The organism is Enterobacter sp. 01-M-03-SI-ECC (assembly GCF_047530215.1).
Taxonomy (GTDB): domain Bacteria; phylum Pseudomonadota; class Gammaproteobacteria; order Enterobacterales; family Enterobacteriaceae; genus Enterobacter; species Enterobacter chengduensis.
Genome location: NZ_JBLKDA010000006.1, coordinates 57126 through 113743, shown reverse-complemented (window position 1 = coordinate 113743; position 56618 = coordinate 57126). Strand labels below are relative to the sequence as shown.

Annotated in this window: 51 protein-coding genes (2 of these 51 cut by a window edge); 21 read left to right on the top strand and 30 right to left on the bottom strand. The window is 56.4% G+C overall.

Going from position 1 to position 56618, the window contains the following annotated elements; translation table 11 throughout:
* The 8 genes from ACMWKK_RS08145 to ACMWKK_RS08110 form a co-directional block, all read right to left on the bottom strand.
* Positions 1-463, bottom strand: the 5' portion of a protein-coding gene (locus tag ACMWKK_RS08145) for an MFS transporter (protein WP_112780054.1). 878 nt of this gene lie to the left of the window's left edge; the window shows 463 of its 1341 coding nt (coding positions 1-463); its start codon is at positions 461-463; its stop codon lies beyond the left edge, outside the window.
* A 182-nt stretch (positions 464-645) separates the two neighbouring features.
* Entirely contained in the window at positions 646-1833 is a 1188-nt protein-coding gene (gene lldD, locus ACMWKK_RS08140) for a quinone-dependent L-lactate dehydrogenase (protein ID WP_045328547.1), read from the bottom strand.
* On the bottom strand, positions 1830-2603 hold the full coding sequence (gene lldR, locus ACMWKK_RS08135) for a transcriptional regulator LldR (RefSeq protein ID WP_032644435.1): 774 nt from the start codon (positions 2601-2603) through the stop codon (positions 1830-1832). The genes lldD and lldR overlap by 4 nt, the downstream gene beginning before the upstream one ends.
* Complete coding sequence (lldP, locus tag ACMWKK_RS08130; RefSeq protein ID WP_045328542.1) at positions 2600-4255, bottom strand: L-lactate permease; 1656 nt, start codon at positions 4253-4255, stop codon at positions 2600-2602. Before lldP ends, lldR begins: the two co-directional genes overlap by 4 nt.
* A 272-nt stretch (positions 4256-4527) precedes the next feature.
* On the bottom strand, positions 4528-4890 hold the full coding sequence (locus tag ACMWKK_RS08125) for a YibL family ribosome-associated protein (RefSeq protein WP_048994140.1): 363 nt from the start codon (positions 4888-4890) through the stop codon (positions 4528-4530).
* Between the two features lie 58 nt (positions 4891-4948).
* Positions 4949-5539 carry a mannitol operon repressor MtlR gene (gene mtlR, locus ACMWKK_RS08120; protein ID WP_406542772.1) on the bottom strand — a complete coding sequence of 197 codons (591 nt, stop codon included), beginning with the start codon at positions 5537-5539 and terminating at the stop codon, positions 4949-4951.
* Positions 5536-6684 carry a mannitol-1-phosphate 5-dehydrogenase gene (gene mtlD, locus ACMWKK_RS08115; RefSeq protein WP_045328537.1) on the bottom strand — a complete coding sequence of 383 codons (1149 nt, stop codon included), beginning with the start codon at positions 6682-6684 and terminating at the stop codon, positions 5536-5538. The genes mtlR and mtlD overlap by 4 nt, the downstream gene beginning before the upstream one ends.
* Positions 6685-6788: 104 nt before the next feature.
* A complete protein-coding gene (locus ACMWKK_RS08110) occupies positions 6789-8696 on the bottom strand; it encodes a PTS mannitol transporter subunit IICBA (protein ID WP_112780056.1) in 1908 nt (635 codons plus the stop codon).
* Positions 8697-9348: 652 nt separating this feature from the next.
* Between ACMWKK_RS08110 and ACMWKK_RS08105 the strand changes: the two genes are divergently transcribed.
* From ACMWKK_RS08105 to aldB, 6 genes are all read left to right on the top strand, one after another.
* Positions 9349-9705 carry a DUF3302 domain-containing protein gene (locus ACMWKK_RS08105; RefSeq protein ID WP_112780057.1) on the top strand — a complete coding sequence of 119 codons (357 nt, stop codon included), beginning with the start codon at positions 9349-9351 and terminating at the stop codon, positions 9703-9705.
* Positions 9706-9707: 2 nt separating this feature from the next.
* Complete coding sequence (locus ACMWKK_RS08100) at positions 9708-10844, top strand: HlyD family secretion protein (RefSeq protein ID WP_112780058.1); 1137 nt, start codon at positions 9708-9710, stop codon at positions 10842-10844.
* A 91-nt stretch (positions 10845-10935) separates the two neighbouring features.
* Positions 10936-11544 carry a glutathione S-transferase gene (locus ACMWKK_RS08095; protein WP_045328532.1) on the top strand — a complete coding sequence of 203 codons (609 nt, stop codon included), beginning with the start codon at positions 10936-10938 and terminating at the stop codon, positions 11542-11544.
* Positions 11545-11772: 228 nt separating this feature from the next.
* Positions 11773-13158, top strand: coding sequence for an L-seryl-tRNA(Sec) selenium transferase (gene selA / locus ACMWKK_RS08090; protein ID WP_112780059.1), 1386 nt, complete (start codon positions 11773-11775; stop codon positions 13156-13158).
* Entirely contained in the window at positions 13155-15002 is a 1848-nt protein-coding gene (gene selB / locus ACMWKK_RS08085; protein WP_112780060.1) for a selenocysteine-specific translation elongation factor, read from the top strand. The genes selA and selB overlap by 4 nt, the downstream gene beginning before the upstream one ends.
* Positions 15003-15088: 86 nt before the next feature.
* Entirely contained in the window at positions 15089-16627 is a 1539-nt protein-coding gene (aldB, locus tag ACMWKK_RS08080) for an aldehyde dehydrogenase AldB (RefSeq protein ID WP_112780061.1), read from the top strand.
* Here aldB and ACMWKK_RS08075 read toward each other — a convergent pair.
* A complete protein-coding gene (locus tag ACMWKK_RS08075) occupies positions 16624-17589 on the bottom strand; it encodes a LysR family transcriptional regulator (RefSeq protein WP_112780062.1) in 966 nt (321 codons plus the stop codon). The genes aldB and ACMWKK_RS08075 overlap by 4 nt on opposite strands.
* 117 nt (positions 17590-17706) lie before the next feature.
* Between ACMWKK_RS08075 and ACMWKK_RS08070 the strand changes: the two genes are divergently transcribed.
* From ACMWKK_RS08070 to ACMWKK_RS08060, 3 genes are all read left to right on the top strand, one after another.
* The gene (locus ACMWKK_RS08070) at positions 17707-18447 is read left to right on the top strand and encodes a MipA/OmpV family protein (RefSeq protein WP_112780063.1); all 741 of its coding nucleotides are present in this window, start codon (positions 17707-17709) and stop codon (positions 18445-18447) included.
* Between the two features lie 209 nt (positions 18448-18656).
* On the top strand, positions 18657-18842 hold the full coding sequence (locus tag ACMWKK_RS08065; protein WP_112780064.1) for a type II toxin-antitoxin system HicA family toxin: 186 nt from the start codon (positions 18657-18659) through the stop codon (positions 18840-18842).
* A 14-nt stretch (positions 18843-18856) separates the two neighbouring features.
* Positions 18857-19264 (top strand): type II toxin-antitoxin system HicB family antitoxin, encoded by a 408-nt coding sequence (locus ACMWKK_RS08060; RefSeq protein WP_112780065.1) that lies wholly within the window; start codon positions 18857-18859, stop codon positions 19262-19264.
* Between the two features lie 3 nt (positions 19265-19267).
* Here the strand turns inward: ACMWKK_RS08060 and ACMWKK_RS08055 are convergent, their stop codons facing one another.
* The 9 genes from ACMWKK_RS08055 to yiaK form a co-directional block, all read right to left on the bottom strand.
* Positions 19268-20344, bottom strand: coding sequence for a type I restriction endonuclease (locus tag ACMWKK_RS08055; RefSeq protein ID WP_112780066.1), 1077 nt, complete (start codon positions 20342-20344; stop codon positions 19268-19270).
* A gap of 310 nt (positions 20345-20654) precedes the next feature.
* Complete coding sequence (gene araD, locus ACMWKK_RS08050; RefSeq protein ID WP_112780067.1) at positions 20655-21350, bottom strand: L-ribulose-5-phosphate 4-epimerase; 696 nt, start codon at positions 21348-21350, stop codon at positions 20655-20657.
* The gene (locus ACMWKK_RS08045) at positions 21344-22204 is read right to left on the bottom strand and encodes an L-ribulose-5-phosphate 3-epimerase (RefSeq protein ID WP_112780068.1); all 861 of its coding nucleotides are present in this window, start codon (positions 22202-22204) and stop codon (positions 21344-21346) included. Before ACMWKK_RS08045 ends, araD begins: the two co-directional genes overlap by 7 nt.
* A gap of 2 nt (positions 22205-22206) precedes the next feature.
* The gene (gene ulaD, locus ACMWKK_RS08040; protein WP_112780069.1) at positions 22207-22860 is read right to left on the bottom strand and encodes a 3-keto-L-gulonate-6-phosphate decarboxylase UlaD; all 654 of its coding nucleotides are present in this window, start codon (positions 22858-22860) and stop codon (positions 22207-22209) included.
* The gene (locus ACMWKK_RS08035; RefSeq protein ID WP_112780070.1) at positions 22857-24362 is read right to left on the bottom strand and encodes an FGGY-family carbohydrate kinase; all 1506 of its coding nucleotides are present in this window, start codon (positions 24360-24362) and stop codon (positions 22857-22859) included. Before ACMWKK_RS08035 ends, ulaD begins: the two co-directional genes overlap by 4 nt.
* Positions 24363-24438: 76 nt before the next feature.
* The gene (locus tag ACMWKK_RS08030; protein ID WP_032644459.1) at positions 24439-25758 is read right to left on the bottom strand and encodes an MFS transporter; all 1320 of its coding nucleotides are present in this window, start codon (positions 25756-25758) and stop codon (positions 24439-24441) included.
* Positions 25759-25802: 44 nt separating this feature from the next.
* Entirely contained in the window at positions 25803-26729 is a 927-nt protein-coding gene (locus ACMWKK_RS08025; protein ID WP_112780071.1) for a DUF4862 family protein, read from the bottom strand.
* Positions 26730-26762: 33 nt separating this feature from the next.
* A complete protein-coding gene (locus tag ACMWKK_RS08020) occupies positions 26763-27230 on the bottom strand; it encodes a YhcH/YjgK/YiaL family protein (protein WP_112780072.1) in 468 nt (155 codons plus the stop codon).
* A 10-nt stretch (positions 27231-27240) separates the two neighbouring features.
* Positions 27241-28239: a 3-dehydro-L-gulonate 2-dehydrogenase gene (gene yiaK, locus ACMWKK_RS08015; protein ID WP_112780073.1), complete on the bottom strand. Its 999-nt coding sequence runs from the start codon at positions 28237-28239 to the stop codon at positions 27241-27243.
* A gap of 225 nt (positions 28240-28464) precedes the next feature.
* Here yiaK and yiaJ point away from each other — a divergent pair, with 225 nt between their 5' ends.
* The gene (gene yiaJ / locus ACMWKK_RS08010; protein ID WP_021242452.1) at positions 28465-29283 is read left to right on the top strand and encodes an IclR family transcriptional regulator YiaJ; all 819 of its coding nucleotides are present in this window, start codon (positions 28465-28467) and stop codon (positions 29281-29283) included.
* Between the two features lie 38 nt (positions 29284-29321).
* On the opposite strand, the gene ACMWKK_RS08005 is transcribed toward yiaJ, so the two are convergent.
* From ACMWKK_RS08005 to ACMWKK_RS07990, 4 genes are all read right to left on the bottom strand, one after another.
* Entirely contained in the window at positions 29322-31040 is a 1719-nt protein-coding gene (locus ACMWKK_RS08005) for a ShlB/FhaC/HecB family hemolysin secretion/activation protein (protein WP_045328512.1), read from the bottom strand.
* A gap of 90 nt (positions 31041-31130) precedes the next feature.
* Positions 31131-32399, bottom strand: coding sequence for a collagen-like triple helix repeat-containing protein (locus ACMWKK_RS08000; RefSeq protein ID WP_236653123.1), 1269 nt, complete (start codon positions 32397-32399; stop codon positions 31131-31133).
* A 305-nt stretch (positions 32400-32704) separates the two neighbouring features.
* Entirely contained in the window at positions 32705-33961 is a 1257-nt protein-coding gene (gene avtA / locus ACMWKK_RS07995) for a valine--pyruvate transaminase (protein WP_112780075.1), read from the bottom strand.
* A gap of 205 nt (positions 33962-34166) precedes the next feature.
* On the bottom strand, positions 34167-36197 hold the full coding sequence (locus ACMWKK_RS07990) for an alpha-amylase (protein ID WP_112780076.1): 2031 nt from the start codon (positions 36195-36197) through the stop codon (positions 34167-34169).
* 315 nt (positions 36198-36512) lie between these two features.
* Between ACMWKK_RS07990 and ACMWKK_RS07985 the strand changes: the two genes are divergently transcribed.
* Positions 36513-37337 (top strand): protein bax, encoded by an 825-nt coding sequence (locus ACMWKK_RS07985; protein WP_045328506.1) that lies wholly within the window; start codon positions 36513-36515, stop codon positions 37335-37337.
* A 39-nt stretch (positions 37338-37376) separates the two neighbouring features.
* Here ACMWKK_RS07985 and xylR read toward each other — a convergent pair whose 3' ends face one another.
* The 4 genes from xylR to xylF all read right to left on the bottom strand — a co-directional run bounded on the left by xylR (position 37377) and on the right by xylF (position 42354).
* A complete protein-coding gene (gene xylR, locus ACMWKK_RS07980; RefSeq protein ID WP_021242460.1) occupies positions 37377-38555 on the bottom strand; it encodes a D-xylose utilization transcriptional activator XylR in 1179 nt (392 codons plus the stop codon).
* 33 nt (positions 38556-38588) lie between these two features.
* Positions 38589-39770 (bottom strand): xylose ABC transporter permease XylH, encoded by a 1182-nt coding sequence (gene xylH, locus ACMWKK_RS07975; protein WP_112780077.1) that lies wholly within the window; start codon positions 39768-39770, stop codon positions 38589-38591.
* On the bottom strand, positions 39748-41289 hold the full coding sequence (locus ACMWKK_RS07970; protein WP_112780078.1) for a xylose ABC transporter ATP-binding protein: 1542 nt from the start codon (positions 41287-41289) through the stop codon (positions 39748-39750). The genes xylH and ACMWKK_RS07970 overlap by 23 nt, the downstream gene beginning before the upstream one ends.
* Positions 41290-41361: 72 nt before the next feature.
* Entirely contained in the window at positions 41362-42354 is a 993-nt protein-coding gene (gene xylF / locus ACMWKK_RS07965) for a D-xylose ABC transporter substrate-binding protein (RefSeq protein WP_112780079.1), read from the bottom strand.
* Between the two features lie 371 nt (positions 42355-42725).
* Between xylF and xylA the strand changes: the two genes are divergently transcribed.
* From xylA to ACMWKK_RS07945, 4 genes are all read left to right on the top strand, one after another.
* Positions 42726-44048, top strand: coding sequence for a xylose isomerase (gene xylA, locus ACMWKK_RS07960; protein WP_088475397.1), 1323 nt, complete (start codon positions 42726-42728; stop codon positions 44046-44048).
* A 102-nt stretch (positions 44049-44150) separates the two neighbouring features.
* Entirely contained in the window at positions 44151-45605 is a 1455-nt protein-coding gene (gene xylB / locus ACMWKK_RS07955; RefSeq protein WP_112780080.1) for a xylulokinase, read from the top strand.
* A 103-nt stretch (positions 45606-45708) separates the two neighbouring features.
* Positions 45709-46248, top strand: coding sequence for an isochorismatase family protein (locus tag ACMWKK_RS07950; protein ID WP_112780081.1), 540 nt, complete (start codon positions 45709-45711; stop codon positions 46246-46248).
* On the top strand, positions 46248-47168 hold the full coding sequence (locus tag ACMWKK_RS07945) for a GlxA family transcriptional regulator (protein WP_112780082.1): 921 nt from the start codon (positions 46248-46250) through the stop codon (positions 47166-47168). The genes ACMWKK_RS07950 and ACMWKK_RS07945 overlap by 1 nt, the downstream gene beginning before the upstream one ends.
* Here the strand turns inward: ACMWKK_RS07945 and ACMWKK_RS07940 are convergent.
* Complete coding sequence (locus ACMWKK_RS07940; protein ID WP_112780083.1) at positions 47161-48156, bottom strand: acyltransferase; 996 nt, start codon at positions 48154-48156, stop codon at positions 47161-47163. The two genes, ACMWKK_RS07945 and ACMWKK_RS07940, sit on opposite strands and share 8 nt — an antisense overlap.
* A gap of 183 nt (positions 48157-48339) precedes the next feature.
* Here ACMWKK_RS07940 and ACMWKK_RS07935 point away from each other — a divergent pair, with 183 nt between their 5' ends.
* From ACMWKK_RS07935 to ACMWKK_RS07920, 4 genes are all read left to right on the top strand, one after another.
* Positions 48340-48645, top strand: coding sequence for a YsaB family lipoprotein (locus ACMWKK_RS07935; RefSeq protein WP_112780084.1), 306 nt, complete (start codon positions 48340-48342; stop codon positions 48643-48645).
* Positions 48646-48805: 160 nt separating this feature from the next.
* A complete protein-coding gene (gene glyQ / locus ACMWKK_RS07930) occupies positions 48806-49717 on the top strand; it encodes a glycine--tRNA ligase subunit alpha (protein ID WP_003860141.1) in 912 nt (303 codons plus the stop codon).
* 9 nt (positions 49718-49726) lie between these two features.
* On the top strand, positions 49727-51796 hold the full coding sequence (glyS, locus tag ACMWKK_RS07925) for a glycine--tRNA ligase subunit beta (protein WP_045328492.1): 2070 nt from the start codon (positions 49727-49729) through the stop codon (positions 51794-51796).
* A gap of 255 nt (positions 51797-52051) precedes the next feature.
* A complete protein-coding gene (locus tag ACMWKK_RS07920) occupies positions 52052-53671 on the top strand; it encodes an ABC-F family ATP-binding cassette domain-containing protein (protein ID WP_406542771.1) in 1620 nt (539 codons plus the stop codon).
* Between the two features lie 38 nt (positions 53672-53709).
* On the opposite strand, the gene ACMWKK_RS07915 is transcribed toward ACMWKK_RS07920, so the two are convergent.
* Positions 53710-53997, bottom strand: a complete 288-nt coding sequence (locus ACMWKK_RS07915; RefSeq protein ID WP_045328490.1) for an HTH-type transcriptional regulator — start codon at positions 53995-53997, stop codon at positions 53710-53712.
* A 332-nt stretch (positions 53998-54329) separates the two neighbouring features.
* Here ACMWKK_RS07915 and ACMWKK_RS07910 point away from each other — a divergent pair, with 332 nt between their 5' ends.
* Both ACMWKK_RS07910 and cspA read left to right on the top strand, forming a co-directional pair.
* Positions 54330-55040 (top strand): DUF3053 domain-containing protein, encoded by a 711-nt coding sequence (locus tag ACMWKK_RS07910; RefSeq protein ID WP_045328489.1) that lies wholly within the window; start codon positions 54330-54332, stop codon positions 55038-55040.
* A 246-nt stretch (positions 55041-55286) separates the two neighbouring features.
* Entirely contained in the window at positions 55287-55499 is a 213-nt protein-coding gene (gene cspA / locus ACMWKK_RS07905) for an RNA chaperone/antiterminator CspA (RefSeq protein ID WP_003860775.1), read from the top strand.
* Positions 55500-55557: 58 nt separating this feature from the next.
* Here cspA and ghrB read toward each other — a convergent pair whose 3' ends face one another.
* Positions 55558-56532 carry a glyoxylate/hydroxypyruvate reductase GhrB gene (gene ghrB / locus ACMWKK_RS07900; RefSeq protein WP_112780086.1) on the bottom strand — a complete coding sequence of 325 codons (975 nt, stop codon included), beginning with the start codon at positions 56530-56532 and terminating at the stop codon, positions 55558-55560.
* Between the two features lie 26 nt (positions 56533-56558).
* Positions 56559-56618 carry the final stretch of an MFS transporter gene (locus ACMWKK_RS07895; protein ID WP_112780087.1) on the bottom strand. 1221 nt of this gene lie beyond the right edge of the window, so only the last 60 of its 1281 coding nucleotides appear in the window; its start codon lies off the right edge, out of view — the gene reads right to left on this strand; it ends in the stop codon at positions 56559-56561.

Here is a 56618-nt window from a genome sequence, read left to right as displayed (position 1 = left end):
AGTACATGGTATTGATCGCCATGGCGCGACAGCGCTGGGGGGCGAACTCGGAGATCAGCGTAATGGCGTTCGGCATGGCGGCACCGAGCCCCAGGCCCGTCAGAAAACGCCACAGCGTCAGGGTATTCAGGCTTTGCGCCCAGGCCGTTCCCAGGCTTGCAAGACCGAAGAACAGGCAGGAAAAGACCAGCACGCGCTTGCGTCCGATCCGGTCCGATACCGGACCGGCGACCAGCGCACCCAGCGACAGCCCCAGCAGCGCCGCGCTCAGCACCGGGCCCAGATCCTGCTTGTGGATCCCCCATTCCGCCGACAGCGTAGGCGCGATGTAGCCCATTGCCGCCGTATCAAAGCCGTCGATCGCCAGAACCAGAAAGCCCAGCACAATGAGCAGCCAGTGAAACCCCGAAAAGGGGCTCTCATCGATCACCTGCTGAATATCCACCTTGCCTGAATACGTCATACGCTCCCCTTCGATGTGATGTTGTTTTTGTGTTCTTGTATTTGCTTGTCTATACAATTGCGGACGGCAGGTGGATGTCAAATTTTCTTATCCAATATGTTATCTGGATGTTATTTTTGGCATAAAAAAGCGTCCGAGGGGGAGATCGGACGCGTGAGAAAGAGGGGTTAACGAGGGGAGATTTAAGCCGCGTTTCCCTGAGCAAGCGGAGCCAGCGCCGCCGGTAATTTGCTTAACTCCTGCACCAGAGAGTCTTTGCTGATTTCGCCAATCGTCTTCGCGCCGGTCAGCGTCATTGCCACCTTCATCTCTTTTTCGATCAGGTTAAGCAGGTTCGCCACGCCTGCCTGGCCCGCCGTCGCCAGCGCGTACAGATACGCACGCCCCAGCAGCACGCTGTCGGCACCGAGCGCAATCATGCGCACCACGTCCAGGCCGTTGCGGATGCCGCTGTCGGCCAGGATGGCGATATCGCCTTTCACCGCATCGGCGATGGCCGGCAGGGCGCGAGCGGAGGAGAGCACCCCGTCGAGCTGGCGTCCGCCGTGGTTAGAGACCACAATCCCGTCTGCGCCAAAGCGTACCGCGTCGCGGGCATCTTCCGGATCGAGGATCCCCTTGATCACCATCGGGCCATCCCAGAATTCGCGGATCCACTCGAGGTCTTTCCATGAGATGGACGGATCGAAGTTGTTCGCCAGCCAGCCGATGTAATCCTCCAGTCCGGTCGGTTTACCGAGGTAGGCCGAGATATTGCCCAGGTCGTGCGGGCGACCGTTGAGGCCGACGTCCCACGCCCACTGCGGATGCGTCACCGCCTGCCAGTAGCGGCGCAGGGCGGCATTCGGGCCGCTCATGCCGGAGTGCGCGTCGCGATAGCGCGCGCCGGGGGTTGGCATATCAACGGTAAAGACCAGCGTGGAGCAGCCCGCCGCTTTGGCGCGCTCGAGCGCGTTACGCATAAAGCCGCGATCCCGCAGGACGTACAGCTGGAACCACATTGGCCGCTTGATGGTCGGGGCGACCTCTTCAATCGGACAAACCGAGACGGTAGAGAGGGTAAACGGAATGCCTTTGGCATCCGCCGCGGCGGCGGCCTGCACTTCGCCACGGCGGGCATACATACCGCACAGGCCTACAGGCGCCAGCGCCACGGGCATGGAAAGCGTTTCGTTAAACAGTTTCGTCTCAAGGCTCAGGTCAGACATATTTTTCAGCACGCGCTGGCGCAGGGCCACCTCCGACAGGTCTTCCACGTTGCGGCGAAGGGTGTATTCGGCATACGCCCCGCCGTCGATGTAGTGGAACAGGAACGGGGGCAAAATGCGCTGCGCCGCGGCGCGATAGTCACTGGCTGCTGAAATGATCATGCTTTGTTCTCCCTGGAAATATCACTGTCGCCAGGCAGACGGGTAATACGCGCCTGTCGGGCCTGGTCTTCATCAAATCGTTTAATGGTGGTGTGCACGAAGCCGAGATGCGCCATCATCGCCTTGCGTGCGGCCTCGGCATCACCGGCCAGAATGGCGTTGAGCACCGCCTCGTGCTGCTCTGTGAGCTGGGCAAACACCGGCGGAACCAGATACATGCGCTGGCGGCTCTGCTTCACGGACGATTGCAGCAGGTCGAAGAACCCGCGCATGGTCTGGAGCAGCACCACGTTGTGCGACGCCTCGGCAATCGCCAGGTGAAAACGCACGTCCGCCTGGGAGGCGATATCCGGGTCGCTGCTTTGCGTGGCCTCAAAGCAGGCGACGAGTTTCTCTTTGTCGGCGTCGGTTGCCCGCATGGCCGCGTGCCAGGCGGTACTGGTTTCGATGGCGTGACGCGCTTCCAGGATGTCGAAGCTGTAGTCCGGGTCGTTCTCCATCAGCGTTTTCAACGGCTGAACGATGTTTTGCTCGGACCAGTCGTCATGCTGCCAGCGTACAAAGGTGCCGCCGCCGCGACGGCTCACCAGTACCCCTTCGCTGACCAGCGTCGCCAGCGCCTCGCGCAGGGAATTACGCGACACGCCAAGCTGGGCGGCGAGCTGGCGTTCGGCGGGCAGCTTCATGCCCGCTTCCAGCTGTTGTTCTTCAATCAGCGCCCGCACGCGAGAGGCAATCTCGTCGGACAGGCGTCTGGGCATCACTATCATGGAATCATCCAGGTTAAGACATAGGCCTGCAGGGTGGTGATCGCCCCGACCATGCAGGTGAATATCAGGCTGTGCTTCACGGTAAAGCGGAACAGATCCGACTCTTTACCGACCAGTCCCACCGCCGCGCAGGCAATGGCGATGGATTGCGGAGAGATCATTTTTCCGGTCACGCCGCCGGTGGTGTTTGCGGCCACCAGCAGGACGTCCGACACGCCAATCTGCTGGGCCGCCGTGGCCTGCAGCGCGGCAAACAGGGCGTTAGACGAGGTATCTGACCCGGTCAGGAACACCCCCAGCCAGCCGAGGAACGGCGAGAAGAAGGTGAAGGCGTGGCTGGTATGCGCCAGCGCCAGTGCCAGCGTCGATGACAGGCCGGAGTAGTTGGAGATAAACGCGAACGCCAGCACCATGCCGATGGAGTAAATCGGCAGCATCAGCTCTTTAACGGTCGCCGCAAAGGTCTGCACCGCGGCGGCAGGCTTCATGCGCAGCCACACTACGGAAAGGATCGCGGCAAACAGGATGGCGGTCCCGGTGGCGGAGAACCAGTCGAATTTATAGACCGCAGCATACGGCGTGGCGGCGTGCACCACCGGCGGCATGCGGGCGACCATCTTGTCGAGGAACGGCACGGAAATATTAATCACCATGTCGTACAGCGCGCCGCCCGGTGCGAACAGGGCCTTAAACGGCGGGATGCTCCACAGGGTGACCGTTGCGGTCAGGAACAGGAACGGCGACCAGGCGCGGATCACCTGCCCAGCGGTATAGCCCGTGCGCGCCAGGGTTTGATCGACCTGCGAGGCGCCCATGTCGGCGAAGCGGAAGATACGTACCGGCTGCCAGCGCTTCAGGAACAGCGTCAGGCAGACCAGAGAGACCAGTGAAGAGATAATGTCCGGCAGTTCCGGGCCAAGGAAGTTCGAGCTGAGATACTGGGCAATCGCGAACGAACCGCCTGCCACCATTACCGCAGGCCAGGTCTCCTTCACGCCGCGCCAGCCGTCCATAATCGCCATGATCCAGAACAGGACGATAATGGTCAGGAAGGGCAGCTGGCGGCCTACCATCTGGCCGATCTCAAAGCTGTCCAGCCCGGTAACCTGTCCGGCCACCAGAATTGGGATACCCATCGCGCCAAACGCCACCGGGGCGGTGTTCACAATCAGGCACAGGCCCGCGGCATAGAGTGGGTTAAAGCCGAGCCCCACCAGCAGCGCGGCGGTGATCGCCACCGGTGCGCCAAAGCCTGCCGCCCCTTCCAGAAACGCCCCGAAGGAGAAGCCGACAATCAGCATCTGCAGGCGCTGGTCCGGCGTGATGGAGAGAATCGACGAGCGGATGATGTCGAACTGCCCGGTTTTCACCGAGATTTTATAGACAAAGACCGCCGCGATGATGATCCACGCAATCGGCCACAGGCCGTAGAAGAAACCGTAGACGACGGAGGCCAGCGCGCGATCGACCGGCATTTTGTAGAAGAACAGCGCTACCATCAGGGCGATAGCAACGGTATAGGTCGCGGCAAGGTAGCCCTTCAGCTTGAGCTTAATCAGCGCAAAGAAGAAGAACAGGATCGGCAGCGATGCGATCAGGCTCGACAGCCAGATATTGCCGGCCGGGTCGTAGTTTTGTTGCCAGAGGCTCATGCAGGTCTCCTGGGGACCAGACAGCCTGTGCTGCGGGTGAGTCTCCGCTCAACTCTGCGTCACACGCTGTGTAAAAGTGGTCCTGCCAATGTTGTGTTGTAGGGTTAATGACAATGAATGGTTAACCAGATGTTATGAGCTAGCAATGGTTTTGTGAGCGAAAATAATGGAATTGTGAACCGAGGGAGGATTGATTGCGTTATTGGTTGGACCAATTAACGTGAAGGGGGAACAGAGTAGGCCGGGTAAGCGCAGCGCCACCCGGCATGAAATCAGAACGCCGTCTTACAAAAGCCCGTCATCTCTTTCAGGCCCATTTCGCGGCCAAGCTCGGTCATCGGGTGTACCACCACCAGGCCACGGACGCTTTTCTTCAGCTTGCCCATGTCGGCCTGCTCTTTTTTGGTGATCGCACGGCGGTGCGGCATGCCCATCAGCTTCTGTGCTTCTTTACTCAGCTTCTGGCCTTTCACCTCGCGCAGACGCTCGATTTCGGTTTCCAGCGTGGCGGCTTCTTTTTCCAGCTCGGCGTACTTTTCGGCGGAATCGACCAGCGACAGGCCCGCCATCTGGTGGCGGATCAGATCCAGACGGTCGCTCAGGCGTTTAATTTCGTTCTTTTCGACTTCTTTCATGACAAATAACTCTGAAAACGGGGAATTTACAGGGAAGGATACACCAATGTGAGCAGGCTTACTTCTGAAACGCTTTTTTTAAGCTGATTCGGGAAATCAGCTCAGTCAGGGAGAGAACCATCGTAGAACGGACAACCTGTTGATAACGCAGCTTTTGCATCGCATAGAGCTCAGGATCGCTGTTATCAAAATGGGGAGCAGGGGGCAGCGCGGTAACGCAGTGCAGCTCGCCGAACGGCCCGAGGATCTCATCGTCGGTAAACGTGTACTCGTTACCGTCATGGTTGAGCTCTTCGCGCAGCGCCATTAACAGCTCCGCATCTTCATACTCTTGTCGGTTCAGCACGCCAAGACCATAAATCAGCTTCAGACGCACGGATAAATCGCCCAGCGGTCCGTCGCCGTCCAGTAACGGTTCTACAGCATATTTTACCGCGTAGTCGTCTTTGCGAAACACCTGAAGCACCATGATATTCACCGCCTCGGTTAACAGCTCGACGGCGGCTATCAGGAAACTTCGTACGGTTTTGCCAGCATTCAGACGCTCAAGCACACGATTTTCAAAGGCCTGGGTTTGTTCCATTATTGCCTGCATATCTGACAATCTATAATCTGGGCGCAGGTTAACCTGCGCCGCACTGTGCATCATTTGGTTGCGTTGTATGCGTTAACCGCCTCCACAACCACGTCGCTGTTGGCGTCCAGACCGGAAATCTGTGCCAGCGCAGCCTGCGCGCCTTTGGTATCAATCAGCTGGGCCAGCTCAATCGCCTGCGGGTCCTGCTCGCTGCGGTAGTGCATGGCAGCGGCAATGCCTTTCACCAGGTTAACGTGCGGCAGGCCGTATTCCAGCGTGCCGAGCAGCGGCTTAATCAGACGGTCGCCCGCGCTCAGCTTACGCAGCGGCTGACGGCCCACGCGCTCAACGTCATCTTTCAGATACGGGTTTTCAAAGCGACCGAGAATTTTCTGGATGTATGCTGCGTGTTTATCCGCATCAAAACCGTAGCGTTTGATCAGCACCGCGCCGCTCTCTTCCATTGCCCCTTTTACCACCGCGCGGATCTTCTCATCGAGGATCGCGTCACGAATGGTCTGATGACCGGCCAATTTTCCGAGGTACGCGGTTATAGCATGCCCGGTGTTCAGCGTGAAGAGTTTGCGTTCGACAAATGCCATCAGGTTATCGGTTAATTCCATGCCCGGAATGGTCGGCAGCGCGCCCTTAAACTGGGTTTTATCGACGATCCACTCGCTGAAGGTTTCAACGGTCACTTCCAGCGGGTCGTTGGTGGCGGATTCTGAAGGCGGCACGATGCGATCGACAGCGGAATCCACAAACCCGACGTGCGCTTCAACCCAGGCTTTGTCTTCGTCTGCTACCGCGTTGAGAACGTGGCCTTTCAGCTGCGTGGTGCCGCGCACCATGTTTTCACAGGCGATGATGTTCAGCGGCGTTTCAATACCCTGCGCCTTACGTTTTGCCAGGCCTTTCGCGACCGCAGGGGCGATGCGCTCAAGCACAACCGGGCCCACGGCGGTGGTGACCAGATCGACGCTGGCGATCAGGTCAATCACGTCGTCGCCGATGCTGCTGACCGCGTTGACGCCGGATACCGTCTCAACCTGCTCGTTTTCGCCCACCACGTGAACCTGATAGCTATGACGCGCATTCAGGGCATCCAGGACAACCTGATTCACATCGGCGAACGTCAGGGTAATGCCCGCGTCTGCCAGCAGTTTGCCGATAAAGCCACGACCGATGTTACCTGCGCCAAAATGTAATGCTTTCATAGTGTTAACCTTCATCAATGTTTTTACCCGAGAGGGCTGGGGTGAGGAGCTTTCTCCCCCTCACCCTAGCCCTCTCCCCGGAGGGGAGAGGGAAGAGAACGGACCTACTTGTTCAACAGCGCCAGCACTTCTTCCACGCTGGTGGTATTGGCCAGACGCTCAATAACCGTTTCGTCATCCAGCGCGTTGGTCAGGCTGGTAATCACCTGAATGTGCTCGTTATTGCGAGCGGCGATACCAATCACCAGTCGGGCGATGTCGTCTTCTTCTTCACCGAAGCGCACGCCCTGCGGATACTGACAGAATACGACGCCGGTTTTCAGGACGCGATCTTTCGCTTCAACCGTACCGTGCGGCACCGCGATGGATTCGCCCAGGTAGGTTGGCGTCAGTTTTTCGCGTTCCAGCATCGCATCGACGTATTCAGGCTGAACGTAGCCGCCTTTTACCAGCTGCTCACCGGCAAAGCGAATCGCCTCTTCTTTGGTTGCCGCAGTACGACCGAGGAAGATGTTTTCCGCACCCAGTTTGAACAGGTGGGCATTGCTCTCGTCAAAGCTATCCTGCAGGCTGGAACGCACCTTCACTTCGTTATCTTCGTGACGCTGTGCGGCAACCAGGCGTTCGGTCAGGCTGGTGTACAGACCGCTGTCGAGGAAGTTGGTCAGCGAAATGTGCTGTGCCTGCGGCACCTGGCGCATGGCGCGCTCGGTCAGGTCGCGGTGGGTGATGACCAGGTCAACGTCCGGCGGCAGGCTGTTAATGGCGCTGTTGGTGACGGAGATGTTGGTCAGGCCCGCATCCTGCACTTTCTTGCGCAGCACGCCGGCACCCATTGCGCTGGAACCCATACCGGCGTCGCAGGCAACGATGATTTTACGCACGTGGCTCAGGTCGTTAGACACTTCACCCGCCGCCAGCGGGGTTGCGCCCTTGGATTCGGCTTTCATGTCGTGCATACGGCGGGTTGCCGCTTCGATATCGTCATCTTCTTTCACTTTGCTGGTTTTCAGCAGGATAGAAGAGACCACGAAGGAGACCGCCATGGCCGCACAGATCGCCGCGATGTTGGCGAAGTACGCCCCTTTTGGCGTCATCGCCAGTACCGCCAGGATAGAACCCGGAGAAGCAGGGGAAACCAGGCCGCCGCCCAGCACGCTCAGGGTGAACACGCCGGTCATACCGCCGAGGATAACGGCCAGGATCAGACGCGGGTTCATCAGCACGTACGGGAAGTAAATTTCGTGGATACCGCCCAGGAAGTGGATGATCGCCGCACCGCCAGCAGACTGTTTCGCGCTGCCGCGACCAAAGAACATATACGCCAGCAGGACGCCCATACCCGGACCCGGGTTGGCTTCAATCAGGAAGAAGATGGACTTGCCGAGATCGTGCGACTGCTGGATGCCCAGCGGCGAGAAGATACCGTGGTTGATGGCGTTGTTAAGGAACAGGATTTTCGCCGGTTCAACGAAGATTGACGCCAGCGGCAGCATGTCGTGTGCCACCATGAAGTTAACGCCCGCCGCCAGAATTTTGGACAGCACTTCAACCGCAGGACCAATGCCGAGGAACGCCAGAATCGCGAGGATCATCCCAATGATGCCCGCAGAGAAGTTGTTCACCAGCATTTCGAAGCCGGATTTGATCTTACCATCAACCCAGACGTCGAATTTTTTAATCGCCCAGCCGCCCAGAGGACCGGCAATCATGGCACCGAGGAACATCGGCATATCCGCACCGACAATCACGCCCATTGTGGTGATGGCACCCACGACGCCACCACGGTCACCGCCCACCAGACGACCACCGGTGAAACCGATGAGCAGCGGCAGGAGGTAAGTAATCATTGGGCCAACAAGTTTCGCCAGCGTTTCGTTAGGCAACCACCCTGTCGGAATGAACAATGCGGTGATAATACCCCACGCGATAAACGCGCCGATATTTGGCATCACCATGTTGCTGAGGAAACGACCAAAGCTTTGAACTTTGATCTTGAAATCGGATGACATAAAACACCCCTTCTTCTGTTTACGCTTAGGCTTGCGGCCCGAGGTTTATTGTTAATGAGGCGGCAGAGGTAGCCGGGCCCTGTTCTGATGCTGTGAAATCTGGCACTGAATCGTTCAACTGTCCAGACAGCGGAAATTTGTGTGATGTACGTCACGTAAAGATAGGGGGTGTGGATATCAATGGAGTGATCTTAGTCACAAAATTGATGGGCAAAAAAAATACGATGGCGAGAAAAAAGGCAAAAGTCACGAGTTTGTGTGATTGTTGTCACGTTTTTGTTTGGTGTGTTTGTTTCCGAATTGTGACTAATTTCACAAAATATTTTTATGCAGATTTCTCCGGCTGCGATCGCCAGCAAACTCTGATTTGCGATCGTGGGTTCGAATGGATGCCACACAAAAAGCTAAAAAAAAGGGTCACGAATGTCGTATGGCAAAAAGAACAAAGCTGGATTACGCTCATATTGTAAGGTTACCTCTTTTATTATTCAGGATATATTTTGACACGCTTATAAACTTGCGTGGAGATATTATAAAAACCGATACTCCCCGGCTCTGAAATAGTAAGCACAACCCTGTGTTTATATAAATTAATTAGGTTGCGTACCATTCTATTAATTTAATGAGTAGACGTTGTTTAAGTGAGGAGAATATGTTTCTCAACTATTTTGCGCTGGGCGTATTGATTTTTGTATTTCTGGTTCTTTTTTACGGAATCATCGCTATCCATGACATCCCTTATAATATGGCCAAAAAGCGTAACCACCCGCATGCCGATGCCATTCATACGGCAGGCTGGATTAGCCTGTTTACGCTCCATGCCATCTGGCCGTTCCTGTGGATCTGGGCCACGCTGTACCGCGAAGATCGCGGCTGGGGTATGCAGAACCACATCACAAAGCCGGATGAGGTCCCGGGCATGGATGCGCTTGCCAAACGCGTGGCGGAACTCGAACAAAAGCTGGCCGCGGTAAAGCCCGCTGTTGATAAGAATACGCTGGAGCGCTGATCGTGGATCTGTTGATTATTTTGACCTACGTGGCATTTGCCTGGGCCATCTTTAAACTATTTCGTATTCCGGTTAACCAGTGGACGCTTGCCACCGCAACATTAGGTGGGGTATTTATTGTTGCCGGACTGATTCTGCTAATGAACTATAACCACCCGTATACCTTTACGGCGCAAAAAGCGGTTATTTCTATTCCGATTACGCCGCAGGTGACCGGAGTCGTCAGTGAAGTAACCGATAAAAATAACCAGCTTATTAAAAAAGGCGAGGTGTTATTTAAGCTGGATCCGGGCCGCTACCAGGCGCGGGTCGACAGACTGCAGGCCGACCTGGTGACCGCGACGCATAACATTGACGGTCTGAAAGCGCAGCTTGCAGAAGCCGTCGCCAATACCACCCGCGTCTCCGCGGAGCGCGACCGCCTGTACAAAGATTATCAGCGCTACCTGAAGGGCAGCCAGGCAAAGGTGAATCCGTTCTCTGAAAGCGATATCGACAACGCGCGGCAGAACTATCTGGCACAGGATGCGCTGGTAAAAGGCTCCGTGGCTGAACAGACGCAGATTCAAAGCCAGCTGGACAGCATGGTGAACGGCGAACAGTCGCAGATTGCCTCCTTACGCGCCCAGCTTGCCGAAGCCAAATACAATCTAGATCAGACCGTGGTGCGCGCGCCGAGCAATGGCTATATCACTCAGGTGCTGATTCGTCCGGGAACCTATGCCGCCGCGCTGCCGCTGCGTCCGGTGATGGTCTTTATTCCGGAACAGAAGCGCCAGATCGTGGCGCAGTTCCGCCAGAACTCGCTGCTGCGTCTGAAGCCGGGCGATGAGGCGGAAGTGGTGTTTAACGCGCTGCCGGGCCAGGTGTTCTCCGGTAAGCTCACCAGCGTTCTGCCGGTGGTGCCTGGCGGGTCGTATCAGGCGCAGGGGGCGTTGCAGGCATTGACCGTCACGCCGGGTACGGATGGCGTTCAGGCGCTGATTGAGCTGGAACCCAACGCCGACGTCGATGCCCTGCCGGACGGCATCTATGCCCAGGTGGCGGTTTATTCGGACCATTTCGCCCACGTCTCGGTGATGCGTAAAGTGCTGCTGCGGATGACCAGCTGGATGCACTATCTCTACCTCGATCACTGATTCTTCCCCGGGCAGGAATGCGACACGCATATCTGCCCTTTTTTCATCGCTTGATCCATACTGACTTTTTTCCGGCATCAAGGATCAGGCAATGAAACTTATCGGTAGCTACACCAGTCCCTTCGTGCGAAAAATCTCGATTCTCCTGCTGGAGAAAGGGATTGAATTTGAATTCATCAACGAACAGCCCTACAACGCCGAAAACGGCGTCGCGCAGTACAACCCGCTGGGGAAAGTTCCGGCGCTGGTGACGGACGAGGGGGAATACTGGTTCGACTCCCCGATTATTGCGGAGTATATCGAGCTGCTGGGCGTGGCCCCGGCCATGCTGCCTGCTGACCCAAAAGCAGCGCTGGCGATGAAGCAAATTGAAGCGCTGGCCGACGGTATTATGGATGCGGCACTGACCTCAGTTCGCGAGCAGGCCAGGCCCGCCGCCCAGCAGTCGGAAACGGAACTGTTGCGCCAGCGGGAAAAAATCAGCCGCAGCCTGGACAGGTGCGAACAGCTTATCCAGGAGGGGAAAATCGAGACCGACAGCCTGAACCTGGCGACCATCGCCATCGCCTGCGCCATCGGCTATCTCAACTTCCGCCGCGTGTCCCCGGGCTGGTGCGTCGACCGTCCGCTGCTGGTGAAGCTTGCTGACACGCTGTTTAGCCGCGAGAGCTTTGCCCGTACTGAACCGCCAAAGGCTTGACGCGGGTTATACCCGTCATACTTCAAGCTGCATGTGCGTTGGCTTTCCTCGTTCACCCCAGTCACGTACTCATGTACGCTCCTGGGGATTCACTGCGTCGCCGCCTTCATGCAACTTGAATTATTTAGGGTATATAACACTTCGGCGTCGGAGGCGGTACAATCCCTCCACATGTTAACTCCCTCTCCCGTCGGGAGGGGGGAAGATATTTACTCGCCAGGCGCTTTCATGACTACTCATCATTCGCTGTACAGCCAGATCCCCGCTACCGACCGTCTTCTTCGCGAGCCCCGCATTCATGCTGTTGTTGAGCGTTTCGGCCATACCGCGACGGTTGCGATGTTACGCCAGCTTCAGGATGAAGCCCGCCGCGCGATTCAGGCCGAAAACGCCTTACCCGACTGGTGCGCCGCGTGGGAGCAGGAAGTGGGGCAGAGGCTGGACGAGAAAGCGCAAAGCGCGTTACGCCCGGTGATTAACCTGACCGGTACCGTGCTGCATACCAATCTGGGCCGCGCGCAGCAGGCGGAAGAGGCGGTTGCTGCGGTCGCGCAGGCGATGCGTGCGCCGGTCACGCTGGAGTACGATCTGGACGGTGCCGGGCGCGGGCATCGCGATCGCGCCCTGGCGGACCTCCTGTGCCGGCTGACCGGCGCGGAAGATGCCTGCATCGTGAATAACAACGCTGCGGCGGTGCTGCTGATGCTGGCGGCCACCGCCAGCGGCAAAGAGGTGGTGGTTTCTCGCGGCGAGCTGGTGGAGATTGGCGGGGCGTTTCGCATCCCGGACGTGATGCGCCAGGCGGGCTGTACGCTGCATGAGGTGGGCACCACCAACCGTACCCACGCGAAAGATTATCGCGCGGCGGTGAACGAAAACACCGCCCTGCTGATGAAGGTCCACACCAGCAATTACCAGATTGAAGGCTTTACCAAAACGGTTGAAGAGGCCGAGCTGGCGGCGATGGGGCGCGAGCTCAATATTCCGGTGATTGCCGATCTCGGCAGCGGTTCGCTGGTCGATCTGAGCCGGTACGGCCTGCCAAAAGAACCGATGCCGCAGGAGATGATTACAGCGGGCGTTAGCCTGGTCAGCTTCTCCGGCGACAAGCTGCTGGGCGGGCCGCAGGCCGGGATTATCGTCGGCAAGCGCGAGCTGATTGCGAAGCTGCAGCAGCATCCGCTCAAGCGCGCCCTGCGTGCCGATAAAATGACCCTTGCCGCGCTGGACGCAACGCTGCGGCTCTACCTCCATCCGGAGAAGCTGGCCGACCGCCTGCCCACGCTGCGCCTGTTAACCCGCGATGCCGCCTCGATTCGCGCCCAGGCCGAATTACTTCTGTCGCGCATCGCCCCGCACTACCCCGACTTTGACGTCCGCATTGAGCCCTGCCAGTCGCAGATTGGCAGCGGTTCGCTGCCGGTGGACAGGCTGCCGAGCGAAGCGCTCACCTTTACCCCGCGCGACGGGCGCGGCAGCCACCTGGAAGCCCTGTCGTTGCGCTGGCGCGGCCTGCCGACGCCGGTTATCGGGCGGATTTACGATGGCCGAATGTGGCTGGATCTGCGCTGCCTTGAAGATGAAGCGCGATTTCTGGAGATGATGTTGAAATGATTATTGCCACCGCCGGTCATGTCGACCACGGAAAAACCACGTTGCTGCAGGCCATCACCGGGATAAACGCCGACCGCCTGCCGGAAGAGAAAAAGCGCGGCATGACCATCGATCTGGGCTATGCCTACTGGCCCCAGCCCGATGGCCGCGTGCTGGGGTTTATTGACGTTCCGGGGCATGAAAAGTTTCTGTCCAACATGCTGGCGGGCGTGGGCGGCATCGATCATGCCCTACTGGTGGTGGCCTGCGATGACGGCGTGATGGCGCAAACCCGCGAGCATCTGGCGATCCTGCAGCTGACCGGCAGCCCGCAGCTGACCGTGGCGCTGACCAAAGCCGATCGCGTGGATGACGCCAGAATCAGCGAGGTGCGCGAAGCAGTACAGGCGACCCTGGGCGAGTATGGCTTTGCCGACGCACCGCTATTTGTCACCGTGGCGACGGAAGGCCGCGGTATCGACGAACTTCGCCACCACTTGCAGCAACTTTCACCGCGCGAGCATGCCAGCCATCACCGCTTCCGTCTGGCGATTGACCGCGCATTTACCGTAAAAGGCGCGGGTCTGGTGGTCACCGGTACCGCCTTGAGCGGTGAAGTGAAGGTGGGGGATAGCCTGTGGCTGACGGGGGTGAACAAGCCGATGCGCGTACGCGGCTTACATGCGCAAAACCAGCCCGCAGAGCGCGCTCATGCCGGGCAGCGGATCGCACTGAACATCGCCGGGGATGCGGAAAAAGAGCAGATTAACCGCGGCGACTGGCTGCTGGCCGATGCCCCGCCTGAACCGTCTGAACGCGTCATTGTCTCCCTGCAGGCCAGCGCGCCCCTGACCCAATGGCAGCCGCTGCATATTCACCACGCGGCCAGCCATATCACCGGGCGCGTGTCGCTGCTGGAAAACGACCTTGCCGAACTGGTATTCGATTCCCCGCTCTGGCTGGCAGACAACGATCGTCTGGTCCTGCGGGATATCTCCGCGCGGGAAACGCTTGCCGGGGCGCGGGTGGTCGCGCTTAACCCGCCGCGACGCGGCAAGCGTAAGCCGGAATATCTGCAGTGGCTGGCCGCGCTGGCACAGGCGCCGGATGATAGCGCCGCGCTGCGGGTGCATCTCGATCGCGGCGCGGTAAACCTGAGTGATTTTGCCTGGGCACGCCAGCTGAGCGGGGAAGGCTTACGGCAGCTGACACAAGAGCCGGGCTTTATTCAGGCCGGTAACAGCCTGCTGAACGCCCCGGTTGCCGCACGCTGGCAGCGTAAGATTCTGAACACGCTGGCGACGTATCATGAACAGCATCAGGACGAGCCTGGTCCGGGCCGCGAGCGCCTGCGCCGCATGGCGCTGCCGATGGAAGACGACGCGCTGGTGCTGCTGCTGATCGAAAACATGCGTGAAAGCGGGGTGATAAAAAGCCACCACGGCTGGCTGCACCTGCCGGAGCACAAAGCCGGTTTCACCGCAGAGCAAGAGGCAATATGGCAAAAAGCGGCCCCGCTGTTTGGCGATGAGCCGTGGTGGGTTCGCGACCTGGCCCGGGAAACAAACACCGACGAGCAGATGATGCGTCAGGTATTGCGGCACGCGGCGCAGCAGGGGCTGATAGTCGCGATCGTGAAAGATCGTTATTACCGTAACGATCGGATCGTGGCGTTTGCTAACCTGATCCGCGAGCTGGATCAGGCGCGTGGCTCAACCTGCGCCGCCGATTTCCGCGACCGGCTGAACGTCGGCCGCAAGCTGGCGATTCAGATCCTGGAGTACTTCAACCGCATCGGCTTTACCCGCCGCCGCGGTAACGACCATCTTCTGCGAGATTCGTTATTATTTCCTGAAACTCCGTGACCCCCGTCGTAAACACCGTTACCGGTTGGCGAGAAAATCGCCAGCCGGAACTACCCTTGTTGTACACCAACAGCAAGGAGACTGTCATGACAAACAATCCTCCCTCATCGCGTATCCAGCCTGGCGAGTATGGTTTTCCCCTCAAGCTGAAGCCCCGTTATGACAACTTTATTGGCGGCAACTGGGTCGCTCCCGTCGACGGCGAATACTATTCCAATCTGACCCCGGTGACCGGCCAGCCGCTGTGTGAGATTGCCAGCTCCGGCAAGCGCGATATCGACCTGGCGCTGGATGCGGCGCACAAAGCGAAAGAGAAATGGGCTCAAACCTCCGTGCAGGATCGCGCGGCCATTCTGTTCAAAATCGCCGACCGGATGGAGCAGAATCTGGAGCTGCTGGCGACGGCGGAAACCTGGGACAACGGCAAGCCGATCCGGGAAACGATGGCGGCTGACGTGCCGCTGGCCATCGACCACTTCCGCTATTTTGCCTCCTGTATTCGCGCCCAGGAGGGGGGGATCAGCGAGGTCGACAGCGACACGGTGGCGTACCACTTCCACGAACCGCTGGGCGTGGTGGGGCAAATTATTCCGTGGAACTTCCCGCTGCTGATGGCGAGCTGGAAAATGGCCCCCGCGCTGGCGGCCGGAAACTGTATTGTGCTCAAACCGGCGCGTCTGACCCCGCTCTCGGTGCTGCTGCTGATGGAAATCGTTGGCGATCTCCTGCCGCCGGGCGTGATTAACGTGGTGAACGGTGCGGGCGGCGAGATAGGGGAATATCTGGCGACCTCAAAACGGATCGCCAAAGTGGCGTTTACCGGGTCGACGGAGGTGGGCCAGCAGATCATGCAGTACGCCACGCAGAACATCATCCCGGTGACGCTGGAGCTGGGCGGGAAATCCCCGAACATCTTCTTCGCGGACGTGATGGAGGAAGAAGATGCCTTCTTCGATAAGGCTCTGGAAGGGTTTGCGCTGTTTGCGTTTAACCAGGGCGAAGTCTGTACCTGCCCAAGCCGCGCGCTGGTGCAGGAGTTTATCTATGAGCGCTTTATGGAGCGGGCCATTCGCCGCGTTGAGTCTATCCGCAGCGGTAACCCGCTCGATAACGTGACGCAGATGGGGGCGCAGGTCTCGCACGGGCAGCTGGAAACTATCCTCAACTACATCGATATCGGTAAAAAAGAAGGGGCGGATATTCTCACCGGCGGTCGCCGTAAGGTGCTCGGCGGGGATTTGCAGGAGGGCTATTACCTTGAGCCGACGATCCTGTTTGGTCAGAACAACATGCGCGTCTTCCAGGAGGAAATTTTCGGACCGGTGCTGGCGGTGACCACCTTCAAAACGATGGAGGAAGCGCTGGAGATTGCCAACGACACGCCGTATGGCCTGGGGGCTGGCGTCTGGAGCCGCAACGGTAATCTGGCCTATAAAATGGGCCGAGGCATTCAGGCCGGGCGCGTCTGGACCAACTGCTACCACGCCTATCCGGCACACGCCGCATTTGGCGGTTATAAGCAGTCGGGCATTGGGCGTGAAACCCACAAGATGATGCTGGAACATTACCAGCAGACGAAATGTTTGCTGGTGAGCTACTCCGATAAACCGCTGGGGCTGTTCTAATCGCCCACTTCAGGCCGTCCATAGGCGGCCTGAGCAATTTGCTGGCGCAGGCAGTTCAGAACTCCATCCAGAACGTACTGCACACGCCAGGGCTGGTAGTCGCGTTTGCGAAAAATGGCCGTCAGATCGAGCCACCACTCTTCCTGGTGCGGGAAGCAGGGGACCAGCATCCCGTGCGTTAATTCTTTTTTCAGACTCTCTTTTGGCGCAAAAACAATCCCAAGATTATTTCTCGCCAGTTCCAGGGCCGTCTGCGTATTGTCACAAATATAATTACCGGTCACCCGGTAATCATGTACCTCATTACTGCCATGCACGCGAAAACGCCAGATGTTGGCATCATCGACCAGCATGGAGTCAATGAGAATACAGGAGTGATGAATTAAATCTTCAGGTCCGGTTAAGGGATGGTTATTTAAATACTCTGCGGTTGCGAAGGCCGTGACGGAATATTTTGTCAGAACGCTGGCAACCAGATTTTCATCTTTTGGCTGTGCATAGGTAATTAAAATATCGCAGTCATCCGGAAAGGAAACGCCTTCCGAAAATTCATTCCGATCGAGGTTGTAGGTTTTCAGGGAGATGCGGATATCGCCGATGTCTTCTATCTGGTGGATCACGTGTCGCGCGAGGTAGGTGACGATACCCGTCGGGGCATAGATCGTCACTTTTCCGCGCTTTTCATGCTTATAATCAGCAATGAAATTAACCAGCTGGCTGTTCTTATCCAGCGTGGCATTCACGTAGGGGAGTAATGCTTCACCAAACTGGGTCAGGGACAGCTGGCGGGTGGTGCGCTCAAAAACCTTGAGCCCAACCCGCGTTTCAAAATCAGAGAGATATTTACTGACGTTGGCCTGCGCCATGCCCAGCAGGGCGGCGGCATCACCAATGCTGTGGGTGGCGGCGATGACGGAGATTATTTTTAATTCACGAGGTTTTAGCTGTAATTTGTTCATCATGCACACCCATCTATATGATTTTATATATAATATTATATAAACCGCAGCGTTGCATTGGCAATTTTGTAACCATTATTATGCGCCTCGCTTGTTTGGCATTTAAATGGATTACATGGAATGACTATTAAATACAATTTACTCATCGCGGCCACGTTAATTGCATCAACGTCTGCTATGGCCGGTGAATTTTCACTTGGAGCGGGGGCTGTATTTAATGAGTCTCCTTACAAAGGCTATAACAAAAATACAACCGCAGTACCATTAATTAGCTATGAAGGCGATCGTTTCTATATTCGCCAGACCACGGGCGGATGGATTTTGTGGAAAGATCCAAACAATGAGCTCAGCCTGACCGCCTCATGGATGCCGCTGCATTTCGATCCTGATGACAACGACGACCATCAGATGAAGAAGCTCGATGAACGTAAGGCGTCCGCATTCCTCGGCGGCGCGTACTACCGCCACGAAAGCTGGGGTTCGCTGAAAGTGGCCGTTTCAGGCGATGCGATGGATGAAAGCGGCGGCGTGGTGGGTGAGGTGTCGTACTTCCATCCCATCAGAATGGAACGCCTGACCCTGACGCCTTCTGCTGGCGTGTTCTACAGCGACGAAAGCTATAACGACTACTACTATGGCGTCTCCGGCAGCGAGTCCCGCCGCTCAGGACTGAATCAATACACCGCCGGTGACAGCTGGACGCCATACGTAGGCCTTGCGGCTAAGTATCAGCTAACCGAGAAGCTGTACCTCAACGCCAGCGCGGTTTACACCGTGTTGCCTGACGACGTGAAGAACAGCCCGATGATCGACCGCGACGACAGCTTCGCACTGATGACCGGCATGACCTGGCGTTTCTGATGCGGTAAAGCCGGGTGGCGGCTGCGCCTTACCCGGCCTACGATCGTGCCTGCATTTTTATCTGCAATACAACGTATTCCTTTTTCATTTCTCGATGCTTCTTCCTGTTCTGCCAAAACACGGCTGCACCGATGTTCCTTATGCGCTAATGTGAATCGACCCGATAGCGATGGTGTGTATCATGTGTATAATCATGGAAGGATTGGGATGTGAAAAGTGCGGATGTCATTACTGTTCTGATCGGCCATGGCTGGAAATGTGTCAGAACGAAAGGAAGCCATCATCAGTTTCGCCATCCCGAACATAAAGGGCTGGTTACTGTCCCACATCCTAAGAAGGATATTAAACCGGGCACTCTCGCCCAGATTTGGCGACAGGCGGGAATTAAACACTGATATCAGGAGTAGTTATGTTTTATCCGGCTTACATACATTCTGACTCCGACGGTAGCGCCAGCGGCTTTTTCCCTGACGTTCCAGGCTGTTTTTTTGCAGGTGATTCCCTGGACGACGCTTTTCAGGATGCACGTGATGCGCTAACAGCGCACTTCGAAGCGCTGTTTGAAAGGGATGATGCACTGCCTCTTCCGGGGAATGTGGAAGCGCATCTGGAAAGTCGTCCTGAGGATTTCACAGGCGGGCAATGGCTGTTGGTGGATATTAATATGAGGCAGTTCGACGGGAGGGCCGAGCGCATCAACATCACGATGCCGCGACGTTTGCTGGTAAAGATTGATTCCTTTGTCAGCGAGCATCCTCAGTTCGGTAATCGAAGCGCATTTCTGGCTGAGGCAGCACGTCGCGTGCTGCCTGGGTAAAGATTAACTATAGAGAGCTGCGGTTGCTTTCAGAATATCGGCAAAGGAATATATATCATCTACTGTCGCTATGGGATGGCGCGTTTCGTTTTTTTCTATATCGAAAAGGCCGATGTATTTTTGTGTACGATTAAAATGCAGCCGACAAATGGGTTTGCGATTGTTATCGTCTACCAGGATACCAAAGTAGCTTTTGGTATCTCTGTGAGTTATGCGTGCCGCCTCGAGTACTTCTCTGGTGATAGCTTTAACAATGTGATATCCCTCAAGTTCCTCTATCGTTGTTACCACATCGCTTTCATCTTTATGTTCTTCTTCCTCAACATGTAATGCCTCATTTGGGGTTTCGACGATCGCTGGTGTTATGCTCGTGATGGCTGATTTGAGGCGCTCATTTACCTGATCATTTATGTACTGACTTGCCGCTTTTTTGGTTAAATTTAAAAAAGACTCCCTGACTTTTTGGGTCAGAATTCCATCATAAACGCGGGATGCAAAAAACTTCACAAAGTCATCTTCAGGGTTATTTAGCTGAGAATGTAAGATTTTCTTGATTTGGCTAACATATTTTAATTCACCAGCAGCATTGATAATTGATTCCAGATCAAACGAAGATTTTGTTAATTTTTTTAACTCAGGTATTATATTCTCATCGATGTCAAGAAGGTCTACCTCCAGAAAAGGTTTCTCATCCATTTTATTAGGTGCATCAAGGTCGGTAAAGAATTTGTAATTTTGACCATTGGTAAGAATTGAAATTCTGGCGTTTGTTACATGGAAATATCTGAATAACTGCGATGCATGATTTATATTTAATGGCTCACCAATTTTTTTACATTCAATAAGTATTTGAACGTCATTGTTTTTCATTATGGCGTAATCGATTTTTTCGCCTTTTTTTGTGCCAACGTCACAGATAAATTCAGGAGTCACTTCTGAAGGGTCAAAAACATCATAGCCAAGAACATTATGAATGAATGGCATTACAAAAGCTGTTTTTGTTGCTTCTTCAGTATTAATTACTTCAAGCTGCTGTTTTATTTTATTAGATAATGCATTTAATTTTTCAGTGAATTCCATGGGATATCCTTATTTTTAGCTGTGTGTCTTTATGGAATAACACTAAAATGCACGTCAGACAATGGGGTGTGTGTTCTGATAGATAGCAAAAAAACAATACCGGGGCTTGGATCACATTGTCTTTCAAATATTGATAGTCAGCGAGTTGGTCATCACCCACGCTCGATAAAAATATTATATATTAAGAAAGGATGCATTATTCTTATTTATGTATCATCCATTAAATCCGCATTTCCTTTTCTCCCCTATTTGGCTAACATCCGCCGTCCGGAAACGGCGGTGCAACAAGGAACACATTCATCCCGGATGATCACTGGCCATAATAGGCATTCGCTCCGTGCTTGCGCAGATAATGCTTGTCGAGGAGCTCCTGCTGCATAACCGGAAGCTGTGGCGCGAGCTGGCGCGAAAAGAGGCCCATATAGGCGCACTCTTCCAGCACGACGGCATTATGGACCGCATCGGCAGCGTCTTTACCCCAGGCGAACGGGCCGTGGGAGTGGACCAGCACCGCCGGAATTTGCATCGGGCTTAAGTCGCGCTCCTCGAAGGTTTTGATGATAACTTCACCCGTCTGGTATTCGTATTCTCCCGCAATCTCTGCCGCCGTCATCGGGCGCGTGCAGGGAATGGCCCCGTAGAAATAGTCCGCGTGCGTGGTACCCCAGGCGGGTAGGTCGAGCCCCGCCTGCGACCAGATTGTGGCGTGGCGAGAGTGGGTATGCACGATGCCGCCAATCTCCGGATAACGGCGATACAGCGCAAGATGGGTGGGCGTGTCGGAAGAGGGCTTTTTATTACCCTCGACAACCTGACCCGTGGCGATATTCACCACCACTATATCCTCCGCGGTCATCACGTCGTACTCCACGCCGGAGGGCTTAATCACCATCATGCCGCTTTGGCGGTCCACCGCGCTGACGTTGCCCCAGGTAAAGGTCACCAGCTGGTGGGCGGGCAGCGCCAGGTTTGCTGCCAGCACCTCGGCTTTGAGCTGTTCTAACATGTCATGCCTCCTTCCTGCATACGGGCTTCAATCCAGCGGCGCGCCTGGATAATCTCCAGCACCGGCTCTTTTGCTTTTTCAGTCCACATTTCAATCAAAAACGCGCCGCGATAGTTCAGCTTATTCAGGGTGTGAAAGACGCCGACAAAATCGACGCAGCCTTCGCCAAACGGCACGTCGCGGAACTGTCCGGGGCTTTGCGCGGTAACGGGTTGGGTATCTTTCAGGTGAATCGCCGCAATGCGGTCAATGCCCAGCGTCAGCTCGGCGGTGACGTCGTTGCCCCACGCGCTCAGGTTGCCAACGTCCGGGTAGACGCTGAACCACGGTGAGGCGAGCATCTCATCCCACTTCTTCCATTTGCTAATGGAGTTCATAAACGCGGTATCCATGATCTCCACCGCCAGCATCACCTGTGCGGCGGCGGCCTGCTCCACGGCCCACGCCAGCCCTTCGGCAAAGCGCCGCTGCGTTCCCTCGTCATGCTCTTCGTAATAGACGTCATACCCGGCAAGCTGGATGGTGCGAATGCCCAGGTCACGCGTCAGCCTGATGGCTTTGGTCATGATCTCCCGGGCGCGTTCGCGCACGGTTTCATCCCGGCTGCCAAACGGAAAGCGGCGGTGGGCAGACAGGCACATGGACGGGACAGACACCCCCGTTTCCAGCATCGCTTCAACCATCGAGGCGCGCTGCGCGGTGCTCCAGTCGAGGCGCGATAATCGTTCATCGGTTTCATCGACCGACATCTCGACAAAATCGAACCCGCAGCTTTTTGCCAGTACCAGCCGTTCCGGCCAGGAGAGATCTTTTGGCAGCGCTTTTTCGTAAATCCCTAACGGATGCTGACGCATGGTTACGCTCCCCAGATGTCGCGAATGTGTGAATGGAATTCATGTGCCACCTGCGGTGGGTTGGCTGCGCCCGCCAGCGCGCGCCCGGCGATAAAGGCTTTAACGTTGATCTGCCTGAAGCGCGGCAGATCGGCGGGGGTGATGCCGCCGGTAATCGAAAGCTGTAAACCGATGTCGGAGAGCGCTTTCATTTTTGCGAGATCCGCCTCACCCCACTGCTGGCCGCTCGCCTGCGCGTCGCGCCCGCGGTGATAAATGGCCTGCTTCACGCCAACGCGATGCCATGCGCGAGCATCGTCCAGCGTCCAGTTACCGAAGAGCTCCATCTGGATTTCTCCTCCGCAGCGCTGGGCAACCTCGTGGCCTCGTTCAACGGTCGCCAGCGGCGCGGCGCAGATGATGGTCATCCAGTTCGCCCCCGCACTAAAGGCCTGTTCTGCCAGCGTTTCTCCGGCGTCGGCCACCTTCCAGTCCGCAACGATGATTTTATCCGGGCACTGCTCGCGCAGGGCCCGCACGGCGTTCAGCCCTTCGGTCAGGCACAAAATGGTGCCCGCCTCGACGATATCGACGTGCTCGGAAAGCGTTGCGACGTCGCGCTGCGCGGCCTGAAGAGAGGTATGGTCGAGCGCCAGCTGAAGTAATGGTCGGCTCATAGGTCGTACTCCTTAACACGGGCGTGGTAGCCCTGTAGTGCTGAGATCAGTAACTGGTAGCGGTGATATTTATGCTGGTAGGCCGCATGGGCGCGCATGTCGGGTGCAATGACGCGAATGTCGTGTCGGAGGGCGCTTTGCGCCGCATGGAAGTCGGGATACACGCCGGTGCCGACGAGGGCGGCCAGCGCCGCGCCGGAACAGCCGGTTTCTTCCACCTGCGGCAGTTCAATCGCCAGCCCGCTGACGTCCGCGAGCATTTGCATCCACACGTCCGAATGGGCCGGGCCACCCGTCACGCGCAGGGCATGAACGTGGGTAAAGCGTTCGAGCATGCGGTTGAGGTGGCTCATGTGGCTGAACACCACGCCCTCATACACCGCCTGCAGCAGGTGCGCGCGGGTGTGTAGCGCCTGCATCCCGTAGAAACCGCTGGTCATCTCCAGCCCGGCGTTGCTACCATAGAGGAACGGCAGGAAGAACAGATCGCTTTCCGCTTTCGGCAGGCTGCCAACCGCGCGGTTGATCTCATCGAATGACATGTCGCCCCATTGCGCGGTGAGCCACTCAAGGTTGCCGGACGAGGTCGGGCTGGCTTCGTGAACGATATACTGCTGCGGGTGCACGTAGCGGCCATAGACGTACGGGAAGGGTTCGTTGTCGCGAAGCGTATTGGCAATCCCGCTGGTGACGGCCCAGGTGCCCATCACGGCGTTCAGCGTGTGTGGGTCTTGCAGCCCGGCACAGACTGCGGTGGAAACCACGTCAAACAGTCCACCCACGACGGGCGTGCCCGCCGCGAGACCGGTAAGGGTGGCTGCCTGAGCGGTGATTTCCCCGCAAATTGCTGCTGAACCGACAATCGGCGGCAGAGCGCCGTCAATTTCGCTGATACCGAGCCATCGCGTAAGCTGGGGATCGTATTTCCCGGTATTCATGTTGTAGAGATTGGACTCGGAGATGTTGCTCTCCTCGCAGCCTTTCACGGCGGTCAGACACCAGCGCAGATAGTCGTGCGCCATCATGACGCAGCCAATCTGCTGGTACCGCTGCGGTTCATTCTCTTTGACCCAGCGCAGAAGCGAGGCCGGGTGACCGGTCCACAGCGTCTGGCGCGTATGCGGATAAAGCTTTTCAGGGATACCGTCCTGCTGCCAGCGCTGCACAATCTCCAGCGCCCGGCGGTCAGAGGAGAGTATGGCGTTGCCCAACGGTTGGTCCTGTTTATCAAGCAGAAACAGTCCTTTACCTTGCGCAGAAATACCGACCCCTTTGATCTGGTTGCCGTTTACGCCTGAACGCTTAAGCAGCGCGGCGAGGGTTGCGTGGCAGTGCTGCCACAGATGATGCATATCCCGCTCGGCGTAGCCCGCTCGCGGACTGAGCGTGGCAACGGCGCGGCGTTCGATACATACTTCTTTGCCCTGGCTGTTGTACAAACCGGCTTTCAGATAAGTACCGCCACAATCGATACCCAGCCAGAAGGGCTCTTTTTCACTCATCTTTGTCTCACTTAATTGCCGGGTGGCGCTTCGCTTACCCGGCCTACGGTTCGGTTTAGTGGGTTAGGTGAGGGCATCAGGCCGCACGCTTGTGCGGATTTACCGTGGGGTTGGGCTCTGCCCCGGCATCGCACTTCGCCGGTAACAGCAGGGCCAGCAGCGACGCCAGCGCCAGAGAAACCGCCAGGCAGTAGACGCCCGCATCTTTGCTGTACAGGGTGATCAGCACCCCAACCGCATACGGGCCGCAGAAGCCACCGAGGTTACCGAGGGCGTTGATCACGCCGCGCGCGCCGCCCGCCATTTCGGCGCTAAACAGTCGCGCCGGAATGGTCCAGAACACGCCCGCGGCGGATTGCAGGAAGAACCCACAGCCCACCAGTGCGGCATAGGCCAGCCAGGTGTTTGCTTTCAGCGCCACGGAGAGGAACATGCAGAGCGCAAAGCCGATCAACGGCAGGGAGACAAACAGCTTGCGCTTGCCGGTGCGGTCAGAAAGCGTAGAGAACAGGAACATCCCCGCAATGGCGCCGATGTAGGGCAGGATGGCGAGCATCCCCACCTGACCGATGCTGGTGTGCGTCAGCTCCTTCAGAATGGTGGGCAGCCAGAGGGTGTAGCCGTAAATCCCGGTCTGGTAGAAGAAGTTCAGGGCGATCAGCTGCCACATGGTTTTGTCGGACAGCACGGCGCTGAGCGAGGCATTTTTCACCTCTTTTCCGGCAATGGCCTGCTGTTCAGCCGCCAGCGTTTTCACCAGATAGTTTTTCTCGGCCTCTGAGATCCAGCGCGCTTCCTGTGGACGGTCATAAACGGTGAATGCCCAGAGCACCAGCACGACGACGGACATCAGACCTTCAATAATGAACAGCCAGCGCCAGTCGAGTGCGGTAATAATCCAGCCCGATAGCGGGGCGGTGATGATCCCGGCGATGGGCACGAACATGATCACAATCGCGTTGGCGCGACCGCGCTCGGCATCCGGGAACCAGTTGCTGATCATGGTGAGCACAACGGGCAGCATCCCGCCTTCCGCTACGCCGAGTAAGAAGCGCAGCACCAGCAGCTGGTACTGATTCGTCACGAGACCCGTGAGCACCGAGATCGCTGCCCAGGCGACCAGCGACCAGCCGATAAATTTCTTGCCGCTGCCGTGCACGGCAATCTTGCCGCCGGGAACCTGCAGAAACAGATAGCCGATAAAAAATATCCCGCCCGCGAGGCCTGCCATGGTCGCGGTAATCCCTAATTCTTCGTCCATACCCCCCGGCATCGCAAACGCGATATTCACGCGGTCCATATATGAAATAATGCAGGCAATAAGAATAGGAGGAATGATTCTTAGCCAGCGCTGGCGCGGAATATCCGCATGTAGAGTTTGAGTAGAAATATTCATCGTTAATCTCTCAGTAAGGTAACCGGAATAAACTTTTATTATTGTTATTGCGTTGCTTTATTCATTTGGCTAATGCCGTCGCGCAAAATGGCGATGCGATGACTGACGTCAGCATTAGCATTTATTTCCAGTAATTTAATACCGGAGAATTTCAACCTTGCGGCGCTCGCCGCAGTAAAGAGTGCTTTTGCCTGTTCGGTTGACAGTAAACTGTCGGCGCAGAACGAGGAAAATGGCGCGTGCAGATCCTGCCATTCACCGTACTCCCCGCCGGGAGCCGTGCCCGAAAACATCAGCGCACCCAGTTTCCCGGCCTTAAGCGCGGCCAGAACATGGTCAAGCGGAAGGGTGGTGTTACGGCCTTCGATGGCCGACCGCGCCCAGTTGATGCAGACGCTGATATCCGTCTCTTTCACCACCTCCAGCACCTGCTCTAAGGGCAGGAAGCCTTTACGCGGTGCGGCGCCGGTCATGGCATCGCAGTGTTCCAGCACCAGATCGCAGCCCCAGTCCCAGCGTGCTATTTCACGGATGGAGCGGGAAAACGCGTCGGTGGCTTGTTCGACCGAGGCATTGCCCGCCTGCGGTGCGGCCTGCATTTCCAGAGCGACCACTTTCCCGGGAAAACGGGTGTTAACGGCATCAATCTTTTGATGCAGATGGCGGTAATATTCAATGCACGCTTTACGCTGTTCTTCGTCCGCGGACGCCAGGCCAAACGCGCCGTTGATGCCGCGACGGCGCATGGTTTCCATTACCGCCGTGACCACAATTTGCCAGTCACCTGGCGTATGGCGGAACAGCCATTCATCGCCAAGGGGATGAAGATTTTCAAGGCACGGCTGTTCCAGCCCCCGGATATCGGGCGTGTCGGAAAGCTGGCGCCAGAATGCCTGTTCTTCTTGTTCCCCTTTCTGGTGAAACGAGGGTGCGCAGGGGTACGCACCAATAATAAAACCGGTGTTGGTCATTTCGCGTTCCTGTATTTAGGGTATATCAGAAAATTAATCTAATTCGCTGATTGCCACTTTCACCACAATTTTACGAATTGCGGTTTCCTTGTTTTTAATACAGGCAGGACGGTGCACATCCTGCGGGAAAAATAGGGCATAGCTGCCGGGGATCATGTCGATAAACGATTCGTTTTCACTGTCGTGATAAAAAATAATATCGCGCTGTTCCAGCAGTGATTCGCTTATTTCGTTATTGCCGGTATCAATCGCGATACCGATTTTCTCTTCGCCCCAGGCCAGGAACTGTATATCCAGATAACGGCGATGCACTTCCGGCCGGTTCTCGTGCGGTTCCTTTGTGGTGAGATCCAGAACCTGGGCAAAAATGTTACGCCCTTCAATTTCGACCACGCCTGGTTTCTGGGTGGTGAAATCCGTCGTGCGCAGAAAATCGAGCGCTTTTTCAATCGCCCGCGGCAGGCGACACGGATTTGGCTGGGAAATATGTCCGAATATCATGGTCCACTCCTTACAGAGACTGGATTTTCGCCCACACGCTGTCGTCAACCGTGATGCCGTTGCGGCGGTTCTCTTCCAGCAAACGGGTGAATTCATGCCCCGGCAGGCGGACGGCGACATTCTCATCCGCGCGTTCGGCCGTGGTGATGAAGTCCATGATGCGCTGCAGTTTGGCATCGCGGGTTGGGCCGTCGATCAGGCGATCCACCTCGATGGCGATGAAGATCTGCGATACGCCGTACTCGTCGCTGTTGTCCTGAGTCACTTCCGCGACGGACGATCCGTTGGAGAGCAGGGTGGCGATCATATCGAGGACGATGGATAAGCCGGACCCTTTCCAGTAGCCCATGGGCAGAATACGGCGGTTTTTCTCGATCGCGCCCGGCTCGCGGGTGAGGTTGCCTTCGTCGTCAAAGCCGCCATCTACCGGCAGCTCGCGCCCGGCCAGGCGATTCACCTCCAGCATGCCGTAGGAGAACATCGACATCGACATGTCGACCATGGTGATCGGGTTAGAGGGAATGGCCACGATCAGCGGGTTGGTGCCGATGCAGCACTCTTTTGATCCCCATGCGGGCATCACGGCGATGGAGTTGGTCCAGCAAATGCCGATGTAGCCCTTCTCCGCCGCCTGCCAGCCGTAGCTGCCGCCGCGCATCCAGTGGTTCGCGTTACGCAGTGCCACCAGGCCAATACCGTGGTCGGATGCCAGCTCGGTGGCGCGATCCATCATCTTTTTCGCCGTCAGGTTGCCAATGGAGCGCTGGGCATCCCACTGTTCGATAGCGCCTAACGTCATCACCCGTTTGGGCTGGGCGTCAGGAAGGATATCCCCTGCATCAAGCTGCTGAATAAAGCGCGGGAAGCGGTTTACGCCGTGTGAATAGACGCCGGATTCCGTGGTGCGAGCGAACATGTCTGCGCAGGCGTCGGCGGTTTCCGCTTTTATGCCGCGATCGAGCAGAACCCGATTGAACGCCGCTTTTAACTCTTCAAAGGTCACTTTCATCCCTGTTCTCCTGTTCTTCTTAGGGGCAAGTGCGAATGCTTTTTTATCGCTAAATTCCACTATGCGAAATCTGATTTCAAATATAGCGATCAAATTTTGTCAGATCAACGACATTCATGTTTTTCAAAATCTATTAAAATCATATAGTTGTGTTTTTTCTGTTGAGATCGTGAACTGAACCACACTTTGCGCTACCATCAGGGCGCGATAAAAAGGAGCCATCTAATGAGCATGAAAGAGAGCGAAATGACGCAAGAAAAAGAGAGGCCAGCAGGCAGCCAGAGCTTGTTTCGCGGCCTGATGCTGATTGAGATCCTCAGCAACTATCCGAACGGGTGTCCGCTTGCGCATTTATCGGAACTGGCGGGGCTGAATAAGAGTACCGTGCACCGGCTGTTGCAGGGGTTGCAGTCATGCGGATACGTGACGCCAGCACCCGCGGCGGGTAGTTATCGCCTGACCACCAAATTTATCGCCGTCGGGCAGAAGGCGCTGTCGTCGCTCAACATCATCCACGTGGCGGCGCCGCACCTTGAGGCGCTAAATATCGCCACCGGCGAAACGGTGAACTTCTCCAGCCGGGAAGACGACCACGCGATCCTGATTTACAAGCTCGAACCGACAACCGGCATGCTGCGCACGCGCGCCTATATTGGCCAGCATATGCCGCTTTACTGCTCTGCAATGGGTAAGATCTACATGGCGTTTGGCCACCAGGATTATGTGGCGAGCTACTGGGAAAGCCATCAGGAACAGATTCAGCCGTTGACGCGCAACACCATCACCGAGCTGAGCGCCATGTACGATGAGCTGGCAGAAATTCGCGATCGCAGCATGGCGATGGACAAAGAAGAGAACGAGCTGGGCGTCTCCTGTATTGCCGTGCCGGTGTTTGATATCCACGGCCGCGTCCCGTATGCGATCTCCATTTCGCTATCGACATCGCGCATGAAGCAGGTGGGTGAAAAGAACCTGCTCAAGCCGCTGCGCGAAACGGCCGAGGCTATCTCAAAAGAGCTGGGTTTTAACGTGCGCGAGGCGTAGTGCACGGACCCGCACTGACCGTCTTCGCGCAAACGCCTTTACCGGAGATTATTAAAATTCCAGGTAACGGTCAGGCTGTAGCGCCAGTCCCGGTTGCGGCTGTCTGTCGGAACATCCCCAACGGGTTTGGCCGCCTCAACCGTGACGCTATAGTGGCGCGTATCGCCTACCATCACCCCGGTCGCCACTGACCCGAGCCGTTGATGGGGCAAACCGGAGGTGTTAAACCAGGTTTGCGCGGTATCGGCCAGGATGTAGGGCTGGATGGTGGCAAGCCAGGTGCTCTCTTTTCGCATCTGGATATAGCGCAGTTCTACCTGCCCGCCGTAGCCGTAATCACCGCTTGCTTCACTGTCCTGGTACCCACGGCCAAACCGCTGCGCACCGAAGCTCACGCGTTCGGGTTCGGGCAACGTATTATTTGACCAGTCTCCCTCCCAGGACGTTGAGAGCCGCCACTTATCGGCAAACAGCCAGGCGGCGTCCAGATAGCTTTTGGTGAGCGTAAAATTAATATCGGGTTTAGGGGCTGAGACGACATCGGCACCCATCGCATCAATACCCTGACGCACGTTGAGTCGGCCGCTGATGCTGGCGGTGGTGAACTGATGCGCGCCATTAATGCCTACTTCCAGCGCCGGATAACGCGCGTGCTGGTTGACCGAGTCCAGCTTGTAGGTTTTGCCCAACAGTCTGGCCTGCAGGGCATAATCATCCTGGCGGTCGGTATAATCAAAGCCGCTGGTCAGGTTAATTTGTGATTTTTGCGTCAGCAGAAGGGGATAACCAAACGTCACGCCGCCGTTGTATTGCGTTGTTTTTTGCTTCGAGTCGACGTTGATATTATTCGGTAAAGAGAGCAGGAAAGAATAATCCCGCGGATCTTCACGGTAATAGCTGCCTTTGAGCTGCATCGTCAGCCCTTCATCGTTTAAAAACTGCTGCCAGTTCAGGCCGACATAATTTTTTCGCGTGTTGCTATCTAACGGCACTAGCGTTGCCACGCCAAGCTGATCGCCGTAGCTGGTCATGTTGCTGAGCGTGCCGTTCAGCATCATTAAATCTTGCCCTTTACGGGAATCGATCGTGGAGCCGATGTCCCAACTCCGCTGTTGGTTTCCGGTTATCTGCATCGCCGCGGCACCGTAAATATTGGTTGGCAGCTGCGCGTTAGCCGTCACCGGCACGTTCGGGGTACGCGTCATCAGCTGGCTATAGCGATCGAACGTATCCTGCGACAGCGGTTTTTCCGCCATGATTTTTTCGGACAGCCGTTTCAGGCGTTCGGCAATGTGAGGGTTATTACTGATGACGTCGCTGTGAGCGACATACCCTTCAACCAGCACAATTTTAATATTGCCCTGCTGGAAATTATTATCGGGCAGCCAGGCATAGGAGAGCGGAAAACCGTCGGCCTTATAGCGCGCCGTAATATCATTTACCAACCCCGTGAGCGTTTTAAGCGGCACGGTTTTTCCGGCGTAAGGCCGGAAGGGCTTAAGTAATTCCTGCAAGGGATAACGCGTACCGCCAATAAACTGGATGTGATTAATGGTAATAGGCGTTTCAGGGGTCAGCGTTGACTGCGGTTTTTCTATTTTGACTTTCGGCTGTGAGACGCCCCCCGTCTGCTCTGGGGCTACGTTACGAGAGGCTTGCGCCGGGTTATCAGGGTTAATAATAGAGGGCAGTGTATCGGCGCGGGCCATGCTTAGCACAACCAGCCCCGTCAGCGAAAAAAGGAAGTGGTGTTTCATCGCGCTATCCCTGTTCGTCATCCCCGATTGGGGTCAGTGTCGCTGTATAAAGCGCCCCTGAACCAGGGGCGCAGAATGACAATAAGCCGTTTAGTGTTTTGGCGTCAGCAGGCCGGTGGTGAGGGTGGTGAGTCCGTTAACCGGATTCGCTGTTGACGTATTTTGACCTGATGTTGTCGCTGCGTTGGCCGTAACGCCTGCAGTCAGGGTATTGAGGGTCGTATTGACCGTTGCACCCAGGCTGTTATTGGTGGCCGCCACGTTGGCATTGGCTGTCAGCGATCCTGAACCTCCTCCGCTTGTTGAAGACGCCGGTTTCACCAGCGTGCCGCTATCCGTCACCGTCTGACCGACGTTCTGGACGACCTGGCCCACGCCGTTAAGCCCGCTATTACTGTTGCTGACGTTGGTCCCCACGCCGCTGACGGTGTTGCCGACCTGGGTCAGCAGACCGTTGACCGGGGTACCGAGACCCGTTGTGGTGCCCACGCTTTGCGTGACGCCTTGTACTCCGCCCAGCGTCTTGTTAGCCACGGTTGTGGTATCGGTGGTTATCTGGGTGACCGCAGGGCTGCTTACCGCATTGGTGAGACCCGTGCCGGTGTTACTGACCAGTTGCCCGGTACTGTTTACCACGCTGCCCGTCAGGCCGGTTACGCCGCTGACCGGGGTACCGGAAGTGGAACTCGCCAGCCCCGTGCCTACCGTTGAAACGGTGTTGCCAAGGGAGGTGACCGACGTGGTTACGCCTTTAAGCGTGGTCCCAACACCGTTCGCGTTGCTGGGATTACCCACCCCAGTCGTGACGCCTGTCCCCACCGTGGATATGGCGCTGCCAACGCCGCTGACGGTAGTTGAAACGGTTGACGTGACGGGATTATTGGTCGGAAGCTGGCTTCCGAGGCCATCCACCGTAGAGCCGACGCTGGTCACTGTTTTCCCGGCATCACCCAGTATGGTATTTACGCCTGCGGTAGTGGTTCCGCCACCGCCCGTGTTGCCTGTTCCGGTTCCTCCGCTGCCGTTGCCTCCTGAACCAGAGCCCGTTCCAGAACCTGAGCCAGAGCCCGATCCAGAACCCGTTCCGCCACCAGCGCCCGTCCCGGCACCTGAACCTGAACCCGAACCCGAGCCCGAGCCCGAACTCGTTCCGGTACCCGATCCGCTGCTGCCCGAACCGCCATTACTCGCGGTCGTGCCGCTTCCATCACCTGAGCCGCTGCTGCTTCCCGTCGCAGGGTTATTTTTGGCCGTTGAGTGATGAGATCCGCCACCGCTTCCACTACAGGCAGAAAGAGAGAACGCGAGCAGTACCGCAACAGCGATAGCGCTGATGCGACTAACATTATTAGGTAGCATATGAATACTCCACGCAGAAGAACGCCGAGCGGCGTATTAATGAGTATAAGCATTATTTTTAAATATGCCTGAAAGTGACTTTAAGCGGTATTTGGCCATGCTTTTAGTGGTTATTTCAGAATAACAAAGGGTTAGTATTTTTAACTTTTGCTTAATTATCGAGGAGGAAATTAGTGGGCGTAAAATACAGGAATATTCCGAAGAAAACTCAATGATGATGCTAAATGTAACGCTACAGGATATATCCTTAATATAAGATTTAGATCACAGAAAAATAAGGCTCTTCAATCGAAGAGCCTTATTTTTTAACAATTGCCTTCGCGCCAGGCTTTTTCAATTTCTTCGGCGAGGATTTTGACACCCGCTTCGATTTTTTCCGGATCGGGCACGTAGTTCATGCGCATGCACTGGTGCGTATGCGGCCACGGCTTGTCCAGACCCGGGAAGAAATAGTCGCCCGGCACCATTAATACGCCGCGCTTTTTCAGGCGCTGGTAGAGCAGTTCGGTGGTGATAGGTAAATCTTTAAACCACAGCCAGAGGAAAATTGCGCCTTCCGGTTTGTGGATCAGGCAGCGTTCTTCCGGCAAATAGCGACGAAGCGTCGCAATCGTCTCCTGAACGCGCTGGTAATAGAAAGGTTTGATCACGTCGTTCGACAGACGCAGCAGGTCCTTGCGTTTGATCATTTCGCACATCATCGCCGGGCCAATGCCTCCCGGTGAAAGGCTGATAATGCCGTTCATGTTGGTAATGGCGGTAATGATTTTCTCGTTAGCGATGATAATGCCGCAGCGGCTGCCCGGCAGACCCAGCTTAGAGAGGCTCATGCAGAGGACGATGTTCGGGTTCCACAGCGGGCGTGCTTCGCTGAAGATAATGCCCGGGAACGGCACGCCGTAGGCGTTATCAATCACCAGTGGGATGCCGTGCTGATTTGCCAGCGCATCCAGCTTCATCAGCTCGTCATCGGTGATCACGTTGCCCGTTGGGTTAGTCGGGCGCGATACGCAGATCATGCCCGTCTCTTCGCCAATATGCAGGTGTTCAAAATCGACGTGATATTTGAACTGGCCTTCGGGCAGCAGCTCAATATTCGGGCGCGCGGAGACGAACAGATCCTCTTCCAGGCCGGAATCGGCGTAGCCGATATACTCCGGAGCCAGCGGGAACAGCACCTTTTTGGTCGTGCCGTCGGCGCGACGTCCAGCGAACAGGTTAAACAAGTAGAAAAACGCGCTCTGGCTGCCGTTTGTTAGTGCAATATTCTGTGGTTCGATATCCCAGCCAAGCTCGTCACGCAGCATGTCGGCGAGGAGTGCCAGCAGTTCGGTTTTACCCTGCGGGCCGTCGTAATTGCAAAGCGCATCGGTTGCTTTGCCGCTTTCCAGCATCTGAGCGAGCAGCGTCTGGAAATAGGTATTCATCTCCGGGATTTGAGCCGGGTTTCCGCCGCCGAGCATGATTGCGCCCGGTGTGCGCAGCCCGTCGTTGAGGTCCTCCATCAGGCGAGTAATGCCTGAATGGCGGGTGAATTTGTCGCCGAAAAGTGAAAACGTCATAGCAGGTGATCTGTCGAGCTTATTTTGAAAGTGGGTAACCATAACGCTAGCACCGTGCTGGTGCAAATCGGGTGATGTGGTCGGATTTGTTGTTTTATCTGGTGGTGGTGGCTTTATGCAGTGAATAGTTCTGGTGCTTTTCCCCTCACCCCGGCCATCCCCAAAGGGGGGAGGGGAAAAGACGACTCCATGCGGTTTAAGGGGGCTATTGATTACCTGCCCATACCACCATCACCTTATCGTCCTTGTGCTCGCGCACAAAGCCATACCCCTCTTTCAGCGACAGCGTGGTTTGTTTGCCTTCACCTATCGCCGGATGGCGGGCGCGGAACTGACCCAGCGTTTGCCAGTGGGCGACGGTTAGGGCCTGCTTGCCCGTCACGTCCTGCCAGTTCATATCCGAGCGGGTGCCCTGCAGCGGGTCGGAGCCTGTCGGCCCGAACGGGCGCCCGGACTCATCCCCGTAATAGATTTGCACGCTGCCCGGTGCCAGCAGGAGCAGTTCCGCCGCGCGCTGGCCCCCTTCACGGAACAGGCGCGTATCGTGTGACGAGAGGTAGCTCAGCACGTTGAAGCTTTGCAGCTTCTCCGCCATCTGCTGCCAGGTGAGATCCATATCGGCCAGGCAATCCACCGCTTTGGCCGCCTGCTCCTGATAGTCAAAGTTAATCATCGCGTCAAAACCGTGGCGGTAATAATCGCTCTGCATCACCCCGTGGCCCCAGGATTCCCCGGTCATCCAGAAAGGCGCGTTGTCGAGTTTTTTGTCAGGGTTCGCCACTTTCCAGGCGGCCAGGGCCTGGCTCGCCTGGTCTTTCAGCTGTTGCCAGGCCGCAAGCTCAACGTGTTTCGCGGTATCGACCCGAAAACCGTCGATGCCGTAGTCACGTACCCACTGGCTGAGCCAGTGGGTCAGATAATCGCGCGGGGTATAACCCGGAATAGCTTTCGCGTGGGTATCGGGCTTGTGTTGATAGAAGTTGGGTAACCCGGAAGGAACGGTGGATTCCGTTTTCAGGTCGGGCAGGAACGCCAGCGACATCGTCAAATCGTCAAAGCCGGGGTTGTCATAATCACCGATGTCGGTACGGATCCATTTCTTGCCCCACCATTTTTCCCATGCGGCTTTGTCGCTAAAGTTGATGTAGTCGTTAAAGCTGTGCCAGCTTTGGCCCGCGCCCGGCTTCCAGTCCGTCCAGCGTTTTCCCAGCGTCTTTTTCAGCTCATCACCCTGCAGGTACAGGGAACCAAACTGATATTCCTGCATGTCCGCAAGCGTCGCGTAGCCCGTGTGGTTCATGACGATATCGAACAGAACGCGGATCCCTCGCTTGTGCGCTTCGTCGACAAGCTGGCGCAGGTCATCCTCCGTTCCCATATTGGCGTCGAGCTTCGTCCAGTCCTGGGTGTAGTAGCCGTGATAGGCGTAGTGAGGGAAATCCCCTTTTGTGCCGCCGCCTACCCAGCCGTGGATCTGCTCAAGCGGGGAGCTTATCCAGAGCGCGTTGACCCCCAGCTGCTGTAAATAATCGAGCTTGCTGGCGAGTCCCTTGAGGTCGCCGCCGTGGAACGTCCCGATCTCCTGCATGCCGTCCTTATGGCGACCGTAGCTGTTGTCGTTGCCCGGATCACCGTTCACGTAACGGTCGGTCAGCACAAAATAGACGGTGGCGTTCTGCCAGCTAAACGGCGCGGGCTTGTCGGTTTCGGCGCGCTCAAGTAGCAGCAGGCCGTTACCGTTGGCGGCTGGCTGCAGGGTAATTTTTCCATTCTGCACCGTCGCCGTCTGTTTACTGTAGTAGTCGCGAACGACGGAGCCTTCCGGGAAGGTATGGCTGACGTCCAGCGTCAGCGGCTTACCGTCCCACTTCGGGCACTGGCGGGTGACGTTTGCCACCGGCTGTTCTGCGGCACTTTGAATCGTCAGGAGTAGGGTGGGCGTGCCGGAGCGGGTATCAATCCGCATCTGGTATTCGCCGTCGCGGAAAAGACGCCACTGCGGCGGTGTGCCGTCACAGGGCTTGAGCGACAGCATCTCGTTGAGTTTTATCGTGTCCGTAGGCTGCCAGCACGTCTTGTCAAAACTCAGCGTCAGAGGACGCGTACCCTTCGCAAGCTTTGCCTGGCTGGTGAAGACCCCGGTGCCTTCGGCGCGAAAGGCGTCAAACCCCGGTGATGACCAGTCGGCATGCGCCAGTGCGGGTAACATTAGAAAGGCGAGTGCGGTGCGTTTCATTCCTGGTTCCTGTCGCGGTATTTTTGACCAGTGTGCCATCTGAGGCTGGGCAAAAACTCATCCCCTGTCGCTTTCTGCCAGGAGGATGCGTGAGGATGAGTGATCTCGCGCAAAATTAGGCAGTTATCTGCGATAGTGAACACATTTTTTCGTGGAATGATTTTTTTATGAGCAAGTTTCAGGTGACATAGTTTCGGAATTGGACTATTTCTATACGTGCTCTTGAAGTCTATTTTTGATATGATTTGAGATTCCGCTCTCAAATTTGTGAAAAAAATAAGGTGTTAGGATGATTACATCCGACCAGGAGACCTAATGATATCGACTCCCATTCGACGATATGGGGCTGCGATACTCATGTTACTCACCACGGCATTTTCGGGTGAGGTGCTTGCGAAGACGCACACGGATACAACGAGTAAGAAAGCCCACGTAATAAAGACGACAAGTAGTAAGGTTAGCAGTAAACAAGAGTATTCTCGCAATAGTGCAAAGAGTAGTTCACTTCCTGATTTGCGAAAATACCCTTCCGGGACACCAAGGAAAAAAGCGTTTCTCCGGACGGTAATGCCTTACATCACGAGTCAAAATGCCGCGATTACGGCGGATCGTAACTGGCTGATCTCTAAACAGTACGATAGCCGCTGGTCGCCGTCCGAACGCGCGCGCCTGAAAGATATCACCAAGCGCTACAAGCTGAGCTGGAACGGTAACACGCGTCGTGTGCCGTGGAATGCTCTCCTCGAGCGTGTCGATATCATTCCGAACAGCATGGTTGCGACCATGGCAGCAGCCGAAAGCGGCTGGGGCACGTCAAAGCTGGCGCGCAGCAACAACAACCTTTTCGGCATGAAATGCGTGAAAGGGCGCTGTAACAATGCGCCTGGTACGGTGAAAGGCTATTCGCAGTTTGAATCCGTGAAGGATTCCGTGAGTGCCTACGTGGTGAATCTGAACACGCATCCAGCCTACTCATCGTTCCGCAAATCACGCGCTCAGCTGCGTAAAGCGGATCAGGAAGTGACGGCCACCACGATGATCCACAAGCTGAAAGGGTATTCGACGAAGGGACAGAGCTATAACAACTATCTGTTCGCCATGTACCAGGATAACCAGCGCTTAATCGCCGCCCATATGTAATCTCAAAAAAACGCCTTCCACTGGAAGGCGTTTTCTTTTCTAAATCAGCACCTCGCTGTGGCGATCCCGGTACTCTTTCGGCGTGGTGTCATACTCTTTGCGGAACACCGAGTAGAAATATTGCAGTGACGGGTAACCGCACATCTGCGAGATTTCGTTGATCGACAGCGATGTGGAAATGAGCAGGCTGCGGGCTTTCTCCAGCTTCTCCGCATGGATAACGGCATGGATGGTTTCGCCTACCTCTTCTTTAAAACGCTTCTCCAGATTCGAACGGGAAATGCCCACCGAATCCAGCACCTGATCGACCTTAATTCCTTTGCAGGCGTGGTTGCGAATATAGTGCATGGCCTGAATGACGGCCGGGTCGCTTAAGGAGCGATAATCGGTTGAGCGGCGTTCTACGACGCGGACTGGCGGCACGAGCAGGCGCTGAAGCGGCAAAGATTCTTTATCCAGCAGACGATGCAGCAGCTTCGCCGCCTGGTAACCCATCTGACGCGTGCCCTGCGCAACGGAGGAGAGCGCCACGCGGGACAGATAGCGGGTAAGTTCTTCGTTATCAATGCCAATCACGCACAGCTTTTCCGGCACCGGAATGTGTAAATGTTCGCAGACCTGCAGCACGTGGCGCGCGCGTGCGTCCGTCACGGCAATAATCCCGGTTTGCGGCGGCAGCGTTTGCAGCCAGTCAGCGAGGCGGTTTTGCGCGTGCTGCCAGTTTTCCGGTGCCGTTTCCAGCCCCTGGTACACCACGCCGCGATACTTCTCCTGCGCGACCAGCTGGCAGAACGCGTGTTCACGCTCAACGGCCCAGCGCTTGCCGCTGGTTGCGGGTAAACCATAGAACGCGAAGCGATGGACGCCTTTCTCTTTTAAATGGAGAAAGGCGGCCTCGACCAGGGCATGGTTATCGGTGGCAATATAGTGAACCGGCGGATAGTGTTCGGGCGAATGGTAGGAGCCGCCGACGCCCACAATCGGAACGTCGACGTCGGTCAGCAGTTGCTCAATGACGGGGTCGTCATAGTCGGCGATGACGCCATCGCCCAGCCAGTCTTTGATGTTCTCGAGACGGGTGCGGAAATCCTCTTCAATAAAGATATCCCACTCGGATTGCGACGCCTGCAAATATTCACCAACGCCTTCCACCACCTGACGGTCGTAGGCCTTATTGGCATTGAATAACAACGTAATGCGGTGACGCTTTTCAAACATGGCTCACTTCCCAATTAAGTCACAATACCGTTATCAGGCCCGCCGCTTGGTGGCCGAGTCCATCCAGACTGCCAGTAAAAGAATGGCCCCCTTGACGATATACTGCCAAAACGTCGGAACGTCCATCATACTCATCCCGTTATCCAGCGATGCCATGATAAATGCCCCCATCACCGCGCCCGCGACGCTACCGATCCCCCCTGCAAGGCTGGTGCCGCCAATGACGCAGGCGGCAATCGCATCCAGCTCGGCGATATTACCCGCGGAGGGAGAGCCGGCCCCCAGACGCGAGCTGAGGATCAACCCGGCGATAGCGACCATCAGGCCGTTAATGGCGAAGACCGCCAGCTTGGTACGCTCAACGTTGATACCCGAGAGGCGGGCAGCTTCAAGATTGCCGCCGATGGCATAAATACGGCGACCAAACGCGGTGCGCGTGGCCATAAACATGCCGCCCAGCAGTAAAAGCGCCAGCAGCAGGACGGGGGTCGGGACGCCGCGATAGTCGTTCAGAAGCCAGATGGCACCCAGCACGATGACTGCCGTGAGCGCCTGACGTCCCACCACCGACGTTGACGCAGGAGAGGCCAGCCCCAGCGCCTGGCGACGCATGCGTCCCCGCCATTGCCATGCGACAAACGCCAGCAGCCCCGCCACACCGAGGATAAAGCCGACGCCATCCGGGAGGTAGCTCTGACCAATCTGCGACATAGCCGCACTGGTCGGGGAGACGGTGGTGCCGTTAGTGATGCCGATTAAGATCCCGCGGAAGGCCAGCATCCCCGCCAGGGTAACAATGAACGATGGCACCTTACGGTAGGCAACCCACCAGCCATTCCAGGCGCCCAGTACCAGCCCCAATACCAGCGTGACCGCCACGGTCAGCGGCAGCGGCCAGCCGAGCCAGACGTCAAAAATGGCCGCCACGCCGCCGAGAAGTCCCATCATCGAACCGACCGACAGGTCGATTTCCGCAGAGATAATCACGAACACCATGCCCACGGCCAGAATACCGGTGATGGCGGTCTGGCGAAGCAGGTTGGAGACGTTACGCGCGCTCAGGTACGAGCCATCGGTCATCCAGGTAAAGAACAGCATGATGACGATAATTGCCGCGATCATGACAAAAACCTGCAGGTTTAGCGCTTTGAGCCCCGCGAACGCACCGGGCGTCGGAACGGCGACTTTGATATCAGACGGATTGCTTTTCGACATGACGTTCGCTCCTTAAAGCGGCTTCCATCACCTGCTCCTGCGTCAGGTTATGGTTAATCAGGTTGGCTTTCAGTTTTCCCTCGTGCATGACCAGCACGCGGTCGCTCAGGCCGAGCACTTCGGGTAGCTCAGATGAAATGACAATGACGGCAATCCCTTGCTGTACAAGCTGATTAATCAGTTTGTAGATTTCATATTTGGCACCGATATCAATCCCGCGCGTCGGCTCATCAAGGATTAATATGCGTGGGTTGAGAAGCAGGCAGCGCGCCAGAATCGCCTTCTGCTGGTTGCCGCCGCTCAGGCGGCCAATCGCCAGTTCCGGTGAGGAGGTTTTGACCTTCAGCCGGGCAAGCGACTGAAGAATGCACTGCTGCTCTGCGGCATCGTCCAGGCTGCTCAGTGTGCCGGAGAACCGATCGAGTGCCGCAAGCGTAATGTTTTTTCCCACCGCCATGACGGGTACGATGCCGTCTTTTTTGCGATCTTCAGGGACCATAGCGATGCCGTGGGCAATTGCCTGCTGGCAGTTGTCAATTTTCACCGGCTGGCCGTCGATAAATATCGAGCCCTCCCAGCGCCCCGGCCACACGCCAAACAGACACTGCACGGCCTCCGTGCGCCCGGCGCCGACTAACCCGGCGATACCGAGAATTTCGCCGCTGTGAAGGGAAAACGAGACGTTATTCACGCGCTTGATGTGGCGGTTAACGGGGTGCCACGCGGTCAGGTTTTCCACGCGCAGGACTTCATCGCCCGTTGCGTGAGGTTCACTCGGGTAGAGCGCCGTCAGCTCGCGGCCCACCATCATGGTGATGATGTCATCTTCACTCATCCCCGCGGCTTCACGCGTGCCGATGTGTTGCCCGTCGCGGATCACGCAGATGGTGTCCGAAATGGCTTTCACCTCGTTCAGCTTGTGTGAAATGTAGATGCAGGCGATACCGTGGTTTTGCAGGTCGCGGATGATATTGAGCAGAACCGCGGTTTCCTGTTCGGTGAGCGAGGCCGTGGGCTCATCAAGGATCAGCAGCCTGACCTGTTTGTTGAGCGCCTTAGCGATTTCAACCAGCTGCTGCTGTCCCAGCCCCAGGTCCCCCACGCGCGTATTGGGTGAAATGTGGAGGCTCACCTGCGCCAGCAGCTTTTCGCAGCGCAGCGTCATGGTGTCGTAGTCCAGCACGCCGTGGCGGGAAATTTCGGCCCCGAGGAAAATGTTCTCCAGCACGGTGAGATGCTTCACCAGCGCCAGCTCCTGGTGGATGATGGCGATGCCTTTACGTTCGGTATCGCGGATGTGTGTCGCCTGGATAACTTCACCGGCAAAGACGATTTCGCCTTCGTAGCTGCCGTACGGGTAGATCCCGCACAGCACTTTCATCAGCGTTGACTTGCCCGAACCGTTCTCACCGCACAGCGAAACCACTTCGCCGGGATTCAACCGGAGGCTGACGTTGTCGACGGCTTTCACCGCGCCGAAGCGTTTGGTGATGCTTTTCATTTCAAGTAAATAAGGCATAACCGCTCCACATAACCCGAGGGAAGAACAGCACAACGTGATGCGCCCCCGCAGAGCAGGGGCCGCGCCGGATTACAGTTCGCTCTTCTTGTGGAAACCATCTTTGATGACGGTGGCGTCAATGTTCTCTTTATTGACTTCTATTGGCGTGAGCAGACGAGCCGGAACGTCCTTAAGCCCGTTATTCAGGGTCGCATCTGCTTTAGGTTGCTTGCCATTGCCCAGCTCCACGGCAATTTCTGCCGCCGTATTGGCAAGCTGGGTAATCGGTTTGTAGACCGTCATGGTCTGGGTGCCTGCAATAATGCGTTTTACCCCGGCCAGATCGGCGTCCTGCCCTGAGATGGCGACTTTCCCCGCCAGACCCTGAGCGCTTAGCGCCTGAATGGCGCCGCCTGCGGTGGCATCGTTGGAGGCCACGACCGCGTCAATTTTGTTGTTGTTGGCCGTTAGCGCGTTTTCCATAATCTTCAGCGCGTTTTCTGGCAGCCAGCCGTCGGCCCACTGATCGCCGACCACCTTAATTTTCCCGTTGTCGATGTACGGCTTAAGGACTTTCATTTGGCCCGCACGAAACAGCTTGGCGTTGTTATCCACCGGCGAACCCCCCATCAGGAAATAATTCCCCTGAGGCACTTTGTCGATCAGGCTTTGCGCCTGCAATTCACCGACTTTTTCATTGTCGAACGAAATATAATAATCAATATCCGCATTATTAATCATGCGGTCATAGGCCAGCACTTTTATGCCTTCCTGTTTGGCCTCTTTCACCACGTTACTTAATACCTGGCCGTTATAGGGGATAATAACCAGCACATCAACGCCACGGTTAATCATATTCTCGATCTGCGACATTTGCGTTTCTTCGTTGCCGTTAGCCGACTGTACAAACACGCTGGCGCCGAGGGATTCTGCTTTCTTCACAAAAATATCGCGATCTTTTTGCCAGCGCTCCAGGCGCAGGTCATCAATGGCCATGCCAATTTTGACCTCTTTGGCCTGTCCTGCAAAGCTTGCAAGGAGGAGAGTAGTGCAGAGCGTAAGGGTCAGGTTCTTTATCTTCATAATTATCAGGCCTTTTTGTAGGGGTATGTGTTGCTGAGATAAAAGAAACATTCACTGCTGAGACGCAGCAAATTTTTAACGCGGAAAGGCGGGCTGGCAATTACAGATTTTTATCTTCTCATTACGATATTTGGTTTATTTCTGAATTTATGACCGCGATCGGATTTTAAAAATCGTAACGCCTTAATTACATTTGATTCTGGAATGCGCGCCGAAAAATAGTTCGTTTGCGCATTATTTTGCGAGCCAGCGCACAGTTGTGCATTCTCTCAATAGCAGTGTGAAATAACGTAATTGAGCAACCCAAAATGTCTATTCACTATTACTCCTGTATCAACGACTCGCCGCATACCCTGATTATGGAGCTCAATATGCAAGCTTATTTCGACCAACTCGATCGCGTTCGTTACGAAGGCCCCAAAACGGCCAATCCTTTAGCTTTTCGTCACTACAACCCGGATGAGCTGGTGCTGGGTAAGCGCATGGAAGATCATCTGCGCTTTGCCGCCTGTTACTGGCATACCTTCTGCTGGAACGGCGCCGATATGTTCGGCGTGGGGTCCTTTGACCGCCCGTGGCAGCAGCCGGGTGAGGCCATCGAACTGGCAAAGCGCAAAGCCGATGTGGCGTTTGAGTTCTTCCACAAGCTGAACGTGCCGTACTACTGCTTCCATGACGTGGACGTGTCGCCGGAAGGCGCGTCGCTGAAAGCGTATCTGAACAACTTCGCGCAGATGGTGGACGTGCTGGCGGCGAAACAGCAGCAAAGCGGCGTGAAGCTGCTCTGGGGTACGGCAAACTGCTTCACCAATCCTCGCTACGGCGCGGGTGCGGCAACCAACCCGGACCCAGAAGTATTTAGCTGGGCGGCCACGCAGGTGGTGACGGCCATGAACGCCACGCATCAGCTGGGCGGCGAAAACTATGTCCTGTGGGGTGGCCGTGAAGGCTATGAAACCCTCCTCAATACCGACCTGCGCCAGGAGCGCGAACAGATTGGCCGCTTTATGCAGATGGTTGTCGACCACAAGCACAAAATCGGCTTCCGCGGCACGCTGCTGATTGAGCCGAAACCGCAGGAACCGACGAAGCACCAGTATGATTACGACGTGGCGACGGTGTATGGCTTCCTGAAGCAGTTCGGTCTGGAAAAAGAGATTAAAGTTAACATTGAAGCCAACCACGCCACGCTGGCGGGCCACTCTTTCCATCACGAGATCGCGTCTGCGATTGCCCTTGGCATCTTCGGCTCTGTGGATGCTAACCGAGGCGACGCGCAGCTGGGCTGGGACACCGATCAGTTCCCGAACAGCGTGGAAGAGAATGCGCTGGTGATGTACGAAATCATCAAGGCGGGTGGCTTCACCACCGGCGGCCTGAACTTTGACGCCAAGGTTCGTCGTCAGAGCACCGACAAATACGATCTGTTCTACGGCCACATTGGCGCAATGGACACCATGGCGCTGGCGCTGAAGGTGGCGGCTCGCATGATTGAAGACGGTGAGCTGGATAAACGCGTGGCGAAGCGCTACAGCGGCTGGAACAGTGAGCTGGGCCAGCAAATTTTGAAAGGGCAGTTATCGCTGGCGGACATCGCGAAGTACGCTGAACAACATCAGCTGGCACCGCAGCACCAGAGCGGGCACCAGGAGCTGCTGGAAAACCTGGTCAATCACTACCTGTTCGATAAATAACCCCATGTAGGCCCGGTAAGCGCAGCGCCACCGGGCATTTCCAGCACGTAGGCCCGGTAAGCGTTAGCGCCACCGGGCATTTCTGTTAAAGGAGTCACCGTAATGTATATCGGGATCGATCTTGGCACATCGGGTGTGAAAGCCATCCTGTTAAGCGAGCAGGGCGACGTGTTAGCCACGCAGACGGAAACGCTGCAGGTTTCACGTCCGCATCCGCTGTGGTCGGAACAGGATCCGGAGCAGTGGTGGCAGGCGACGGATCGCGCAATCAAAGCTTTAGGTGAGAAGCATAGCCTTCGTCACGTGAAGGCTCTGGGCATTGCCGGACAAATGCACGGCGCTACGCTGCTCGATAGCCAGCATCGCGTGCTGCGACCCGCCATTCTCTGGAACGATGGCCGCTGCGCGGAAGAGTGCGCGCTTCTTGAGACGCGTGTACCCACGTCGCGTGAAATTACCGGCAACCTGATGATGCCCGGCTTTACCGCGCCCAAACTCCTGTGGGTGCAGCGACACGAGCCGGAGATTTTCCGTCAGGTGGCGAAAGTCCTGCTGCCGAAAGACTATCTGCGCTTTCGCATGACGGGCGATTTTGCCTCCGACATGTCCGATGCCGCCGGCACGATGTGGCTCGACGTGGCGAAACGCGACTGGAGCGAGGCGATGCTGGATGCCTGCCATCTGACCCGCGGACATATGCCCGCGCTGTTCGAAGGTAGCGAGGTGACGGGCACGCTGCTGCCAGCCGTTGCTGAACGCTGGAACATGCCTGCCGTACCGGTGGTGGCCGGGGGCGGCGATAACGCGGCGGGGGCTGTCGGCGTCGGCATGGTTGAGGCGGGGCAGGCGATGCTTTCGCTGGGAACGTCTGGCGTCTATTTTGCCGTCAGCGACGGGTATCGCAGCAACCCCGAAAGCGCTGTGCACAGTTTCTGCCATGCCCTTCCGGGGAAATGGCATTTGATGTCAGTGATGCTCAGCGCGGCGTCCTGCCTGGACTGGGCGGCAAAACTCACCGGCATGGCCGACGTGCCGTCGCTCATCTCTGCGGCGCAGCAGGCGGATGACGCTGCGGGCACGGTCTGGTTTTTACCGTATCTTTCCGGCGAGCGAACGCCGCACAACAACCCGGAAGCGAAAGGGGTGTTCTTTGGCTTAACCCATCAGCATGGCCCGACAGAGCTGGCGCGTGCGGTTCTTGAGGGCGTAGGCTATGCGCTGGCTGACGGGATGGACGTGGTGCACGACTGCGGCCTGAAGCCCACGAGCGTCACTCTGATTGGCGGCGGTGCGCGAAGCCCTTACTGGCGACAGATGCTGGCCGACATCAGCGGTTTGCAGCTCGATTTCCGCACCGGAGGAGATGTCGGGCCCGCGCTGGGTGCCGCGCGGCTGGCGCAAATCGCCATGAACCCCGAAAAACCGCTTTCAACGCTGTTGCCGCAGCTCCCGCTTGAACAGGCGCACTTGCCTGATGCGGCGCGCCATGCGCGGTACGCGGAAAGGCGCGACGTGTTCCGTAAAATCTACCAGCAGCTGCTGCCGCTGATGTCGTAAATTTGTTTGTCCGACAGAGGCACGAGGATGTCCTTTTTTGGTCTGTGCGTGCCTTCCTTTCCTTGCCAGTATGGTGTTACACCCACTGGCGAGGAGATTCATCATGTCACGTACTGCATTAATCAACATCGATACCCAGCAGTCATTTCACCATCGCAATTACTGGCAGGAAGAGGATATTCCCGCCTTTCAGCAGGCGATGCTGGGGCTGATTGAAGGCTGCCAGGCGCGCGGTATTCCGGTTGTGGATATTTTTCATGTCGACGAAGACGGCCCCTTCACGCTGCAAAGCGGCTATGTCAAACCGATGGCCTTTTTACGTCATCAGCCGGATGTGGTTTTCCAGAAACACGTCCATAATGCCTTCACGGATACCGGGCTTGACCGCTGGCTGCGCGAGCGTGATATCAACCACGTGATTATCTGCGGCATCCGCACGGAACAATGCTGTGAAACCACCGCTCGGGTGGCATCCGATCTGGGGTATGCTGTGACCTTTGTGAGCGAGGCAACGCTGACGTTTCCCATGACCTACAAGGGCATTACCCTTAGCGCTGCGGAAATTCGCCATCGTACCGAAACGGTCCTGGCCGGGCGATTTGCCGATATTAAAACGGTAGCGGAGACGCTGGAGTCACTGTAATGCGCATCGACGTCTGGTTCGTGATGTTGCCCGGGGTGCTGTCATTAGACATGACCGGCCCGGCAGAAACCTTTGTGCTGGCGGGCGACGCGTTTCGTCTGCACTACATTGGCCCGCAACCGGACGTTCCAACGTCGATAGGCCTGACGATGGGCGGCATCCAGCCGCTGCCGGAGCGTCTCCCGGCAGGCAGCCTGCTGGTATTACCCGGCGTCAGCGACTCCCGTACTCAGTTCTCCACGCAACAGGCGCAGCTGATCCAGCACTGGCTGATGCGCCTGCAGCCGCAGATCCAGCGCCGGGACATCACGGTGATGTGCGTCTGTTCAGGCGCGCTGCTGGCGGCGAAATCCGGGCTGCTGAACAACCGACAGTGCACAACCCACCATGACGTTATCAGCCGTTTACGCACCGCGGCCCCGACGGCGACGATCAAAGAAAACCGCATCTTTGTGCAGGATGAGAACATCTGGACCAGCGCGGGGATCACCTCGGGTATCGATCTGGCGCTGCACATGATTAACCGCCTGTGCGGTCCCGAAAAGGCGCTGGCCGTGGCGCGTGAGATGGTGGTCTGGTTCCGTCGTTCCGGTGACGATCCCCAGCTTTCGCCGTGGCTACGCTACCGCAACCATCTTCACCCGGCGATCCATCGGGCGCAGGACGCGCTCACCGCCGAGCCGCAAAAAGCGTGGAGCGTGCCTGATATCGCCGCCCTGGCGCACGTTAGCCCGCGCCATCTCACCCGGCTGTTTCAGTCACATTTAGGCATTAGCGTTCGCGACTATCTGGAGCAGCTGCGTCTGGCGGTGGCTGAGCAGTGGCTCTTGCAGGGGCGTGGCGTTGAGCAGGCTTCACTGGCAGCAGGGTTTTCCTCCCCGCGCCAGTACCATCGCGCCCGCCAGCGAAGCATTAGCTGACGAAGCGGCGAGCGTCTATTTTTTGCAGCAGCATCGACAGCAGCAGGCTGATCGCCAGCGTGGCGGCAAAAATCCAGACAATATCCACCACCGGCCAGCTTTTTAGCTCCACGCCTCGGGTGCGCAGGGCGTGGATCACCAGCGCGTGAAAGCCGTAAATTCCGAGAGAGTGGCGCGAGATGAGACTCAGCACGGGCAGGGGACGCGCGTTCAGGGTGTTTTTGGCGAGCGTGAGCAGCGAAACGGCACAGATAAAGACCATCGGGCCGCAGTAGAGATACCAGGTATCGGCAAAATTGCCGCGCCACTGCAGCTCGTGCAGCGTTCCGCGCGAAATCACCGCCACGCCCGCGATAAACAGCGCCCCGCAGAGCCAGCTCAGACCGCGTTTTTGCGTGTCCATCATCCCGATGGCGCGCCCCAGCATGCCGTACAGCACGTAGTAGAAGGTATCGCCGTTGATATACAGATTGACCGGCAACCACTCAAATCCGTCGATTTTCTGTGGGACCGTATTCGGGTTGGCGATAATGCCAATCACCACCATCAGGGCCAGCAGCATTTTTCCGCTGACGTTTTTCACCTGAATAAGGGGAGAGACCAGATAGATAACGATAATGGCGAAGAAGAACCACAGGTGGTAGAACACCGGTTTTTGCAGCACGTATTTCAGCGATAGCCCGGCGTTGATGGAGGTGAACAGGGTGATATAGAGCAGGGCAATGGCGCTGTAGAACCCCAGGCAGGCCGCGATGCGGATGAAGTGCCTCGGCTGCGCGCTGCGCTCGCCAAAAAAGAGAAAGCCGGAAATCATAAAGAACAGCGGCACGCTGACGCGCGACGCAGAGTTAAGAATATTGGCGATATCCCAGTTAACGGGGCTGACGCTGTGGGCATTCGTGACGTACCAGGTCGTCGTGTGGATCATGACCACCATCAGACACGCTATTCCTCGCAGGTTATCAATCCAGTTAATTTTTGACTGCATCAGTACCTCATTTTCCCTGTAAATTGAGTATGACTGCCATTGTCCACAAGTCTTCTCCTAGAAAACTCTGAGTTTTATTCAGCAGACTTGTCGGGAGGCCGCGAGATTCGCAGAATGCCGGACCATAATCTATAAAAGCGTTGATACTAAAAATAACAGCCACTGACCAGGGCGGTAATAAAAATGATGATGAAGCGTGTGGCGTCACTCTTTCTGCTGTTAATCCTGGCAGGATGCAGTACGCCGCAAGAAGCACCTGAGCAAAAAGCGCAGCAGGGCAAAATGAGCCCGGAACGTTCGCTGAACATGGAAGAGCTTTGTAAAGGCCAGGCCGCGCGCCGCTATAACTCGGAAATCCAAAAGATTCATGTTACCGGGTTTGAGCGCTTTCAGGGGAGCTATGAACTCAAAGGCTATACTGCGCGCAAAGAGGGCTTTGTCTGCTCGTTTGATGCGGACGGTCAGTTTTTACACCTCTCCATGCGCTAGCCTGCTCGTATAATCAGCAGCCAGACGCCGTCAGCGTTCTGGCGTGAAGGCTTATTTCCCAATTTTCCCTAAACAACCCCGTTTCGTACTGTATATCTTGCAGCCAGCGGGTATACTTGTCCCTTCCATTTAAAACCACACGTATCCAGCACGAAATACTATGCAAAAGTTTGATACCAAGACCTTCCAGGGCCTGATCCTGACCTTACAGGATTACTGGGCTCGTCAGGGCTGTACCATTGTTCAACCTTTGGACATGGAAGTCGGCGCCGGCACTTCACACCCGATGACCAGCCTGCGCGCGTTGGGGCCTGAGCCAATGGCGACCGCGTATGTGCAGCCTTCACGTCGTCCGACCGATGGTCGTTACGGTGAAAACCCGAACCGTCTGCAGCATTACTATCAGTTCCAGGTGGTGATTAAGCCATCACCCGACAACATTCAGGAACTGTACCTCGGGTCGCTGAAAGAGCTGGGTATGGATCCAACCATCCACGACATCCGTTTCGTGGAAGATAACTGGGAAAACCCAACGCTGGGTGCCTGGGGTCTGGGTTGGGAAGTGTGGCTGAACGGCATGGAAGTGACCCAGTTCACTTACTTCCAGCAGGTGGGTGGTCTGGAATGTAAGCCGATCACCGGTGAAATCACCTACGGTCTGGAACGTCTGGCAATGTACATTCAGGGCGTAGACAGCGTTTACGACCTGGTCTGGAGCGACGGCCCGCTGGGTAAAACCACCTACGGCGACGTGTTCCATCAGAACGAAGTGGAGCAATCCACCTATAACTTCGAATACGCGGACGTGGACTTCCTGTTCACCTGCTTCGAGCAGTACGAGAAAGAAGCGCAGCAGCTGCTGGCGCTGGAGACTCCGCTGCCGCTGCCTGCCTACGAGCGTATTCTGAAGGCCGCCCACAGCTTCAACCTGCTGGACGCCCGCAAAGCCATCTCCGTGACTGAACGTCAGCGCTACATTCTGCGTATTCGTACCCTGACCAAAGCCGTTGCAGAAGCTTACTACGCGTCCCGTGAAGCCCTTGGCTTCCCGATGTGCAACCGAAACAAATAAGAGGCGGCCATGTCTGAGAAAACTTTCCTGGTGGAAATCGGCACCGAAGAGCTGCCACCAAAAGCCCTGCGCAGCCTGGCTGAATCTTTCGCTGCGAACGTGACCGCCGAGCTGGATAACGCTGGCCTGGCACACGGTAAAATTGAGTGGTTTGCCGCGCCGCGCCGTCTGGCGCTGAAGGTGGCAAATCTGGCGGCGTCTCAGCCAGATCGCGAAGTCGAAAAACGTGGCCCGGCGATTGCCCAGGCATTCGACGCGGAAGGCAAGCCGAGCAAAGCGGCGGAAGGCTGGGCGCGCGGCTGCGGCATCACCGTCGATCAGGCCGAACGTCTGACCACCGACAAAGGCGAGTGGCTGCTGTATCGTGCCCATGTGAAAGGCGAAAGCGCAGAAGCGCTGCTGCCGGACATGATTGCCACGTCTCTGGCGAAGCTGCCAATTCCTAAGCTGATGCGCTGGGGCGCGTCTGACGTGCACTTCGTGCGTCCGGTTCACACCGTGACCCTGCTGCTGGGCGACACCGTTATTCCGGCGACCATTCTGGGCGTCGCGTCCGATCGCGTGATCCGCGGCCACCGCTTTATGGGCGAGCCAGAGTTCACCATCGACAATGCCGACCAGTATCCGCAGATCCTGCTGGAGCGCGGCAAGGTCATTGCCGACTACGAACAGCGTAAAGCGAAAATCAAAGCAGACGCCGAAGAAGCGGCGCGTAAGATTGGCGGTAATGCCGATCTGAGCGACAGCCTGCTGGAAGAAGTGACCTCGCTGGTGGAATGGCCGGTAGTGCTGACCGCGAAGTTCGAAGAGAAGTTCCTGGCCGTTCCGGCAGAAGCGCTGGTGTATACCATGAAGGGTGACCAGAAGTACTTCCCGGTCTATGCGAACGACGGCAAGCTGCTGCCAAACTTTATCTTCGTGGCAAACATCGAATCGAAAGATCCGATCCAGATTATCTCCGGTAACGAGAAAGTGGTGCGTCCGCGTCTGGCGGATGCGGAGTTCTTCTTCAATACCGACCGTAAAAAGCGTCTGGAAGATAACCTGCCGCGCCTGCAAACCGTGCTGTTCCAGCAGCAGTTGGGTACGCTGCGCGACAAGACCGACCGCATTGCGGAGCTGTCCGGCTGGATTGCCCGCGAAATCGGTGCCGACGTCAACCACGCGACCCGTGCGGGCCTGCTGTCAAAATGCGACCTGATGACCAACATGGTGTTCGAGTTTACCGACACCCAGGGCGTGATGGGCATGCACTACGCGCGTCACGATGGCGAAGCGGAAGACGTGGCGGTGGCCCTGAACGAGCAGTATCAGCCGCGCTTTGCGGGTGACGAACTGCCGTCTAACCCGGTTGCCTGCGCTGTCGCGATTGCCGATAAGATGGACACCCTGGCGGGTATCTTCGGTATCGGCCAGCATCCGAAAGGCGACAAAGACCCGTTTGCGCTGCGTCGTGCCGCGCTGGGCGTGCTGCGTATCATTGTTGAGAAGAACCTGAACCTCGATCTGCAGACCCTGACCGAAGAAGCGGTGCGTCTTTACGGCGACAAGCTGACCAACGCGAACGTGGTAAATGACGTGATCGACTTTATGCTCGGTCGTTTCCGCGCGTGGTATCAGGACGAAGGTTACACCGTTGACACCATTCAGGCGGTGCTGGCGCGTCGTCCGACCCGTCCGGCTGATTTCGATGCGCGTATGAAGGCGGTGTCCCACTTCCGCACGCTGGAAGCGGCATCTGCCCTGGCCGCAGCCAACAAGCGTGTCTCCAACATTCTGGCGAAATCCGACGAGACGCTGAACGAGCGCGTGAACGCCGCGACGCTGAAAGAGCCGGAAGAGATCGCCCTGGCGATGCAGGTTGTGGTGCTGCGCGACAAGCTCGAGCCGTACTTCGCGGAAGGTCGCTACCAGGAAGCGCTGGTGGAGCTGGCGGAACTGCGTGACGTGATTGACGCGTTCTTCGAGAAAGTGATGGTAAACGTAGAAGATAAAGAGCTGCGTGTTAACCGTCTCTCTATGCTTGAGAAACTGCGCGAGCTGTTCCTGCGCGTGGCGGATATTTCGCTGCTGCAGTAATGTGCCCGTTGCCCGGCGGCGCTTCGCTTGCACGGGCCTACAGGTGAGAAAAACCCGCTTCGGCGGGTTTTTTTATGGTGTGTTGCTGGAAATTTAACCTTGAAATGGTCAACCCATTACCGCTATCCTTACCCCCGTTAAATTTCTCGCGCTGGAGTGCCCCCCAAAAATGAACAAACACGACTGATGAATTTCGATCCTTGCTAAACGCCACCGCGTCGGCAGGGGATGTTTTGATTTCATTCAGGAGTGCTTATGGCTCATTTTGCGCAGTCCCCTTCTTTTATTTTGCATCAGGTCACCTGTCAGTTTCCGACGGGCGATATCCTTTTTGGTCCGCTGAATCTCACGCTGGAACCCTCGCTGTGCGCGCTGGTTGGCCGCAACGGTAGCGGGAAAACGCGTCTGCTGCGCCTGCTCGCGGGGCTGGATGAACCGGCAAGCGGACATATCGAACGTACCGGAACGCAGGTCTATGTGGCGCAGCAGCAGGACATTCTGCCGGATACGACGCTCGCTGAACTGCTCGGGTACGAAGCCATCTTCGCGGCGCGAGCGCGTATCGACAGCGGAGAGTATCAGCCTGACGATCTGGAAACGCTGGATGGCTTCTGGGATTTAGCAGAGCGCCTGAGCGAGGCGTTTAATACTGCAAAGCTCCCACCGTTTGACCCGGATAAACCCGCCGGTGAACTCAGCGGCGGCGAGCGCATTCGCGCCCTGCTGTGCGGGGCGTTTACGGCTGACGCGGATTTTATGCTGCTGGACGAGCCCACTAACCATCTGGATCGACAGGGCCGGGCGTGGTTCTACGACCAGCTTGCCCGTTACCAGGGTGGCGTGCTGGTGGCCTCCCATGACCGCGAGCTGCTGGCACAGGTACCGCGAATTCTGGAGCTGAGTCGCGCTGGCCTGCGCAGTTACGGCGGGAATTATGCGGGTTATCAAACCCAGCGCGATGCCGAACAGCAGGCGGCCCGCGCGGCGCTGGACCATGCCGCAACCGAGCGCAAACGCACCCGCGCGCGCCTGCAAAAAGAGCATGATGACAGCCAGTGGCGTTCGGCAAAAACAGTGCGCACCGTCGACAGCCTGAATATCGCGTCGTTCGAGCGCGTCAAATACAAAGGCGCGGCAAAGGAGCGGATCGGTTCCTGGAAAAAGCAGCACAGCGAGCAAAATGACGCCCTGAACGCCGCGGTAAACAAGGCGCGTGAGCGTGTTGAAGAGGATAACCCGATAATGTTCACCCTGCCGGGCAGTCAGATCCCGGACGGGAAGCAGGTACTGGTGCTTGAGGATCTGGTGCTACCGCATGTGCCTGTTTCTCCGCTCAGCTGGCGGATCGACGGACCGATGCGCGTGGCGTTAAAGGGACCAAACGGCTGTGGAAAATCGACGCTGCTAAAAACCCTCCTCGGCGAGATTGCCCCCCGTTCGGGCACCTGTAAGGTTTCAGTCAGCTGCGCTTATCTCGACCAGCATCTCTCCCGGCTCGATCTTTCACAGTCGGTTATGACGCATCTCAACTTGGGTCATACGCCGCTGGAAGAGGGCGTGCTACGAACGCGGTTAGCGCAGCTTCAGCTAGGCGCTGATAAAGTTACGCTCCCGCTGGCGGAGCTCAGCGGCGGCGAGCGTCTTAAGGCCGCGCTGGCCTGCGTGCTGTGGCGCGCGGAGGCCACGCAGCTTCTGCTGCTGGATGAACCGACCAACCATCTGGATCTGGCCTCGGTCGAGGCCATTGAAGCGGCGCTGGCCGGTTTCCCCGGCGCACTGCTGGTGGTATCACACGATGAGGCTTTTTTAAGAGGCTTAACGTTAACGCATGAGCTGGTGTGGGAAGAGGCGGGCTGGCATTGCGAAAGCCTGTAAACACAAGCCCCCGCAAAGGCGGGGGCGTTCAAACGTTACTACGCTATCTGTTTGCTGAGTGCAGGGTTAGCCTGAATCAGGCTCATCAGCTTTAGCTCGGTTGGAGTGGGTTTCTCTCGTTTAGACTCCCACTCATGCACCATCGCCACGCTGACACCCATCGCTCTGGCGAATTCTTCGGTCTTCAGCCCTGTCCCTTTGCGCAATTGCTCATATTCTGTAAAGGGATTGGATTTTTGTTGCAGGGTAATCGTCTGCGGCACATCTTTAAAAACGATCTGTTCCAGGCTGCTCAGCAGCTCAAACTCAGGATCTTTATATTCCATTGAGGACTCCTCTTAAATCTCACATCGTGATCAAGAACATCAGAGAGCCAATTAAGAATAGCCCTTAATACTCACCCAGGATCGTCACGTATGTGATTAATCGTGCGGTAACGATCGCTTTATCCGATTCAGCTATATGGACAGTTATGCTAATGCCCTGATTAGTCATACGTCAGCTTCGTCAGGTATTTTTTTGTAAATGGTAAGAAATAAATCGGCAATAGCCGTTTTGCATGAAAAAAGTATCTTGCAAGGCTGACCTGGACTATCCTTGTAAGCCGTCGGGCACGCGTGTGCCGGTGTGCGCTTTTTTGGGTGAAAGGAGTAATAAAATGGCGACAGGAAAGTCCTGCTCTCGCTGGTTTGCGCCTATTGCGGCGTTGTTGATGGTTGTTAGCCTGAGTGGGTGTTTTGATAAAGAAGGCGATCAGCGCAAAGCGTTTATCGATTTTCTGCAGAATACAGTGATGCGCAGCGGCGAGCGGTTACCGACGCTGACTGCGGATCAGAAAAAACAGTTTGGTCCCTTCGTGTCCGATTACGCCATTCTTTATGGGTATTCACAGCAGGTGAGCCAGGCGATGGATTCCGGTATCCGCCCGGTCGTAGATAGCGTGAACGCCATCCGCGTTCCCCAGGATTACATGACGCAGCGTGAACCGCTTCGCCAGTCCAACGGGGCGCTTGGCGTGCTGAGCCAGCAGTTGCAAAATGCGAAAATGCAGGCTGATGCATCCCGTTCTGCCCTGAAGCAGGGTGACGATCTCAAGCCGGTCTTCGACAAAGTGTATGAGAAAGTGGTGACTAAGCCTTCTGAAGCGCTGCAACCGCTGATTCCGGCCGCGCAAATCTTCACGCAGCAGCTGGTTCAGGTGGGTGACTTTATCGCCCAGCAGAATACGCAGGTGAGCTTTGTTGCCAACGGCATTCAGTTCCCGACCTCGCAGCAGGCAAGCCAGTACAATACGCTGATTGGGCCGCTGGCCTCCCAGCATCAGGCCTTCAGCCAGGCCTGGAGTACCGCAGTCGCGGCCACAGAATAAGATAAAAAACCCCGCTTCCGGCGGGGTTTTTTTATGCATATCGAAAATAACGCTTGTCATTCCGCTACCACATCGGTATAACTATTCCCGTCGGTTTGTTACACAGACCTAAAGCAGTTTAGTTAAGCAGTCCAGATTGTTATCCATAGATACCCTTCGTAGTGACCCTTCCTTCATCGCTTAAAAATCTGTAACGCAATCCATCAAGCCGGAAGGCACAATATATTTGTTAATTAAGGTAATTCTATGTCTGCTAAAATGACTGGTCTGGTAAAATGGTTCAACGCTGATAAAGGTTTCGGCTTCATCACTCCTGACGATGGCTCAAAAGACGTGTTCGTACACTTCTCTGCTATCCAGAACGATGGCTACAAATCTCTGGACGAAGGTCAGAAAGTGTCCTTCACCATCGAAAGCGGCGCTAAAGGCCCAGCAGCTGGTAACGTTGTAAGCCTGTAAGCTTCCAACCCAGTAGCACAAAATTCAAAAACCCGCCTTCTGGCGGGTTTTTTCGTTTCTACTGTTGCACCTGCGGATTCACGCAGTTTATCTCCACCTTTCCGCTAAGGGCGGCAATCAGATTATCAACCGCCGTCGCCGCCATGTTGTAGCGCGTCTCGTGCGTGGCAGAGCCGATGTGGGGCAGGGCAACGACGTTTGGCATGGCCAGCAGTGGAGAATCTACCGGCAGCGGTTCCTGCTCAAACACGTCCAGACCTGCGGCGTGGATCTCACCGTTTTGCAGCGCTTCAATCAGCGCCTGCTCATCCACCACCGGGCCACGACCCGCGTTGATGAAAATGGCGGATTTCTTCATTTTTTCAAATGCGGCTTTGCCGATCAGGTGACGCGTTTCGTCCGTTAACGGCAGGATCAGGCAGACAAAATCGGCTTCCTGCAGCAGGGTATCCAGCTCGCAGTAGCGGGCGTTGAAGCGTTCTTCGGCTTCACTGTGATGGCGACGCGCGTTGTACAGAATCGGCATGTTAAAACCAAAATGCGCGCGCTGTGCCAGCGCCAGCCCGATGCGCCCCATGCCCACAATGCCCAGCGTTTTGCCGTGAACGTCCACGCCGAACCAGTCCGGGCCAATGCTTTTTGTCCATTCGCCCGCTTTCACGCGCTCGGCCACCTCTACCACGCGACGGGCTGTGGTGAGCATCAGCGCCATCAGCGTGTCGGCCACGGTTTCCGTCAGGGCATGCGGCGTATGCATCAGCAGGATCCTGCGGGCGTTCAGGGCCTCCACGTCGAAGTTGTCGTAACCCACGGAAACGGTGGAGGTTGCACGAAGCTTCGGCATTTTCTCCAGCAGGGCGACATCCACTTTTTCGCTTGAACCCAGCAGGCCTTCGGCGCTGGCGAACGCGTCGGCGTGCTGCGCCACGGTTTCCGGGCGCAGGTTCTTCACCTGCGTGACGGTGAAGTGCTCTTCAAGACGTTTCTGCAGATCTTCCGGCAGGGCTTTATACAAAATGACGGACGGCTTCATGCTAATCTCCGTTGATTTTTAAGGATTCAGGCGTGGCGTGCGCCGACGGGGTGCTGTTGATTATTAGCAGGCTTAACAATCAGAGT

What these genes read in the sequence shown, in the direction of transcription:
- lldD (WP_045328547.1), bottom strand. Translation starts at nt 1,833, where the DNA reads ATGATCATTTCAGCAGCCAGTGACTATCGCGCCGCGGCGCAGCGCATT.
- lldR (WP_032644435.1), bottom strand. Translation starts at nt 2,603, where the DNA reads ATGATAGTGATGCCCAGACGCCTGTCCGACGAGATTGCCTCTCGCGTG.
- lldP (WP_045328542.1), bottom strand. Translation starts at nt 4,255, where the DNA reads ATGAGCCTCTGGCAACAAAACTACGACCCGGCCGGCAATATCTGGCTG.
- ACMWKK_RS08125 (WP_048994140.1), bottom strand. Translation starts at nt 4,890, where the DNA reads ATGAAAGAAGTCGAAAAGAACGAAATTAAACGCCTGAGCGACCGTCTG.
- mtlR (WP_406542772.1), bottom strand. Translation starts at nt 5,539, where the DNA reads ATGATGCACAGTGCGGCGCAGGTTAACCTGCGCCCAGATTATAGATTG.
- mtlD (WP_045328537.1), bottom strand. Translation starts at nt 6,684, where the DNA reads ATGAAAGCATTACATTTTGGCGCAGGTAACATCGGTCGTGGCTTTATC.
- ACMWKK_RS08110 (WP_112780056.1), bottom strand. Translation starts at nt 8,696, where the DNA reads ATGTCATCCGATTTCAAGATCAAAGTTCAAAGCTTTGGTCGTTTCCTC.
- ACMWKK_RS08105 (WP_112780057.1), top strand. Translation starts at nt 9,349, where the DNA reads ATGTTTCTCAACTATTTTGCGCTGGGCGTATTGATTTTTGTATTTCTG.
- ACMWKK_RS08095 (WP_045328532.1), top strand. Translation starts at nt 10,936, where the DNA reads ATGAAACTTATCGGTAGCTACACCAGTCCCTTCGTGCGAAAAATCTCG.
- selA (WP_112780059.1), top strand. Translation starts at nt 11,773, where the DNA reads ATGACTACTCATCATTCGCTGTACAGCCAGATCCCCGCTACCGACCGT.
- selB (WP_112780060.1), top strand. Translation starts at nt 13,155, where the DNA reads ATGATTATTGCCACCGCCGGTCATGTCGACCACGGAAAAACCACGTTG.
- aldB (WP_112780061.1), top strand. Translation starts at nt 15,089, where the DNA reads ATGACAAACAATCCTCCCTCATCGCGTATCCAGCCTGGCGAGTATGGT.
- ACMWKK_RS08075 (WP_112780062.1), bottom strand. Translation starts at nt 17,589, where the DNA reads ATGATGAACAAATTACAGCTAAAACCTCGTGAATTAAAAATAATCTCC.
- ACMWKK_RS08070 (WP_112780063.1), top strand. Translation starts at nt 17,707, where the DNA reads ATGACTATTAAATACAATTTACTCATCGCGGCCACGTTAATTGCATCA.
- ACMWKK_RS08060 (WP_112780065.1), top strand. Translation starts at nt 18,857, where the DNA reads ATGTTTTATCCGGCTTACATACATTCTGACTCCGACGGTAGCGCCAGC.
- ACMWKK_RS08055 (WP_112780066.1), bottom strand. Translation starts at nt 20,344, where the DNA reads ATGGAATTCACTGAAAAATTAAATGCATTATCTAATAAAATAAAACAG.
- araD (WP_112780067.1), bottom strand. Translation starts at nt 21,350, where the DNA reads ATGTTAGAACAGCTCAAAGCCGAGGTGCTGGCAGCAAACCTGGCGCTG.
- ACMWKK_RS08045 (WP_112780068.1), bottom strand. Translation starts at nt 22,204, where the DNA reads ATGCGTCAGCATCCGTTAGGGATTTACGAAAAAGCGCTGCCAAAAGAT.
- ulaD (WP_112780069.1), bottom strand. Translation starts at nt 22,860, where the DNA reads ATGAGCCGACCATTACTTCAGCTGGCGCTCGACCATACCTCTCTTCAG.
- ACMWKK_RS08035 (WP_112780070.1), bottom strand. Translation starts at nt 24,362, where the DNA reads ATGAGTGAAAAAGAGCCCTTCTGGCTGGGTATCGATTGTGGCGGTACT.
- ACMWKK_RS08030 (WP_032644459.1), bottom strand. Translation starts at nt 25,758, where the DNA reads ATGAATATTTCTACTCAAACTCTACATGCGGATATTCCGCGCCAGCGC.
- ACMWKK_RS08025 (WP_112780071.1), bottom strand. Translation starts at nt 26,729, where the DNA reads ATGACCAACACCGGTTTTATTATTGGTGCGTACCCCTGCGCACCCTCG.
- ACMWKK_RS08020 (WP_112780072.1), bottom strand. Translation starts at nt 27,230, where the DNA reads ATGATATTCGGACATATTTCCCAGCCAAATCCGTGTCGCCTGCCGCGG.
- yiaK (WP_112780073.1), bottom strand. Translation starts at nt 28,239, where the DNA reads ATGAAAGTGACCTTTGAAGAGTTAAAAGCGGCGTTCAATCGGGTTCTG.
- yiaJ (WP_021242452.1), top strand. Translation starts at nt 28,465, where the DNA reads ATGAGCATGAAAGAGAGCGAAATGACGCAAGAAAAAGAGAGGCCAGCA.
- ACMWKK_RS08005 (WP_045328512.1), bottom strand. Translation starts at nt 31,040, where the DNA reads ATGAAACACCACTTCCTTTTTTCGCTGACGGGGCTGGTTGTGCTAAGC.
- ACMWKK_RS08000 (WP_236653123.1), bottom strand. Translation starts at nt 32,399, where the DNA reads ATGCTACCTAATAATGTTAGTCGCATCAGCGCTATCGCTGTTGCGGTA.
- avtA (WP_112780075.1), bottom strand. Translation starts at nt 33,961, where the DNA reads ATGACGTTTTCACTTTTCGGCGACAAATTCACCCGCCATTCAGGCATT.
- ACMWKK_RS07990 (WP_112780076.1), bottom strand. Translation starts at nt 36,197, where the DNA reads ATGAAACGCACCGCACTCGCCTTTCTAATGTTACCCGCACTGGCGCAT.
- ACMWKK_RS07985 (WP_045328506.1), top strand. Translation starts at nt 36,513, where the DNA reads ATGATATCGACTCCCATTCGACGATATGGGGCTGCGATACTCATGTTA.
- xylR (WP_021242460.1), bottom strand. Translation starts at nt 38,555, where the DNA reads ATGTTTGAAAAGCGTCACCGCATTACGTTGTTATTCAATGCCAATAAG.
- xylH (WP_112780077.1), bottom strand. Translation starts at nt 39,770, where the DNA reads ATGTCGAAAAGCAATCCGTCTGATATCAAAGTCGCCGTTCCGACGCCC.
- ACMWKK_RS07970 (WP_112780078.1), bottom strand. Translation starts at nt 41,289, where the DNA reads ATGCCTTATTTACTTGAAATGAAAAGCATCACCAAACGCTTCGGCGCG.
- xylF (WP_112780079.1), bottom strand. Translation starts at nt 42,354, where the DNA reads ATGAAGATAAAGAACCTGACCCTTACGCTCTGCACTACTCTCCTCCTT.
- xylA (WP_088475397.1), top strand. Translation starts at nt 42,726, where the DNA reads ATGCAAGCTTATTTCGACCAACTCGATCGCGTTCGTTACGAAGGCCCC.
- xylB (WP_112780080.1), top strand. Translation starts at nt 44,151, where the DNA reads ATGTATATCGGGATCGATCTTGGCACATCGGGTGTGAAAGCCATCCTG.
- ACMWKK_RS07950 (WP_112780081.1), top strand. Translation starts at nt 45,709, where the DNA reads ATGTCACGTACTGCATTAATCAACATCGATACCCAGCAGTCATTTCAC.
- ACMWKK_RS07945 (WP_112780082.1), top strand. Translation starts at nt 46,248, where the DNA reads ATGCGCATCGACGTCTGGTTCGTGATGTTGCCCGGGGTGCTGTCATTA.
- ACMWKK_RS07940 (WP_112780083.1), bottom strand. Translation starts at nt 48,156, where the DNA reads ATGCAGTCAAAAATTAACTGGATTGATAACCTGCGAGGAATAGCGTGT.
- ACMWKK_RS07935 (WP_112780084.1), top strand. Translation starts at nt 48,340, where the DNA reads ATGATGATGAAGCGTGTGGCGTCACTCTTTCTGCTGTTAATCCTGGCA.
- glyQ (WP_003860141.1), top strand. Translation starts at nt 48,806, where the DNA reads ATGCAAAAGTTTGATACCAAGACCTTCCAGGGCCTGATCCTGACCTTA.
- glyS (WP_045328492.1), top strand. Translation starts at nt 49,727, where the DNA reads ATGTCTGAGAAAACTTTCCTGGTGGAAATCGGCACCGAAGAGCTGCCA.
- ACMWKK_RS07920 (WP_406542771.1), top strand. Translation starts at nt 52,052, where the DNA reads ATGGCTCATTTTGCGCAGTCCCCTTCTTTTATTTTGCATCAGGTCACC.
- ACMWKK_RS07915 (WP_045328490.1), bottom strand. Translation starts at nt 53,997, where the DNA reads ATGGAATATAAAGATCCTGAGTTTGAGCTGCTGAGCAGCCTGGAACAG.
- ACMWKK_RS07910 (WP_045328489.1), top strand. Translation starts at nt 54,330, where the DNA reads ATGGCGACAGGAAAGTCCTGCTCTCGCTGGTTTGCGCCTATTGCGGCG.
- cspA (WP_003860775.1), top strand. Translation starts at nt 55,287, where the DNA reads ATGTCTGCTAAAATGACTGGTCTGGTAAAATGGTTCAACGCTGATAAA.
- ghrB (WP_112780086.1), bottom strand. Translation starts at nt 56,532, where the DNA reads ATGAAGCCGTCCGTCATTTTGTATAAAGCCCTGCCGGAAGATCTGCAG.